Consider the following 46665-nt stretch of genomic DNA (forward strand, 5'->3'; position numbering starts at 1 on the left):
ACCCGGCGGCTTGCTTGCCGTTGTTCCGTGTCAGTGGAGGCGCATTATAGGGAGTTCTGAGACGTTGACAAGCCCTGTTTTCAAAAAATTATTCAACCGTCTCTTTTTTGTGCAAAACGCCGTTAAAGCGGTAATTTTTCCAGCGTCGAGAAGCCATAGCGATGCAAAACGGGTAAAAGTTGTTCCGTTTCTGCCGTCAACGCCATGCAGAATGCTTTATTCTCGTCGCTGGACTTCGCATCCGGCGCTTCATGCTCTAACAGCCAGGCGGTGCGACGGGCAATCGCCGCGCCGGAATCGATCAGCCGCGTGCCCTCGGGCAGGACGCGCTGCAGCTCCTCCTGTAAAAGAGGAAAGTGGGTGCAGCCCAGCACCACCGTATCCGGCGGCTCCTGCATCCGCAGCCACGGGCGCAGGATACGGCGCAGTTCTTCTAACGGCACAGGCTCGCCGTGCAGCTTCGCTTCCGCCAGCTCCACCAGCTCCGCCGACCCCAGCATTTCAATCCGACATTCATTGGCAAAGCGGTCGATCAGCTCACGGGTATAAGGACGCTTTACGGTGCCGCGCGTCGCCAGCAGGCCGACAATGCCGTTCGCCGTTAAGCGGGCGGCGGGCTTAATCGCCGGCACCACGCCGACAACGGGGAAGGCGAACTTTTCACGCAGAGCAGGCAGGGAGACGGTACTGGCGGTATTGCAGGCGATCACCGCCAGCGCCAGGGGATAACGCTGCTGGACAGCGGTGACGATTTCCACAACGCGCTCAACGATAAACGCCTCGCTCTTCTCGCCATAGGGGAAGGCAACGTTATCGAAAGCATAGATGTAATGCAGATTCGGCAGCAGCTGCCGAATCTCATTATAAACCGACAACCCACCGACGCCGGAATCAAACACCAGCACGGTGGGACGTGGATCAGAAGGTGTAGCTGCCAGACAAGGTGTATTCCCGTCCTGCAGATTGGTAGCCATAAACTGTCTCGTAATCTTTATCGAACAGGTTGGCTATTTTACCACGAACTGTCAGGTGTGAGGTGACGGGATACGATAAACCGACATCCCAGAGGCTCAACCCACCCATATTGACGGTACGCGAGTTGTCGTAATCATAATCGTAGCGCTTGCCGATGTAGTGATACGTCACATCCCACCCCAGATCGTAGACCTGGCCGTTCAGCTCGTATTTCACCTGCTGCTTCGCCCGGCGATAGAGGATCTTGTTAGTTTCATCATCGCGAGGGTCAACATACTGCAGCGTCAGATGGTGCTCCACCGGCCCTGTGGTGACATTCCCCGTCCACTCCAGCCCCTTGATTGTCGCAGACTTGACGTTGTAATAGGCGTTGTTGTCGTAATCGATGAGGTTTTGAATCTCATAGCGATACGCGGAGAGACGCCAGTCGACCGGCCCCGTCAACCCTTCGAGGCCCGCTTCCCACTGCTTCGACTCCTCTGGCTTCAGGTTCGGGTTAGAGGCGATGCCAAAACGTTCTGCGCCGTACTGCTGTCCGAGGGAGGGGGCGAGGAATCCTGTACCGTACGAGAGCGTTGTCCGATAACCCTCGATAAATTCCCAGCCTGCCGCCGTCTGCCAGGTACCGTGCCAGCCAAACTGCTCGTCATGATCCTCACGGCCGGAAGCTTCCAGCGTCACGCTGTCAATCTGCTGCTGGCCCGTCAGATAAAGACCGGTGGTATCGCGCTTATACACGTCGGTACTGGTCGTTCCGCTGGATTTCAGCTTCTCCTGTTTCCAGTCTACGCCACCGCTCACTGCGCCATGGCCCACCACAACATTATTTCCCCATTGGATATAGCGTTGTTCCATATCATCCAGGGTGGTGCCCGCGGCATAGCGGCCAGCGTCGCTGCTGTAGTTGTAATCTTTAATACGCTGATAGTTCGCAATCAGCTGGGAGGAGTAAATTCCGGAATGGTAGTGCAGACCGGTGTCCCAGGATTGGGTATAGGACTGATCTTCATCGTTTCCACCTGCGTAGCCCCAGTTACCCTGGTCATAGTCAGCATTGGCGGAATAACCATAGCCGCGGAAGAACCCCGAGAAGTTGTCATCGAACTGATGCTGTACCCCGCCCCATAGCATTTTATTGCGGTAGCCGTCGCGATCGCTGTCGCCGCTATAAGAGGAGTTCGGCTGGACGTTAAACCCTTTGGTGGTCTGATAGGCGCCGGCAGCGGTAACCAGCGTATCGCCAAACCGCTTGTTAAAGGCGCCATCGTAGGACTGATAGCCGTTCGTTCCCGCGCCGGCGTTGATCTGCGAACGCTCAGCATCGGTCATGGTGATGATGTTCACCACCCCGCCGATCGCCCCGGAGCCGTACACCGCGGAGCGCGGGCCGCGGATGTATTCCACCCGCTGGACCAGAGAGATAGGGATCTGACTGATATCCACGCCGTTGGAGATCCCCGGACGCGCCATCGGCACACCGTCGATCAGCACCAGCACGTGGCGAGCCTCCGTCCCCCGAACATACAGCGAAGCGCTCTGCCCCATGCCGCCGTTGCGGGCAATATCGACGCCGGGAAGACGACGCATGACATCGTTTAAATCTTTGGACTGCCAGCGGTCGATGTCATCGCGCGTCACTATATCGGTCGGCGCCAGCACGGTATTGACCGGCTGTTGAAAACGGTTTGCTGTCACCACCAACGTGTCTGAATTGCTGTCCTGCGCCCAGCCGGAAAATGCCGTGACGGATAAGGCCGTCATCAGCGAAGCTTTTTTAATCATTGTAAAAGCATCCGAAACAGAAAAAGGATGCCGCAGGTTTTATCAGTTGCTCGCGACGATAAAACCCAGTGCGACGTATTCCGGCAGGTCTTCGGGCTTGGAGGCTGTTTCAAGAAATAATGACTTCCCACGGCTAACCGCAGTGTCTGCACCGAGTGCGCTCATTTCTCACCTTCCTTACCGCTGCGCGTCAGCCCCAGATTTCCACTGGGTTCCCTTTTAACTCACAGGACCGGTAGGCGAATGCTACAATCAGAAACATATAGATGTCCAGACTGCTAATTATATTTCCCGCGGCATTCGAGGCTGGACATCCCCGGCGCTTTCCCTACAATCCCCGCGTACTTATTTTATTCAGGATACATCATGACCCCCGAACACCTTCCTACCGAACAATACGAAGCGCAGCTGGCAGAAAAAGTCGTCCGTTTGCAAACCATGATGGCGCCTTTCGCCGCGCCGGTTCCGGAAGTGTTTCGTTCGCCGGTCAGCCACTACCGTATGCGCGCCGAGTTCCGTCTGTGGCACGATGGCGACGACCTGTACCATATTATTTTCGATCAGCAGACCCGGTCGCGGATTCGCGTTGACAGCTTCCCGGCCGCCAGCGCGCTCATCAATCAGCTGATGACCGCCATGCTGGAGGGCGTGCGCAACAATCCCGTGCTGCGCCATAAGCTGTTTCAGATTGACTATCTGACCACCCTCAGCAACCAGGCGGTCGTCTCGCTGCTGTATCATAAAAAGCTCGATGATGCCTGGCGTGAGCAAGCGGAGGCGCTGCGTGACGCCCTGCGAGCCCAGGGGCTCAATGTGCATCTGATAGGTCGGGCGACTAAAACTAAAATCGAGCTCGATCAGGATTATATAGATGAACGCCTGCCGGTTGGCGGTCGGGAGATGATCTACCGTCAGGTGGAAAACAGCTTTACCCAACCGAACGCGGCCATGAACATTCAGATGCTGGAGTGGGCGCTGGATGTCACCAAAGGGGCGACCGGCGACCTGCTGGAATTGTACTGCGGCAACGGTAACTTCTCGCTGGCGCTGGCGCGTAATTTCGATCGCGTACTGGCCACCGAAATCGCCAAACCGTCGGTGGCGGCGGCGCAGTACAACATCGCCGCCAACCATATCGACAACGTGCAGATTATCCGCATGGCGGCTGAAGAGTTTACTCAGGCGATGAACGGCGTGCGTGAGTTCAACCGGCTGCAGGGTATCGATCTGCAAAGCTATCAGTGCGAGACTATTTTCGTCGATCCGCCGCGTAGCGGGCTGGACAGTGAAACGGAGAAAATGGTGCAGGCCTATCCGCGCATACTGTACATTTCGTGCAACCCGGAAACGCTGTGCCGTAATCTGGAAACGCTAAGCCAGACGCACAACGTTACCCGGCTGGCGCTGTTCGACCAGTTCCCGTATACCCATCACATGGAGTGCGGCGTTCTGCTGACCCGGAAATAGGCCAAAAAAAACCGGCAACGTCATATTGCCGGTTTTTTATCACTGGCGGCTTATTCGGCTGCGGTATTTTTGCGGTTACGCATCTTGTAGCCAATCCAGAAGACCATCGCGACGGACAGAACGGCCGGGAAGAAGTTAGAGCCGATATCCGGGTACTCCGCACGCACGACGGTGCTGTACAACAGCACCCCGAGAATAAAAAAGGCGGCGGCCAGGCCCGGTAGCCCGACAGGCATACTGCGATTCTGATAGCGCTGATGCAGACAGTAGACCGTCAGCAGCAGGGATAAGATGGGGAAGACGGAAAACGGAACTATCGAACTGAACAGCGCCGCAAAGGCGCCATTAATAGATAACCCGGCAATCAGCGCCAGCAGCAGCGTACCTTTATCTTGAACTGAGTGTTTCATTGCTCGTCCTTCACGTTATTCGGAATGATGTGACATTTTTTCTTGTTCACGGCGATACCAGTAATACGCGCCTTTAGAGATCATTCTGAGCTGCAGTACCAACCGTTCTTCCAGCTGTCGGCGCTGTTCAGGGCCGACATCCAGCGCTTCCGCGCCAGCGCTAAAAACGATGGTGACCATAGCTTCAGCCTGCGCTTCGGTAAAGGCGCGCGGCATATGGTTTTCGAGTTCTAAATAGTCGGCGAGTTCCGCAATAAAATGCTGGATTTCGCGTGCGACGGCGGCGCGAAACGCCGCAGACGTTCCCGAGCGCTCGCGCAGCAGCAGGCGGAAAGCGTTCGGGTTGTTACCGATAAACTCCATAAAGGTCGAGACCGAGGTGCGGATCACGCTGCCGCCTTTGGCAATCCGCTGGCGCGCCTGGCGCATCAGCTGGCGCAGCATCAGTCCGCTCTCATCGACCATCGTCAGGCCTAACTCATCGACATCGCGAAAATGACGATAAAAGGACGTCGGCGCGATCCCTGCTTCCCGCGCCACTTCACGCAAGCTCAGGCTGGCGAAACTCCGCTCAGCGCTAAGTTGGCTGAATGCCGCTTCCACCAGCGAACGGCGGGTTTTTTCTTTTTGTTGTGCTCTTACGCCCATCACGATGTATGAATCCTTCCAATAGCCCTGCTGGCACTATACCAGAGATTAAAACTAATCGGTTTGCCCTGGATTGTGAATGATTGTTTACGAGCCGTTTCTGCTTTTATGCCGCAAAAAAGCACAACGATAATTGGGTTAAAGCGCAGCGAATGTTATCATCGTGTTTATTTTATGTATAAAACAGGTGAGTAATGCCATGTCACACTCTTGGGATTATGATGCAATAGTGATTGGTTCCGGTCCTGGCGGCGAAGGCGCCGCCATGGGACTGGTGAAACAGGGAGCACGCGTTGCCGTCATCGAGCGCTACCATAATGTCGGCGGCGGTTGCACCCACTGGGGCACCATCCCGTCGAAAGCCCTCCGCCATGCCGTCAGCCGTATTATCGAGTTTAACCAAAACCCCCTCTACAGCGACCACTCCCGCCTTCTTCGCTCTTCTTTCGCCGACATCCTTAACCATGCCGACAGCGTCATCAACCAGCAGACTCATATGCGCCAGGGATTCTATGAGCGCAACCACTGTGAAATTCTGCAGGGCAATGCCCACTTCGTTGATGAGCATACTCTGGCGCTGGAGTGCCATGACGGCACGGTCGAGACGGTGACCGCGGAGAAATTCGTTATCGCCTGCGGATCTCGCCCCTATCATCCGGCGGATGTCGATTTCCACCACCCGCGCATCTATGACAGCGATTCGATTCTCAGCCTGCAGCATGAGCCGCGCCATGTGATCATTTACGGCGCCGGGGTAATCGGTTGTGAATATGCGTCGATCTTCCGCGGCATGGAGGTGAAGGTCGATCTGATCAACACCCGCGATCGTCTGCTGGCGTTTCTCGATCAGGAGATGTCTGATTCGCTCTCCTATCACTTCTGGAACAGCGGCGTGGTCATTCGCCACAACGAGGAGTACGAAAAGATTGAAGGCGTTGATGACGGCGTCATCATGCATCTGAAATCCGGGAAAAAGCTCAAAGCGGACTGCCTGCTGTACGCCAACGGCCGCACCGGCAATACCGACACTCTGGCGCTGGAAAACATCGGTCTGCAGACCGACAGTCGCGGCCAGCTGAAGGTCAACAGCATGTACCAGACCGCCCTTCCGCACATCTATGCGGTTGGGGATGTCATCGGCTATCCGAGCCTCGCCTCCGCGGCGTACGATCAAGGACGCATTGCCGCCCAGGCGCTGGTGAAAGGCGAAGCCTCAGCGCATCTGATTGAAGATATCCCGACCGGGATCTACACCATTCCGGAAATCAGCTCCGTCGGGAAAACCGAGCAGCAGCTGACGGCGATGAAAGTGCCGTATGAGGTGGGTCGCGCTCAGTTTAAACACCTGGCGCGGGCGCAAATCGTTGGCATGAGCGTGGGAACCCTGAAGATCCTGTTCCACCGGGAGACCAAGGAGATCCTCGGCATTCACTGCTTTGGCGAACGCGCAGCCGAAATCATTCACATCGGCCAGGCGATCATGGAGCAGAAAGGTGGTGGTAACACCATTGAGTACTTCGTCAACACCACCTTTAACTACCCGACCATGGCGGAAGCGTACCGGGTTGCCGCGCTGAACGGCTTAAACCGCCTGTTTTAACGCCTTGTCGAAATGGCCATCCATCGTGCCGCGGATGGCCTCCGCCAGATGTTCATAGCGGCTGCGCAGCGGTGAGCCCGGACGGTAAACCAGACCGATGGTGCGTCTTGGCTCTGGCTTAATGCACGGCAGGTAGACCACGCCATCGCGTTTTCTTTCCTGCGGCACTGCCAGCGCAGGCAGCAGGGTAATACCGCTGCCTGCCGCCACCATATTGCGCAGCGTTTCCAGGCTGGTCGCGCGGAAGTGGGTATCCTCATCCGCCCCCGCTTCAAAGCAGAAGCCCATCGCCTGATCGCGCAGGCAGTGACCATCCTCCAGCATCAGCAGCTTTTCACCGGCCAGATCCGACATCGGCACCCGGTCGCGGTTTGCCCACGGATGATCTTCATAGATAGCCAGCATCATCGGCTCATCGAACAGCGGCACCTCGATAAAGGCCTCGCTCTCTTTGACCAGCGCCAGGATGGCGCAGTCGAGCTTACCGCTGTCGAGCTGAGCCAGCAGCTGATGGGTCTGCGCTTCGTGCAGATACATTTCCAGCTTCGGGAAGGTCTGATGCAGCATCGGAATGATGTGCGGTAGCAGGTACGGGCCAATTGTCGGGATCAAGCCGATATGCAGCGGCCCGGACATGGTTTCCCCTTGTTGGCTTGCCATCTCCTTGAGCACTTTTACTTCGCGTAACACGGTACGCGCCTGATCCACCAGCAACAGCCCCGCCTGGGTAAACAGAACCTTACGGCTGGTGCGCTCCAGCAGCATGACGCCAAGCTCATCCTCCAGCTTGCGGATCTGTCCGCTGAGCGTCGGTTGGCTCACATGGCATGAGTCAGCCGCCCGCCGGAAGTGGCGGTGTTCGGCGAGCGCTACCAGGTATTCAAGATCGCGAATATTCATTATTCATCCTCCATCGCCACGATAGTCCATGGCGATAGATAGCATAGCAACGAACGATTATCCCTATCAAGTTTTCTGTTCAATAATACGCCCATAAAGACGGTGAACCTGTGAAAACCACTGACCCGTCACACTGTTTCTCTACCCGAACAACTAAAGCCAACGTGAACTTTTGCGGACCTTGCGTCCGCTTTTTTTTTGCATAAAAAACCCGGCGTCGCTGGGCTCGGCCGGGTCAGGGAAGACAGATATCTGTGGATTAACTCAGACGGGCCTTCGCCTCGCCGATAGCCTGCGCCACCTGCTGCGGCGAGACGCCGCCTTTTGCCGCGCGTTTATCAAGGCAGGACTGCAGCGACAGGATCGGATAAACATCGTCCGCAATCACCGGGCTGAATTTCTGCAGGTCGGCCAGGGCCAGCGCTTCCAGCGGTTTCCCTTGCGCAATGGCTTCCACCACCGCTTCACCGACAATATGGTGCGCCTCGCGGAACGGTACGCCTTTCGCCACCAGATAATCCGCCAGCTCAGTGGCGTTGGCATAGCCCTGCTGCGCCGCTTCCGCACAGCGCGGACGTTTCACCTGGATGCCATCCAGCACCAGGGTCGCCATATGCAGGCAGTCGAGCCAGGTATCCAGAGCGTCGAAAAGTCCCTCTTTATCTTCCTGCATATCTTTGTTGTAGGCCAGCGGCAGCCCTTTCAGGGTCATCATCATGCCGGTCAGCGCGCCCTGCACGCGGCCGCATTTGCCACGGATAAGCTCCAGGGCGTCCGGGTTTTTCTTCTGCGGCATCAGCGAGGAGCCTGAGGTTACGCGGTCGGAAAGCTCGACGAAATTCGCTTCGCCGGAGTTAAAGAAAATCAGATCTTCCGCAAAGCGCGACAGATGGACCATGCCGATAGAGGCATCGGAAAGCAGCTCCAGAACATGGTCGCGGTCGGACACGCTGTCGAGGCTGTTGCGGGTGGCGGAGGCAAAGCCCAGCCAGCCGGCCAGCTGCTCGCGGTCGATTTCATACGCCGTCCCCGCCAGCGCGCCGCAGCCCAGCGGGCTAACGTCGAGGCGCTTCAGCGCGTCCTGCAGGCGGCTTTCATCGCGCGCCAGCATTTCGACATAGGCCAGACACCAGTGCGCGAACGTCACCGGTTGGGCGCGCTGCAGGTGGGTGTACCCCGGCATCACCGCATCCTGGTTATGCTGGGCCGTCTCCACCAGCGCGCTCTGCAGCTGGCGGTTCGCCGACAGCAGTTCGACAACGGTATCTTTGCACCACAGTTTAAGATCGGTAGCGACCTGGTCGTTACGGCTGCGGCCGGTATGCAGTTTCTTGCCCAACTGACCCACTTTGTCGATCAGTTTGCCTTCCACCCAGCTGTGAATATCTTCAGCATCGCTGGCGAGGATTTGCTGCGGATTGGCGCGCACCTCTTCCAGTAGCACGTTCAGCGCTTCTTCCAGCTGCTGTTGTTCATCGGCACTCAGAACGCCGACCGTTACCAGCGCTTTCGACCAGGCGACAGAGCCAACGATATCCTGCTCCGCCAGACGATAGTCGAAGCGCAACGAGTCGTTGAACTGTTTGAACCGTTGATCTGCTGCCTGTGTAAAACGCCCGCCCCAAAGTGCCATAACATGCTTCCTTTATTCGTTAGTTCCGCCGGTGGCGTTGTGCCTCCCCGGCCTACGGTCTTGTAAGCCCGGCAGACAACGCGCCGCCGGGCATGAAATCTTAAGCCAGAATACGTGTGCCGATAGGCGTGCCGTTAAACAACGCCGGCAGCTGCTCGGCGTGACGCCAGGAGGCGATATCCACCGGACGGCCCAGAGCACGCGCCGCGTCGAGGGCCGCATTCACTTTGACAATCATGCCGTCAGTGATAATCCCCTGCTCGATCAGCTGCTCCGCTTTCTCGGCGGTCATCTCGGCAATACGCTGCCCTTTACCGTCGAGGATACCGCTGACGTCAGACAGCAGGATCAGATCCGCCCCCAGGGTAGCCGCCAGCGCCGTCGCCGCCTGGTCAGCATTGACGTTCATCAGCTGGCCCTCGTCGGTCACGCCGATAGAGCTCACCACCGGCAGGTAACCGCCCGCCAGCAGGGTGTTGATCAGCGTCGGAGAGCCCGGCTGCGCCAGCCCGACATGGCCCAGCTCAGCATCCAGCTGTGTCACCTTCACGCTATCGCCATCGCCGAGGAACAGGCCGACAGAGGCCAGACCGTGCTTTTTCGCCCACGCCAGCAGCGTCTTGTTGGCGGTTCCCGCCAGCGCGCCGGTGATGATGTCGATTTGCTCAGCCGGCGTCACCCGCAGACCATTTTTCTTCTGCACCGGCAGGTTGAGCTGCTTCATCAGCTCATCCACCACGCAGCCGCCGCCATGGACGATAATCAGCGGACGCTGGTGCGCTTCACGGTAATTGACCAGCGCGGTAAACAGACGCTCCAGCGCTTCTTCGCTATCGAGTAATACGCCGCCGAGTTTGATAATTAATGGGTTCATCATCACACCTTAAATAAGAGACTGCGTCTCAGCGAAGCCGAAACGAATATTCGCGCACTGCACCGCCTGCGCTGCGGCGCCTTTCAGCAGGTTATCTTCTGCCGCGACGACGATGAGATGGTCGTCCTGCACGGCAAAACCGATATCACAGAATGGCAGACCTTCGACGCTTTTCAATGCGGGCACGCCTTTATCATATAAACGTACCAGCGGTTTATCGGCGTAAGCCTGCTGGTAAACCGCCGCGATCTGCGCATGGCCAACGCCCGGCTTCAGGCGGCAGGTAATGGTTTCCAGAATGCCGCGCTTAAAATTACCCAGATGCGGGGTAAAAATCACCTTCGCTCCGAGGTGGCTGGCAATCTCCGGCTGATGACGATGGTTAAAGATGCCGTATGGCTGCAGGCTGACTTCACAGAAGCTGTTGCCGATCGCGGCTTTGCGTCCCGCGCCGCTCACCCCGCTGGTGGCGTTGATCACTGGCCACTGGTTGAGATCCAGCAGACTGGCATCAATCAGCGGCTTCAGCGACAGCTGCGCCGCCGTCGGGTAGCAGCCAGGCACCGCGATTAACTGCGCTTCTTTAAGCGCATCCGCGCTCCACTCCGCCAGACCATACACCGCCTGTTTGAGCAGGTCGGGATGCTGATGAGTGAAACCATAATATTTTTCGTAGAACGCCCCATCGTTAACGCGGAAGGCACCGGAGAGATCGAACACCACGCAGCCGGCGGCAAGGAACTGCGGCGCCAGATCGTGACTCACTTCGTGCGCGGTGGCGAGAAACACCACGTCCACGCCAGCGCTGAATTCGCTGATATCGGACATCGGCTGCAGCGGCATATCGACAATGCCTTTGAGCTGCGGATGCAGGTCGGAAATTAATTTTCCCGCATCATTGCTTTGCGCGGAGACCGTCAAAGCGGTTATGTTCATATGCGGATGACGATTGATATAGGTCACCAGCTCTGCGCCGGCATAACCACTGGCACCCACAATCAGCGTATTTAACATTGGAAGCGCATCTCCTTACATTCGATGGGTTTTCTTACGCTCAACGATATTGTATTTTTATTCACAATAAATGCATGAATATTGATACTATCACGACCCAAGGTGTGTCAACAATGAAAAACAATTTACCGCCCTTTATCGAGATTTACCGCGCGTTGATCGCCACACCGTCCATCAGCGCGACCGAAGAGGCTCTCGATCAGAGCAATGAGTCTTTAATCAATTTGCTGGCCGGCTGGTTCCGCGATCTCGGCTTTAATGTCGAGGTACAGCCGGTGCCGGATACGCGCCATAAATTCAACCTGCTGGCCAGCACCGGACACGGCGCCGGCGGCCTGCTTCTCGCCGGGCATACCGATACCGTGCCGTTCGATGACGGCCGCTGGACGCGCGATCCGTTCACCCTTACCGAACACGATAACAAGCTCTACGGCCTCGGCACGGCCGATATGAAAGGCTTCTTCGCCTTTATTCTCGACGCCCTGCGCGATGTCGACGTCACCACGCTGAAAAAACCGCTGTATATTCTGGCCACCGCCGACGAAGAGACCAGCATGGCCGGCGCGCGCTATTTTGCCGAAACCACCCGGCTGCGCCCCGACTGCGCCATCATCGGCGAGCCCACCTCCCTGCAGCCGATCCGCGCCCATAAAGGACATATGTCCAACGCGATCCGTATTCAGGGCCAGTCCGGCCACTCCAGCGATCCGGCGCGCGGGGTCAACGCGATCGAGCTGATGCACGACGCCATCGGTCGGATTATGCAGCTGCGCGATTTGCTAAAAGAGCGCTACCACTTCGAGGCGTTCACGGTCCCTTACCCGACCCTCAACCTCGGCGCCATCCATGGCGGCGATGCCTCAAACCGTATCTGCGCCTGCTGTGAACTGCATATGGACATCCGCCCGTTGCCGGGGATGACCCTCAACGACCTCAATGGTCTGCTGGACGAGGCGCTGGCCCCGGTAAGCGAACGCTGGCCGGGCCGCCTGACGGTCTCGGAGCTGCATCCGCCGATCCCCGGCTACGAGTGCCCGCCGGACCATAAGCTGGTGCAGGTGGTTGAGAAACTGCTTGGCGCCCAGACCGACGTGGTGAACTACTGTACCGAAGCGCCGTTTATCCAGACGCTGTGCCCAACGCTGGTTCTCGGCCCGGGCTCGATCAATCAGGCCCATCAGCCTGACGAGTTTCTGGAGACGCGCTTTATCAAGCCGACGCGGGAGCTGATTAGCCAGGTGGTTCACCACTTCTGCTGGCACTAAAATCGCCCTCTTTTTCCGCCCCGCTCTCCCGGGGCGGAACGGTGACGATCGTCACATTTCCATAAGCGATGCTTATCCAGCGCCCCCTGAGTTAAATTTCGCAAATTACGGGTATTTACTCGTTTGCTGAAGCGATTTCGCAGTAATTGACGTGGGGGTATTTACGTGGCTTTATAAAAGACGGGTTGCTTATCCGTTGCTCACGTTCCAGCGCAGCGGATATAACAAAATAAAATGAGATGGGGTGTCTGGGGTAACATGAACGAACAATATTCCGCATTGCGTAGTAATGTCAGTATGCTCGGCAAGGTGCTGGGCGATACCATCAAGGATGCATTGGGAGAAAATATTCTTGATCGTGTCGAAACTATCCGTAAGTTGTCCAAATCTTCACGCGCCGGCAACGAAGCTAACCGCCAGGAGCTGCTGACCACGCTGCAGAATTTGTCTAACGACGAACTGCTGCCGGTGGCCCGTGCCTTCAGCCAGTTCCTGAATCTGGCCAACACCGCTGAGCAGTACCACAGCATTTCGCCGAATGGCGAAGCGGCCAGCAATCCGGAAGTCATTGCGCGCACCCTGAGAAAGCTCAAAGACCAACCCAATCTCAACGAAGACACCATCAAAAAAGCGGTGGAATCTCTGTCCCTGGAGCTGGTGTTAACCGCCCACCCGACCGAGATCACCCGCCGGACGCTGATCCATAAAATGGTGGAAGTGAACAACTGCCTCAAGCAGCTGGATAACAAAGATATCGCGGACTACGAGCACCACCAGCTGATGCGCCGCCTGCGCCAGCTGATCGCCCAGTCCTGGCATACCGATGAAATTCGTAAGCACCGCCCTTCCCCGGTCGATGAAGCCAAATGGGGCTTCGCGGTGGTGGAAAATAGCCTGTGGGAAGGGGTGCCTAACTACCTGCGCGAGCTGAACGAACAGCTGGAAGCCAACCTCGGCTATCAGCTGCCGGTGGACTTTGTCCCGGTGCGTTTCACTTCGTGGATGGGCGGCGACCGCGACGGCAACCCGAACGTGACCGCCGATATCACCCGCCACGTGCTGCTGCTCAGCCGCTGGAAAGCGACCGATCTGTTCCTCAAAGATGTGCAGGTGCTGATCTCCGAGCTGTCGATGGTGGAGTGTACTGACGAATTGCGCGCCCTGGCCGGCGCCGAGGGCGCTCAGGAACCGTACCGTTACCTGATGAAAAAACTGCGCACTCAGCTGATGGAAACCCAGGCCTGGCTGGAAGCGCGTCTGAAAGGTCAGAAGCTGCCGAAACCGGCGGGACTGATCACTCAGAACGAGCAGCTGTGGGAGCCGCTATACGCCTGTTATAAATCGCTGCAGGCCTGCGGCATGGGCATTATCGCCAACGGCGAGCTGCTCGACACCCTGCGCCGCGTGAAGTCTTTCGGCGTACCGCTGGTGCGTATTGATATCCGTCAGGAAAGCACCCGCCACACCGAAGCGCTGGGCGAAATGACCCGTTACCTCGGGATCGGCGATTACGAAAGCTGGTCAGAAGCCGACAAACAGGCTTTCCTGATCCGCGAACTAAATTCCAAACGTCCGCTGCTGCCGCGCCAGTGGGAGCCAAGCGAAGAGACCCGCGAAGTTCTCGACACCTGTAGAGTGATCGCCGAGGCGCCGCGCGGATCGATCGCCGCCTACGTGATCTCGATGGCCAAAACGCCGTCCGACGTGCTGGCGGTTCATCTGCTGCTGAAGGAGGCCGGGATTGGCTTTGCCCTGCCGGTGGCCCCGCTGTTCGAAACGCTGGATGACCTGAACAACGCCAACGACGTCATGACCCAGCTGCTGAATATCGACTGGTACCGCGGCTTTATCCAGGGCAAACAGATGGTCATGATCGGCTACTCTGATTCCGCGAAAGACGCAGGCGTGATGGCCGCCTCCTGGGCGCAGTACCAGGCGCAGGACGCGTTGATCAAAACCTGTGAGAAAGCCGGGATCGAACTGACGCTGTTCCACGGTCGCGGCGGCTCCATTGGCCGCGGCGGCGCGCCGGCCCACGCCGCGCTCCTCTCACAGCCGCCGGGAAGCCTGAAGGGCGGCCTGCGCGTTACCGAGCAGGGTGAGATGATCCGCTTTAAGTACGGCCTGCCGGAAGTCACCATCAGCAGCCTGTCGCTCTATACCAGCGCGATCCTCGAAGCCAACCTGCTGCCGCCGCCGGAACCAAAACCGCAGTGGCGCGACATCATGGCCGAGCTGTCCGACGTGTCGTGCAAGATGTATCGCGGCTACGTGCGTGAAAACAAAGATTTCGTGCCTTATTTCCGCTCCGCCACTCCGGAGCAGGAGCTGGGCAAACTGCCGCTGGGTTCGCGTCCGGCAAAACGTCGTCCGACCGGCGGCGTCGAGTCGCTACGCGCCATTCCGTGGATCTTCGCCTGGACCCAGAACCGCCTGATGCTTCCAGCCTGGCTGGGCGCTGGCGCTGCGCTGCAGAAGGTGGTTGAAGGCGGAAAACAGAGTGAACTGGAAGCGATGTGTCGCGATTGGCCGTTCTTCTCCACCCGCCTCGGCATGCTGGAGATGGTTTACTCGAAGGCCGACCTGTGGCTGGCGGAGTACTACGATCAGCGCCTGGTGAAACCAGAGCTGTGGGCGCTGGGTACCGAGCTGCGCAAGCTGCTGGCTGCCGATATCAACGTCGTGCTGGCCATCGCCAACGACTCTCATCTGATGGCTGACCTGCCGTGGATCGCCGAGTCTATCCAGCTGCGTAATATCTATACCGACCCGCTGAACGTCCTGCAGGCGGAACTGCTGCACCGTTCGCGCCAGGCTGAAGAAGAGGGCAAAGACCCGGATCCGCGCGTTGAACAAGCGCTGATGGTCACCATCGCCGGCGTCGCCGCCGGTATGCGTAACACCGGCTAATCGCTATCTTTCCCCCGGCCGCCCGGCCGGGGGATTTTTCACCCGTTCTAGTGGTGCAGCATCTCATCAACGATCTGCTCTTTATGCAGCGCATACGGATAATAGGTCGGCCAGTTATCCATCTCTTTCAGCAACGCTTCCTGTGATTCATTGCCCATGAAAATATGGAAATGCTGCGATTTACGCGGGCCAATGATGTGGTCGCTGAACTGGACATATTTTGGCGCGCTGGCATCGCCCTGCTGGCACTCGAACAGATAACGTACGCCCTTCTTACCGGAGGCGTAATGCAGGATTTTGTAGCCTGAATAGCGGTATTTGCAGCTGTTGACGGTCTCGCCAATGTGGAACTCAATCACGTCATCTTCAATGCCAATCTGTTCCACATCGGTGGCGTAGCCCTTCTTATAATAGGCGCGATACTCCTCCACGCTCTTGCCGCCGGGCTTTTTCGCCTTCTGCTCCAGCACCGGATCGAGATCGCCGTTGAGCAGATACGGGTTCACCGACTGCCAGACGCCCTCCCAGTCGCTCAGCGCGCGGTCCTGCACATCTTTATCCGCAAAAATGCCTTCGCTGGCCTGACGCTCCACTTCGGTTAGCGCCGGCCCATGGCTATGGTTGCCGTGGGCGAACGCCTGGGCGCTGGCTAGCGCCATGCCGAGTCCCAAGGCCAGCAGGGGGATCTTTCTGGTCATTACTCTCTCCTGAGTTTGCTATCAATGGTGACAAATTGTTACGATATAACATATCGTAACTGAGAAGCAATAGCGACAGGCTGGCGCTTTTACCGCTGGAATAATGTCCGGTATGATGAAAAGGGTGATGCGCGGGGCGGAACAATGATGGACAACGATATCAATCAACTTATTGATGCATTGCTAAAAAAGCAGACCAGCCTCGGACGGGTTTATTTCGCCGGCGAGACGCGCTCGCCTGCTGAACCGGTGGTGCAGGTTGATTTTCCCCGTCTGAATATCCTCCTCGATGGGCAGCTGCGCGACCAGGCGCTCGGCGATAACGCCCCGCTCCTGGAGGCCCATGACGTGCTCTATATTCCTGGCGATAGCTGGAACTGCCCACAGTGGCAGGCGCCCTGCCTGCTGTTAAGCATCCTGTTCGCTAAGCAGCAGCTGGAGTGCTCACTGCAGCGCTGGAATGGCAAGACGATCGCCGTTGTTGAAAAGCTACAGGCGCTGCGTCGCGGGCCGCGCGTCGGTTCCTTCCTGCTGCAGGCGCTCAACGAGATCCGGATGCAGCCGCAGGAGCAGCAAACCGCCCGCAGCATCGTCATCAGCCTGCTCAGCCACTGCCATGATCTTCTCGGCAGCCAGGCGCAAACCTCCTCGCGCAGCCAGGCGCTGTTCGAGGCAATCCGTCAGTACATCGAGGTCCATTACGCGGAGCCGCTGAGCCGGGAATCGGTCGCCCAGGCGTTCTATCTCTCTCCCAACTATCTTTCCCATCTGTTCCAGAAATGTGGGCCAATGGGCTTCAATGAATATCTAAACCACATTCGTCTCGAACAGGCCCGTATGCTGCTGAAGGGCCACGATATGAAAGTGAAAGACATCGCCCACGCCTGCGGCTTCGCCGACAGCAACTACTTCTGCCGCCTGTTCCGCAAAACCACGGAACGCTCGCCGTCTGAATACCGCCGCCAGTACCATAGCCAGCTGACGGAAAAATCGTCCGTGGCAAAAAACTAGATTTTTGTGTGTTAAACCTGACTTTTGTGCGCGCTATAGTTTCCTGCCATCCCAGCCAGCGTCGATAAATGTGATCTAAATCATCCTTAATCGCGATGCGTACATTTATCCAGTTTTTGGCAAATTTGTCATCTGGCGATCCTTCGAACGAAAGCCGTATGCTTACCTCAACGACAGCACCGAATTAAGCATTGAGGAAAACACTATGGAACTCTATCTGGATACCGCCAACGTCGCCGAAGTGGAACGCCTGGCCCGCATCTACCCGCTGGCCGGGGTGACCACCAACCCGAGCATTATCGCCGCCGGTAAAACCCCGGTGTGGGATGTACTGCCGCGCCTGCAAAAAGCCGTTGGTCCGGAAGGGATTCTGTTCGCGCAGACCATGAGCCGCGATGCGCAGGGCATGGTGGCAGAAGCCAAACGCCTGAGCAACGCCGTGCCGGGCATCGTGGTCAAAATCCCGGTCACCGCCGAAGGCCTCGCCGCTATCAAGCTGCTGAAGAAAGAAGGCATCCCGACCCTTGGCACCGCCGTCTACAGCGCTTCACAGGGTCTGCTGGCCGCGCTGGCCGGCGCAAAGTACGTCGCGCCTTACGTTAACCGCGTCGACGCTCAGGGCGGAGACGGCATCCGCATGGTGCAGGAACTGCAATCCCTGCTGGAAATGCATGCGCCCGAAAGCAAAGTGCTGGCGGCAAGCTTCAAAACGCCCCGTCAGGCGCTGGATTGCCTGCTGGCTGGCTGCGAAGCAATCACCCTTCCACTAGATGTAGCGCAACAAATGCTCGGCACCCCTGCGGTAGAGTCAGCCATAGAGAAGTTTGAACAGGACTGGAATAACGCCTTTGGCACGCTGAACCTGTAACCGGACCCGCGCGCCGCCTGCGGGCGGCATCACGGTCATCGAGGAGGAATCGAAATGGATCGCATTATTCAATCACCAGGCAAATACATCCAGGGCGCAGGCGCCATCAAGCGCCTTGGCGACTACCTGAAACCGCTGGCCGAACGCTGGCTGGTCGTTGGCGATAAATTCGTGCTGGGATTCGCGGAAGAGATGCTACGCAAAAGCCTGGCTGACGCCGGCCTGGCGGCGGAAATCGCGCCGTTCGGCGGTGAATGTTCGCATAATGAAATCAATCGCCTGCGCGATATCGCCGGCAGTGCGAAATGCACCGCCGTGCTGGGGATCGGCGGTGGTAAAACCCTGGATACCGCGAAAGCGCTGGCCCATTTTATGAAGGTGCCGGTGGCGATCGCCCCCACCATCGCCTCCACCGATGCGCCGTGCAGCGCGCTGTCGGTGATTTACACCGACGAAGGCGAGTTCGACAGCTATCTGATGCTGCCGCACAACCCTAACATGGTCATTGTCGATACGCAGATCGTTGCTGGCGCGCCGGCTCGCCTGCTGGCCGCCGGGATTGGCGATGCGCTGGCCACCTGGTTCGAAGCCCGCGCCTGCTCACGCAGCGGCGCCACCACCATGGCGGGCGGGAAATGCACCCAGGCGGCGCTGGCGCTGGCCGAGCTGTGCTACAACACCTTACTCGAAGAGGGTGAAAAAGCGATGCTGGCCGCCGAACAGCACGTGGTCACTCCGGCGCTGGAGCGGGTGGTGGAAGCCAACACCTATCTGAGCGGCGTCGGTTTTGAAAGCGGTGGCCTGGCGGCAGCCCACGCGATTCATAACGGCATGACGGCCATCCCTGACGCCCACCACTATTATCACGGTGAAAAAGTGGCGTTCGGCACCCTGACGCAGTTGGTGCTGGAAAACGCGCCGGTGGAAGAGATCGAGACTGTCGCCGCGCTGTGCCACAGCGTTGGGCTGCCGATCACGCTGGCGCAGCTGGATATCAAAGGCGACATCCCGACCAAAATGCGCCTGGTGGCGGAAGCCGCCTGCGCTGAAGGCGAAACCATCCACAATATGCCGGGCGGCGTCGACGCCGACCAGGTCTACGCCGCGCTGCTGGTCGCCGACCAATATGGCCAGCGCTTCCTGCAGGAATGGGAATAATCCAGAGCAAAACACCCGGCGTCAGCCGGGTGTTTTTTTATGTTTATCAGCCGGACGCGTCGCCCACTGACGGCGGAAACGGCAAGCACTCAGGCCGGACGCACGCCCAGCGTATGACAGATGGCGTAGCTCATTTCGGCGCGGTTAAGGGTGTAGAAGTGGAAATCTTTTACCCCTTCCCGACTTAAGATCTTCACCATGTCCATGGCGATATTCGCCCCCACCAGCTGACGGGTTTCGGCGTCATTATCCAGCCCTTCGAACATTTTCGACATCCACACCGGGATACGAACGTTGGTCATATCCGCAAACTTTTTCGCCTGTTTAAAGTTGGAAACCGGCAGGATACCCGGAATAATTTCCACGTCGATGCCCGCCGAGACGCAGCGATCGCGAAAACGCAGATAGCTTTCCACATCGAAGAAGAACTGGGTGATCGCGCGGTTGGCGCCTGCCTCGACTTTGCGTTTCAGGTTGAGCAAATCCGCCTGCGCGCTTTTCGCTTCCGGATGCACTTCCGGATACGCGGCGACGGAGATATCAAAATCCCCCACCTCTTTCAGCAGAGTGACCAGATCGGCGGCGTACATCTCCGGTTTACCGCTGCCCGGCGGCAGGTCGCCGCGCAGAGCGACGATATGGCGGATGCCGTTGTTCCAGTAATCCTGGGCGATAGTGCGCAGCTCATCGCGAGTAGCATCGATACAGGTCAGGTGCGGCGCCGCTTCCAGACCGGTTCGCTCTTTAATACCTTTGATGATGCTGTGGGTGCGATCGCGCTCGCCGGAGTTCGCGCCATAGGTCACCGAGACAAACTTCGGTTTCAGACTGCTCAGGCGATCGATGGATTTCCACAGGGTTTGCTCCATTTCACTGGTGCGCGGCGGAAAGAATTCAAAGGACACATTAATCTGGCCCTGGACTTCCGCCAGGCTCTGATTCAGGGCTTCCCGCTGATTGGCGTGAAAAAAGCTCATACCTTACCTCATCAATCGCATGTAATGGCTGTTGTGTTGCGAACTTCTATACGTTTAGACGTCCAGATGTAAAAATGACGGAAAAGCGCCCGGGCGTCAATAGAAAAATCTGCGTAAAGAGTGAGGAAAAGGCTGCCAACATGAAAAAACTTCATCTACCGGCGCTTTGCCAGCCGAAAGAGCCCGCTCTGCGGTCAACATGGGGTAGAACGATATTCAGCATGAGACGAGCGAGCCGTCAGGCGATCATCCAGCAGTGAGAGCCATTGCTGCACGGCTCCTGCCTGGTGAGGCGCATAGATCACCCCAAGGCTTAACGGCATGCTGTCGCCTTCAGCGACAGGACAGAACACTACCCCCTGACGCTGGATCGCGGAAAAGGACGCCGGCAGGAGGATCATGCCTTCCCCACGCGCGATTCGCGCCAGCAGCACATCATGTTCGGCAGGCTCTTCCACATAAGCGGGGGTATAGCCAGCCCGGTCGAAAATGCGCCGCGTGTAGTCAAAGAAATCGGGGTTACGCTCGCGTTTAAACCAGAACAGCGGCCGATGATTGAGCGCGCTTAGCGTTAACGCTGGTATGACGGCTTCCGGCCAGGAGGCTGGCACTGCCGCGATGAGCGGCTCCTGGTACGGCAATGGATGCAGGTGCAGCCCTTCAGTATTGAGCGGCAGCGCGACCAGCGCCGCATCGAGTTTGCCTTTGCGCACCTGCTGCGCCAGCGCCGGTGAGGCGTGGCGGGTGATATGCAACCCGCGGGTATGTTCGCTCAGCGCAGATTCAACAGCAGCGAAAATGCCTTGTTCGAAGGCGGTGGTCACGCCCAGACGCAGAGACGGCGGCGAGTGAACGGAGAGCTCACTCAATGCCGCCAGCGTGCGTTCCTGGAGCGCCAGCATGGGCCGAATGATCGCCAGCACCTCTCTGCCCGCGTCGGTAAGGATCAGGCCTTTGCTATGGCGCTGAAACAGCGTCACCCCCAGCTGCGCTTCCAGATAGCGCATATGGCGACTCAGCGGCGGCTGCGAGATAAATAACCGCTGCGCCGCCCGGCTGATGTTATTTTCCTCCGCTACCACGGCAAAGGCACGCAGCAGGCGGATATCGAGAGAATGTAATCGCGAAGTTGTCATACTGAAAAGGTATCACGAAAAGGGTATTACTCAAGTCCGGTAAACTTCCCTACCCTTCCTCTCAACGCATCATCACAGAGAGGAAAAAACGATGTCCAGCGAACGTTATACCATCGGTCAGGAAATGCTTCAGCGCGTGGACGGTAGCGGCGGGGAGGCCGTCGTCAACAGCCTGCGGGATATCGCCCCCGACTTCGCCCGCTATCTGATTGAGTTCCCCTTCGGCGATATTTACGCCCGGCCAGGGCTTGATTTGCGTAGCCGGGAAATCGCCACCATCGCCGCGCTCACCGCGCTGGGTAACGCCGAGCCGCAGCTGAAAGTGCATATTGCCGCGGGATTAAATGTCGGTCTGACGCAAGAGGAAATTACGGAAGTGATCATGCAGATGGCGGTCTACGCCGGATTCCCGGCGGCGCTAAACGGCCTGTTTGCCGCTAAAGCAGTTTTTGCGGCGCCCTAACAAAAAAGACCAGGCCGCGCCTGGTCTTTTTCCCGGGACTACAGCAGCTGCGCCAGACGGTTAATATCCGACTGGATCGCCCCGGCGGTCACATCGCGCCCGGCGCCGGGCCCGCGGATCACCAGCGGATTATCGCGATACCAGCGGCTTTCGATAGCGAACACGTTATCGCACGGCAGCAGCGCCGCCAGCGGGTGCTCTTCGCGTACCGCTTCCACGCCGACGCGTGCTTTGCCGTTGGCATCGAAACGCGCCACGTAGCGGAGCACCAGCCCCATCTCGCGGGCCGCCTCCAGGCGCTGCAGCATCTGCTCGTTCAGCTCTTCGCCATTCTCAAAGAAGTGATCGACCGAACCCTCTTCACAGTGCGCCGGGACCAGTGATTCCACGCGCACCTGATCCGGCTCGATGTCGTAACCCGCTTCCCGCGCGAGGATCACCAGCTTGCGCATCACATCTTTACCGGACAGATCGACGCGCGGATCCGGCTCGGTCAGACCCTGCTGCCACGCCTGATCCACCAGATCGGTGAACGGCACGGTGCCATCAAACTGCAGGAACAGCCAGGAGAGCGTTCCCGAGAAGATACCGCTCAGGCCGAGGATGGTATCGCCGCTGTCGATCAGATCGCGCACCGTATGGTTCACCGGCAAGCCGGCGCCCACGGTGGCGTTATACAGCCAGTGGCGCCCTGTCTTCTCAAACGCGTCGTGGATCTGGCGATACTTATCGCTGCTGCTGGCCCCCGCCAGCTTGTTGGCGCTGATCACGTGGAAGCCATGGCTGGCGAAATCAAGATACTGGTCTGCCAGCTGCTCGCTGGCGGTGACGTCCAGCACCACTAAATCATCATACGGGTGCGCGCGCATCCACAGGAACAGCGACTCTTCATCCTGCTCCACCGCTTCATCGTTGAAGAAAGCCAGCGCCCGGCTGGCGTCCAGCCCGTCGTAGTTCAGCAGACTGCGTTTACTGTCGACCACGCCGGCGAGAATAAACTCAAAGCCGGTGCGCGCCGAGAGCGTGGTTTGTTCACGGGCGAACAGCTCCAGCCAGCGGGAACCGATGTTCCCTTTGCCGAACAGCATCAGGCCGATACGCTTTTCAGCACGAAACAAGGACTGGTGCAGCCCCTGGATCAGGCTTTCCGTCGGCCCGGCGCGCAGGACGGCCACCAGGCTGATCCCCTCTTCCGACTGCCAGGTGAACTCCACCGGCTGCCCTTTCAGCTGCTGCCAGAAACGGTGGCAGTGCAGTGGGTTGCGGGTGACGCCCGCGCCCACCATCGCCACCAGCGCCAGCTTCTGACGCAGACGCAGCTCGCCCGGCAGACCTGCCTCATCGAGCAGCTTCAGCGCGCTGTCGGCCACCTCGGAGGTATAGCAGAACTGCAGCAGTTTGCGGTCGGCATGGACGCCAACGGCTAACGGGCGCAGCTGGGCGCGTTTGAGCAGGGCGTCCAGCTCTTTATGCGCCAGTTTGAAATCGTGACCGGCCGGCACCTGGAACTCCACCAGGCAGACATCGTCATGGCTGGTGACAATCCGGGCGCCAGTACCGGAGGCCAGCACGCGCTCAATGCGCGTGGAACCCTGTTCCGGCGTATAGCTGCAGCGTAACTGCAGATCGATATCGCTGGCGGAAACCGGCTGTAGCGTGCGGGCATGGAGCACCGGCGCGGCCAGACGCGCCAGCTCGCTGGCTTCGTCCAGACGCAGCAGCGGCAGCAGACAGGCGTCTTTCACCTTGCGCGGATCCGCGCTGTACACCCCGGCGACGTCGCTCCAGATAGTGACGCGGGAAGCGCCCGCCAGCGCGCCGATCTGGGTGGCAGAGTAGTCAGACCCGTTACGGCCCAGCAGGACGGTTTCACCGGCCTGGTTGCGGGAGATAAAGCCGGTCACCACCAGACGCTTGTTAGGATGCTGCGCCATCAGCTGCTGCAGCAGTGGATAGGATAATCCTTCATCCACCTGCGGCTGCGCGGCGCGTTCCGCGCGCAGGAACGCGCGCGCGTCCAGCCAGGCGGCTTCCATTCCCAGCTGGTTGAGAACCGCCGCCATCAGGCGCGCGGACCACACTTCCCCATGGCCGACCACTTCCGCATAGACCGCTTCGGAAACCCCGCCGTCCAGCAGACCAGCCAGACGCTCAAGGTCGTGGATAAAGGCGGCGATCAACGTATCCGCCGCCGCAGGCTCCACCAGACCGCCAATCAGCTCGGTGTGATAGCGGCGAAGCGACTGCTGAACCTGATGCGCAGCAAGGCGATCGCTCTGGCTAAGCTTAAGCCAGCTGATCAGCTGGTTGGTGGTGCTGCCAGCGGCGGAGACGACCATCATGTCCCCCGCCTGCGAATACTCCTTCATGATCCCCGCGACGCGCAGGTAACATTTCGCATCCGCTAAACTACTCCCACCAAATTTGTGCAGCTGACGACCCTTCGCCCCTGCCTGCGCAATCACACTCATCTTTATTCCTCGTTTGCTGCCCGGAAGCCATTTTCCAGGTCGGCAATTAAATCTTCACCATCTTCGATACCGGTCGAAATACGCAGGAGCGTTTCTGAAATTCCGGCGGCGGCACGCGCTTCAGGCGCCATGCCGGCATGCGTCATCGTTGCCGCATGGGAAATCAGGCTTTCAACGCCCCCCAGCGATTCCGCCAGTGTAAACAGCGACAGCCCGCTCAGGAAGCGGCGCAGCGTCTGCTCGTCACCATCCAGCTCGAAGCTTAACATTGCGCCAAAACCTTTTTGCTGACGCGCCGCAATTTCATACCCCTGGTTTTCCGGCAGCGACGGATGATACAGCTTTTTCACCAGCGGCTGGGTTTTCAGATACTCGACGATCGCCAGGGCATTACGTTGCGCCACTTCCATGCGGGGAGAAAGCGTCCGCAGCCCGCGCAACAGCAGATAGCTGTCGAAGGCGCTGCCGGTGACGCCAATGTTATTCGCCCACCATGCCAGTTCGGTGACAGTCGCCGGATCGTTGGCAATCACCACCCCGGCCACCACATCAGAGTGACCATTAAGGTATTTAGTACAGGAGTGCAACACCAGATCGGCGCCCAGCGCCAGCGGGTTTTGCAGCGCCGGACTCAGGAAGGTGTTATCGACCACGCTGATCGCCCCGGCTTCGCGCGCCAGACCACAGATTTTCGCAATATCCACCACCCGCAGCAATGGATTACTTGGGCTTTCGACCAGCACCAGCTTCGGTTTTTCCGCCAGCGCCGCCCGCAGCGCCTGCTCATCGTTTTGATCGACGAACTGAACGCGATAGCAGCCGCGCTTCGCCAGGCTATCGAACAGACGGTAGCTGCCGCCGTAGCAGTCGTGCGGCGCCACCAGCAGATCGCCAGGCTTAAGGAACACCGTCGTCACCAGCAGGATCGCCGACATACCGGTATTGGTCAGCACCGCGCCAGCGCCGCCCTCCAGCTCCGCTAAAGCGCGCTGCACCACATCACGCGTCGGGTTGCCGCGGCGGGAATAGTCGTGAGCGCGAGGTTCATTAAAGTCGGTGAAGTTATAGGTACTGGAGAGGTGGATCGGCGGGACAACGCAACCGTACTGCTCGTCGTCATTTAAACCGCTACGCACTGCGATGGTGGCCTGTTTACGCGTCATGTTGGGAAGTTCCTGGGCTGAATCGGTGAAAAGTCAGGCTTCAGAGTAAACATTGTCACAATAGACGTCAATACATCTGGACATCTAAACTTCTTTGCGTATAGATTGAGCAAAGTGCAAATAGCCGTTAAAATTATATGCATTAGCGCACGTCGGCGGCGGCTTATCTCATGTCAGAAAGCCCGCGCATACGGTAAACTACGCGCGATTATAGCCCGGGCGGAATATTCTGGCCCTTCACTAATAAACAGAGGATTAAGGTATCTCATGGCTGAATGGAGCGGCGAATATATCAGCCCATACGCTGAGCACGGTAAGAAGAGTGAGCAAGTAAAGAAAATTACGGTTTCCATTCCTCTGAAGGTGTTAAAAATCCTCACCGATGAACGCACGCGTCGTCAGGTGAATAACCTGCGTCACGCGACCAACAGCGAACTGCTGTGCGAAGCGTTTCTGCATGCCTTTACCGGACAACCGTTGCCTAACGATGAAGACCTGCGTAAAGAGCGCAGCGATGAGATCCCGGAAGCGGCGAAAGCGATTATGCGTGAACTGGGTATCGACCCGGATACGTGGGAATACTGAGACGATAAAAAGGGCGGAAGCACGCTTCCGCCCTTTTTCTTTCCCGCCCAGGCAGGCGAGAGACACAAAAAAGCCGCCCTGAGGCGGCTTCTTCTGGCAACTTACTTGCTGCCCGGGATGCTGAAGCGCTTGTTGAAGCGGTCAACACGGCCACCGGTAGCAACATCACGCTGTTTGCCGGTGAAGAACGGGTGGCATTTGCCGCACACGTCGAGGTTCAGGTCGTGACCTACGGTGGAGCGGATTTTCATGACATTACCGCAAGAACAGGTAGCAGTAATTTCGTCGTAATTTGGGTGAATACCTTTTTTCATGGGAGAACCTCAGTTAAGGCCGCGTCGCTCTTCCAGCCCTAACGCCAGACACCACGCGATATTAGTAATTTCCCGTCGCCCTCTACGCTGTTGACAGCGTGAAGCACGCGGTAATGGTCAATCTTCAATGCGATATAAAGCGCATCAAAGGCGGCGAATCATACAGAATTTGACCAGCATATGCAAACTGATCCGCGCCGCCTTATCGTAATGTGTATACTATCCCGCCAGATTTCAAGTCAGGAAGATGACATGCCCGTCGCCCACGTTGCCCTACCCGTTCCGCTACCGCGCACTTTTGACTATCTGCTGCCTGAAGGCATGGCGGTCAAAGCGGGCTGTCGGGTGCGGGTGCCGTTCGGCAAACAGGAGCGGATCGGTATTGTCGCGGCGGTCAGCGAACGCAGCGAGCTGCCGCTGGACGAGCTAAAACCGGTCGCGGAAGCGCTGGACGACGAACCGGTCTTCTCCGGTACCGTCTGGCGGCTGCTGATGTGGGCGGCTGAGTATTACCATCATCCGATTGGCGATGTGCTGTTCCATGCGCTGCCCATTCTGCTGCGCCAGGGCAAACCCGCCAGCGCGACGCCGCTGTGGTACTGGTTCGCCACCGAGCAGGGGCAGGCCGTCGACCTTAACGGTCTGAAACGCTCGCCGAAGCAGCAGCAGGCGCTGGCGGCGCTGCGCCAGGGAAAAATCTGGCGTCATCAGGTTGGCGAACTGGAATTTAATGAAGCGGCGCTGCAGGCGCTGCGCGGCAAAGGGCTGGCGGAGCTGGCCTGCGAAGCGCCCGCCCTCATCGACTGGCGCAGCGCGTATTCGGTTGCCGGCGAACGCCTGCGTCTTAATACCGAGCAAGCCACCGCCGTCGGGGCGATCCACAGCGCCGCCGATCGCTTCTCCGCCTGGCTGCTGGCGGGTATTACCGGCTCAGGGAAAACGGAAGTCTATTTGAGCGTGCTGGAGAATGTGCTGGCGCAGGGGCGCCAGGCGCTGGTGATGGTGCCGGAGATCGGTCTGACGCCGCAGACCATCGCCCGCTTCCGCCAGCGCTTTAACGCGCCGGTGGAAGTGCTGCACTCCGGACTCAATGACAGCGAACGTCTTTCGGCCTGGCTGAAGGCGAAAAACGGCGAAGCGGCCATTGTGATCGGCACCCGCTCCTCGCTGTTTACCCCGTTTAAAGACCTCGGCGTCATCGTTATCGACGAAGAGCATGACAGCTCCTACAAGCAGCAGGAGGGCTGGCGCTACCATGCCCGCGACCTGGCGGTATGGCGCGCCCACAGCGAACAGATCCCGATTATTCTCGGCTCGGCGACGCCGGCGCTGGAGACCCTGCATAACGTCCGCCAGGGCAAATACCGCCAGTTAACCTTAAGCAAACGCGCGGGCAATGCGCGCCCTGCCCAGCAGCACGTGCTCGATCTCAAAGGGCAACCGCTGCAGGCGGGTCTGTCTCCCGCGCTGATTAACCGTATGCGCCAGCATCTGCAGGCGGATAACCAGGTGATCCTGTTTCTTAACCGCCGCGGCTTTGCGCCAGCGCTGCTGTGCCACGACTGCGGCTGGATAGCGGAATGTCCGCGCTGCGACAGCTACTACACGTTGCACCAGGCGCAGCACCATCTGCGCTGCCACCATTGCGACAGTCAGCGCCCTATCCCGCGCCAATGTCCCTCCTGCGGCTCCACGCACCTGGTGCCGGTGGGTATCGGCACCGAACAGCTGGAGCAGGCCCTGGCGCCGCTGTTCCCTGACGTGCCTATCTCGCGTATCGACCGCGATACCACCAGCCGCAAAGGGGCGCTGGAGGAGCATCTCGCCGCCGTCCATCGCGGCGGGGCGCGTATTTTAATTGGCACCCAGATGCTGGCCAAAGGCCACCACTTCCCGGACGTCACCCTCGTCTCCCTGCTGGACGTCGACGGGGCGCTGTTTTCCGCGGATTTCCGCTCCGCCGAGCGTTTCGCTCAGCTCTATACCCAGGTCTCCGGGCGAGCGGGACGGGCAGGAAAACAGGGCGAAGTGATCCTGCAAACCCACCATCCTGAACACCCTCTGCTGCAGACCCTGCTGTATAAAGGCTACGACGCCTTCGCCGAACAGGCGCTGGCAGAGCGGCAGACAATGCAGCTACCGCCGTGGACCAGCCATGTGCTGATTCGTGCGGAAGACCATAACAACCAGCAGGCGCCGCTGTTTTTACAACAGCTGCGCAATCTGCTGCAGGCCAGTCCGCTGGCCGACGACAAGCTATGGGTGCTCGGTCCGGTTCCGGCGCTGGCGCCGAAGCGCGGCGGCCGCTGGCGGTGGCAGATATTGCTGCAGCATCCTTCGCGGGTACGCCTGCAGCATATCGTCAGCGGTACGCTGGCGCTGATCAATACGCTGCCGGAGGCGAAAAAAGTGAAGTGGGTGCTGGATGTCGATCCTATTGAAGGGTAAGCCTTCTCTTGCGAGCCGGATCGAAAAATTTAACAAGCATCACGTTTTTCATGAAAATTCTGTAACTCACTGCCGCGACTATCTGATAAAAATGATGCAGCAGTTAGCGCGCAAGGGAAATGCCAGCGCCATTCAGCGAGGAGAAACCAGGTGAAGCCCAAAAAACAAGTGGTTGCCGCCACCATGAAAGACGTCGCCTTAAAGGCAAACGTTTCCACGGCAACCGTGTCCCGAGCGTTGATGAACCCTGATAAGGTGTCGCAAGCCACCCGTAACCGGGTCGAGCAGGCGGCGCTGGAAGTCGGCTATTTACCGCAGTCGCTCGGACGCAATATGAAGCGCAACGAATCGCGGACGATCCTCGTGATCGTCCCGGATATCTGCGATCCCTTTTTTAGCGAAGTGATCCGCGGTATTGAAGTCACTGCCGCCGAGCACGGATATCTGGTGTTAATCGGCGATTGCGCCCACCAGAATCAGAAAGAAAAAACCTTTATCGACCTTATCATCACCAAGCAGATTGACGGCATGGTGCTGCTCAGCTCGCGCCTGCCGTTTGACGCCAGCGTGGAAGAGCAGCGTAATTTGCCGCCGATGGTCATGTCGAACGAGTTCGCGCCGGAGCTGGAGCTGCCCACCGTCCACATCGATAACCTGACGGCGGCTTTTAACGCGGTAAACTATCTTCACGAGCTGGGACACCAGCGTATCGGCTGCATCGCCGGCCCGGAAGATATGCCGCTGTGCCATTATCGCCTGCAGGGTTACGTGCAGGCGCTGCGCCGCAGCGGTATCACCGTTGATCCGCACTATATCGCTCGCGGCAACTTTACCTTCGAAGCTGGCGCCAATGCGCTGGAGCAGCTGCTGTCGCAGCCGGTACCGCCCACCGCGGTCTTTTGCCATAGCGATGTGATGGCGCTGGGCGCCTTATCGCTGGCGAAACGCCGCGGTCTGAAAGTGCCGGACGACCTGTCGATTGTCGGCTTCGATAACATCGCGTTGTCTGAATTTTGCGATCCGCCATTGACCACCGTGTCACAGCCGCGTTTTGATATCGGCCGTGAAGGAATGCTGCTATTACTTGAGCAAATGCAGGGTCATAACGTGAACAGCGGCTCGCGCCTGCTCGATTGCGAACTGATTGTTCGCGGCAGTACGCAAAAAATCAGACGATAACCATCAGGCTTTCGGGCCTGCTCTTCTGGTCAAAGGCCCGCCGCTTAAGTAACATGGCGGGCTGACGAACGAATATAAGACAGCGAAACGATAGTGGCACAACGAGATTATGTACGCCGCAGCCAACCGGCTTCTTCGCGGCGCAAAAAGAGCACTACCCGAAGCTCAAGGAATAAGCAAAGCAGCCTCCCGGCAATTTCACCGGCTATGGTGGCGATCGCGGCGGCTGTGCTGGTGGCCTTTATCGGTGGACTCTATTTCATTACGCACCATAAGAAAGAAGAAGCGGAAGCGATGCAAAATCGCCAGGCCGCCGGCAACGGCTTGCCGCCAAAACCGGAAGAGCGCTGGCGCTATATTAAAGAGCTGGAAAGCCGCCAGCCGGGCGTTCGCGCGCCGACCGAACCGACCGCCGGCGGCGAAGTGATGAAACCGGAGCAACTGACCGACGAACAGCGTCAGCTGCTGGCCCAGATGCAGGCCGATATGCGTCAACAGCCGACTCAGCTGACCGAAGTGCCGTGGAACGAACAAACGCCGGCCCAGCGCCAGCAGACGCTGCAGCGTCAGCGTTTAGCGCAGCAACAGCAGCAGGCGCAACAGCAACAGTGGGCGCAAACTCAGCAGCAGACCGTGCAGCAGCCGCCGCGCGTTCAGCAGCCGAAGCCGGTCCAGCAGCAACAGCCGAAGCAGACCGCGTCAAACCAGCAGCCGTACCAGGATCTGCTGCAGACGCCGGCGCACACTACGACTACGCAGCCGCGCGCGCAGGCCGCCGCGCCAGTGACTCGAGTGGAGGAAGCGCCGAAAACGACCGCCGAGAAAAAAGACGATCGTAGCTGGATGATCCAGTGCGGCTCCTTTAAAGGCGCCGAGCAGGCCGAAACCGTCCGCGCTCAGCTGGCTTTCGAAGGGTTTGCTTCGCACATCACCACCAACAACGGCTGGAACCGCGTGGTCATTGGCCCGCTGAAAGGCAAAGAAAGCGCCAACGAGATGATCACCCGCCTGAAGATGGCTGGACACGCGAACTGCATTCGTCTCGCCGCCAGGGGTTGAAACCCTCAAAATCCCCCCCATCTATAATTGCATTCGGCCCCGCGGACAGCGCGGGGCCCCTGTTCCGCTTTTGCAACCAAGGGGTCTGCTCGTGACTACAATTGTAAGTGTTCGCCGTAACGGCCATGTTGTTATTGCCGGTGATGGCCAGGCCACGCTGGGCAACACCGTAATGAAGGGCAACGTGAAAAAAGTGCGTCGTCTGTACAACGACAAAGTGATTGCCGGTTTCGCTGGCGGCACCGCCGACGCCTTCACGCTGTTCGAACTGTTTGAACGCAAACTGGAAATGCACCAGGGCCATCTGGTGAAGGCCGCCGTTGAGCTGGCTAAAGACTGGCGAACCGATCGGATGTTGCGCAAGCTGGAAGCGCTGCTGGCCGTCGCGGACGAAAACGCGTCGCTTATCATCACCGGTAACGGTGACGTGGTACAGCCGGAAAACGATTTGATTGCTATCGGCTCCGGCGGTCCTTACGCCCAGGCCGCGGCCCGCGCGCTGCTGGAAAACACCGATATGGGCGCGCGCGATATCGCCGAGAAAGCGTTGGATATTGCAGGCGATATCTGCATCTATACCAACCATTTCCACACCATCGAAGAATTACCTTCTAAAGCGTAAGGATCTCCCATGTCTGAAATGACCCCACGCGAAATTGTCAGCGAACTGGACAAACACATTATCGGCCAGGACGCCGCCAAGCGTTCTGTTGCTATCGCCCTGCGTAACCGCTGGCGCCGGATGCAGCTTAACGAAGAGCTGCGTCATGAAGTCACGCCGAAAAACATTCTGATGATCGGCCCAACCGGCGTCGGTAAAACCGAAATCGCTCGTCGTCTGGCGAAACTGGCCAACGCGCCGTTTATTAAAGTTGAAGCGACGAAGTTCACCGAAGTGGGCTATGTCGGTAAAGAAGTGGACTCTATCATCCGCGATCTGACCGATGCGGCGATCAAAATGGTTCGTATGCAGTCCATCGATAAGAACCGTTACCGCGCGGAAGAGCTGGCGGAAGAGCGCGTGCTTGACGTGCTGATCCCACCGGCGAAGAACAACTGGGGCCAGACTGAGCCGTCGCAGGAACCGTCTGCGGCGCGCCAGGCGTTCCGTAAGAAACTGCGCGAAGGCCAGCTGGACGATAAAGAGATTGAAATCGATCTCGCTGCGGCGCCGATGGGCGTTGAAATCATGTCCCCTCCGGGCATGGAAGAGATGACCAGCCAGCTGCAGTCCATGTTCCAGAACCTCGGCGGCCAGAAGCAGAAACCGCGTAAGCTGAAAATCAAAGACGCGATGAAGCTGCTGATTGAAGAAGAAGCGGCCAAACTGGTCAATCCGGAAGAGCTGAAGCAGGAAGCCATCGACGCTGTTGAGCAGCACGGTATCGTCTTTATCGACGAAATCGACAAAATCTGTAAGCGCGGCGGCAACACCTCCGGCCCGGACGTCTCCCGTGAAGGCGTACAGCGCGACCTGCTGCCGCTGGTGGAAGGCTGCACCGTCTCCACCAAGCACGGGATGGTCAAGACCGACCACATCCTGTTTATCGCCTCCGGCGCGTTCCAGGTGGCCAGCCCGTCCGATCTGATCCCGGAACTGCAGGGGCGTCTGCCGATCCGCGTTGAGCTGAAGGCGCTGACCACCCATGACTTCGAGCGCATCCTGACCGAACCGAACGCCTCCATCACCGTGCAGTACAAGGCGCTGATGGCGACCGAAGGGGTGAATATCGAATTCACCGAAGACGGTATCAAGCGTATCGCTCAGGCCGCATGGCAGGTAAACGAAACCACCGAGAACATCGGCGCGCGCCGTCTGCACACCGTGCTGGAGCGCCTGGTGGAAGATATCTCCTATGATGCCAGCGAGATGAACGGCCAGACCGTCACTATCGATGCCGAATATGTGAGTAAGCACCTGGATGTTCTGGTGGCAGATGAAGATCTGAGCCGTTTTATCCTATAATCCGGTGCAATGCATTTTCATCACTGTTGATGGGGGCTATCGCCCCCATTTTTATTGGCTAAAATAACTATGACTGATATCAGCCGTTCTCAGGCGTGGCTGGAAAGCCTGCGTCCTAAAACGTTACCGCTGGCGTTTGCCGCGATTATTGTTGGCACCGTCCTTGCCTGGGAGCAGGGGCATTTTGATCCCTGGGTCGCTCTGCTGGCGCTGATCACCGCCGGCTTGCTGCAAATTCTTTCCAACCTCGCCAATGACTACGGCGACGCGGTCAAGGGGAGCGATAAACCGGACCGCATCGGGCCGCTGCGCGGGATGCAGAAAGGGGTGATTACCCCCCAGCAGATGAAGCGCGCCTTGATTGTCACCGTCGCGCTGATCTGTCTGTTTGGTCTGGCGCTACTGTGCGTCGCCTGGCAGAGCGTCGGCGATTTCATCGGTTTCCTCGCGCTGGGTGGCCTGTCGATCGTGGCCGCCATCACCTACACAGTGGGCACCCGCCCGTATGGTTATATTGGCCTCGGTGATATTTCGGTACTCGTTTTCTTCGGCTGGCTGAGCGTCCTCGGCAGCTGGTATCTGCAAGCCCACAATGTGGAAGCGGCCATTTTTCTGCCGGCAACGGCCTGCGGTCTGCTGGCGACCGCCGTACTGAACATCAATAACCTGCGTGATATCGACAGCGACCGGCAGAACGGGAAGAACACCCTCGCCGTGCGCCTGGGGCCGGTCAATGCCCGCCGCTATCATGCCTGCCTGCTGCTCGGCGCCCTGCTGTGTCTGGCGCTGTTTAACCTGCTGGCGCTGCATTCTGCCTGGGGCTGGCTGTTTATTCTCGCCACGCCGATGCTGGTCAAACAGGCGCGTTACGTCCTGCGCGAATCCGATCCGCTGGCGATGCGGCCGATGCTCGAAAAGACGGTCAAAGGGGCTTTGCTGACCAACCTGCTGTTTGTTATCGGGATTATTGCCAGTAAGCTGGCGGCTTAACTGACAAATATCAATTAACAATTGATGATTTTGCCAACAATGCGATTCGCGGGATATACTAAAAACTCTCGCAGCAACTGAACGTTAAGCCTATGAAATACGATACTTCCGAGCTTTGTGACATCTACCAGGAAGATGTCAACGTCGTGGAACCGCTGTTCTCTAACTTTGGAGGACGGTCGTCGTTTGGTGGACAGATCATTACGGTAAAATGTTTCGAGGATAACGGGTTGCTCTACGATCTGCTCGAGCAGAATGGCCGTGGTCATATTCTCCTGATCGACGGCGGCGGCTCAGTACGACGCGCGTTAATTGACGCTGACCTGGCGCGTCTGGCCGTACAGAATGAATGGGAAGGGTTGGTGGTCTATGGCGCGGTGCGCCAGGTTGACGACCTTGAGGAACTGGATATCGGCATCCAGGCGCTGGCGGCTATTCCGGTCGGCGCGGCTGGCGAAGGCATCGGCGAAAGCGACGTGCGCGTCAATTTCGGCGGCGTGACCTTCTTCAGCGGCGACCATCTGTATGCCGATAACACCGGGATGATTCTGTCGGAAGACCCGCTGGATATCGAATAAACCTTGCGCCATAAAAAAGGCCTTCTCCATGAGAAGGCCTTTTGTTTATCCGGCGCGTAACTTAGTACAGTTTCTTCGCGCAATCCAGCCAGTCGTTCTTGAACGGACGCTTCATGTTCTCGATGGCATCGATGATGTCGTGGTGCACCAGCTTCTCGTTCTGGATGCCGACGCAACGGCCGCCATGGCCCTGCAGCAGCAGCTCAATCGCATAGGCGCCCATGCGGGAAGCCAGGATACGGTCGTAAGGAACCGGGGAACCGCCGCGCTGAATGTGGCCGAGGACGGTAGCGCGGGTTTCACGGCCGGTCTCTTTCTCGATGTAGCTTGCCAGCTCGTCAACGTCGCACATGTGCTCGGTGATCGCCACGATAGCGTGTTTCTTCCCTTTCGCGATGCCGGCTTTGATTTCCGCTACCAGATCGTCACGGGTATATTCCACTTCCGGCACCATGATGAACTCACAGCCGCCGGCAATCGCCGCCGCCAGAGTCAGGTCGCCACAGTAACGGCCCATCACTTCCACCACGGAGATACGCTGGTGCGAAGAGGAGGTGTCGCGCAGACGGTCAATCGCTTCCACCACGGTGCTCAGAGCGGTGAAGAAGCCGATGGTGTAGTCAGTGCCTTTGATATCGTTGTCGATGGTGCCCGGCAGGCCGATGCACGGGAAGCCCATCTCGGTCAGGCGCATCGCCCCCATATAGGACCCGTCACCACCGATAACCACCAGCGCGTCCAGGCCACGCTTCTTCATGTTTTCGATAGCCACTGCGCGGATGTGTTCTTCGCGGAATTCCGGGAAGCGAGCGGAGCCCAGGAAGGTGCCGCCGCGGTTGATCATGTCGGAAACGCTGTAACGGTCGAGCTGAACCATACGGTCTTCGTACAAGCCGAGGTAACCGTCATAGATTCCAAAAACTTCCAGACCTTCCGTTAATGCCGCGCGCACAACGCCACGAATTGCTGCGTTCATGCCCGGCGCATCACCGCCACTTGTCAACACACCGATTTTCTTAATCATGACTACCTCTGAACTTAGGAAGCAAAAAATAATTCTGTTGCCTGAAGCGCTCCCTCACCAGGAGTGCACGACGCTAATGACAATAGTATATCAAACGCCTCAAGCTGAATTGATTCAGGTCAGACCAAACGGCGGTAATTTATACAAAAAATGCCGAGCTGACCCACATTTTTACATCGAGTTTACAGACTATAACCTAACGCTCAAAAAAGCCCTGCTGCGCCGCCGGCACCACAGAACTGGGATCCTGATGGATAATGACATCGGAACCCGGGAAACGGCGCAGAATCGCCTGCTCCACCTGGTCTGCAATCACGTGGGCTTGCACCAGCGGGAGGTTATCTTCCATTTCCAAATGAATCTGAATAAAGCGGGTCGGCCCTGACTGCCGCGTTCGTAGATCGTGCGCCCCGCGGATGCCGGGCCATGCGGTCACGATGGTGATAATGTCCTGACGCTCCTCGTCAGGCAAAGCGCGGTCGAGTAACGACTGAACCGCCTCATAGCCCATCCGCAGCGCGCTATATAAAATATAGATGCCAATTCCTAAGGCAAACAACGCATCGGCGCGATGCCAACCGTACCAGGAGAGGCCCAGCGCCACCAGAATGGCGCCGTTCATCATAACATCAGACTGATAATGAAGCATATCCGCCCGCACCGCCTGGCTTTGGGTTTTTCGCACCACCCAGCGCTGGAAGGTCACCAGCGCCAGCGTGCTGAACAGGGCAATCAACGTGACGACAACCCCGACGCCGGCGGCCTGTAGCGGCTCCGGACGCACCAGGTGCTGAATACCGGTAAGAAACAGAAACAGCGCCGAGCCGGAGATAAACATGCTTTGCGCCAGCGCCGCCAGCGACTCCGCTTTGCCGTGGCCAAAGGTATGTTCTTCATCCGCAGGCTGCAGCGAATAGCGCACCACCAGCAGGTTGGTCAGCGAGGCGGCAATATCCACCAGCGAATCCACCAGCGCGGCCAGAATACTGACTGAACCGGTATACCACCACGCAAAAATTTTGATCAAAAGTAACGCGGAGGCCATCGCCGTCGCTGCGATAGCGGCGCGGCTGACCAACCGGCCATAAGATTGATTCATATAGGCTCCTTCTCCTGCACTGCGCTTAGTATAACCTGAACTGGTGACGCTCACGGGATAGGCGAAGAAGTTGATTTGCCGAAAAAAGGGCAAAAAAACCCCCACATCATGTGGGGGAAGACAGGGATGGTGCGCTAAGGAAGCCGCCAGCCTACTGATAAAAAGGGATTTTTATCAAACAGTGTCCACACTGTGACCACATCGACAAAAAAGCCACGGTTATCCGTGGCTTATCTTCATTACCTATCAGCTCTATTTCCAGCCACAGGCTTGCTGTAACGGTTTCAATGCGCTATTGAGTCCCGCCAAATCGAATGTCACAGACACCGGGCTTTCGTTGTAAGGCGTTATCCTGGCGAACATCTTATCGGCTTTCACCATGGCTTTAACAAAATCAATATCTCGCCCACTATAGAAAACAGCCTTTGTATCAGTAGAAATAGACCATCGCCTTTCCACGGCTTTTTGCTTATCAAACCGGTAAAGCATGCTAGTTTCTTCTAACCCCAGATATACATCCCAATTAATAAAAACTTCGGTTTTCTTTTCACGACAAGCTACAAAAATCGTCGGTGTAACGGTCTCGCCGTATGGTGTTCTGATGGAATCATTGCTAGGTAGCATTAAAACCACATTTTTAGAGTCATCAACCGGTGAAGTTGTTATATGAGTCAGCCATTTTCCAGGGCTCGGGGCTGACTCAACTGCGGAAGACGCAACATTCTCTGGTTCATCTTGAGGGAAAAGCTTGTCATAACACGCTAATCGTTTGGTGCCATTTATTTCTGAACGGCATTCAAGGAGCTTTTCTTTACTGATCGCCTCGTTTTTAGCGACCTCTTGGCCTGAAGATATGGTTTTGGTCGAATTTGTTGGTTTAAACGTTGGTGAGAAAAATCTGTCGTAGCAGGTCAGGCGGCCCTCGTCCGTTTTTTCATCAGGGCATTGGTCTCTACTTTCAAATTTTTTAGCACTCTTCGTTCGCGTCGGTGGAATTGAATTATCGTAACAAGAAAGACGCTGAGAGCTATCCTCAATCGCTCGACACTGAAGAACCCCTTTAAAGTCCTTTGGCTCCTTTTGAGCATGAGCAGCCAAAGACACGGAAGCGGCTAAAAATGTCACAATGAAAACAAAACTTTTCTTCATGAGATCATCCCTTTGGTCTTGTAAGAAACACCAGTATTCCAATAACAATGTCGCCAATAACCCAAATAGTGCCAATGGCCATCATTCCCAGACCAGCCCCTAAAGCAGCCCCAGCCCTTTCCGCTTCCGATGTGGCATGATTAATAACTTCACCGGTTCCGCCCAGGCCTTTAAAGAGGGCGTAGATCATGAAGATGTTAAATAGAATGAAGATCCATTTTATAAGTAGCCCAAAAATTGAGCGGCGCGGTTTTCTTAGTTGTTTGCCGCAGGAAGGACACCTCAACGCTGAATCACTCACTTCTTTCCGGCATTCCGGGCAGCTAACTAAAGCCATAACAATTATCCCCATCGTTACTTATTGGTTTTTATTTGTTACAAAACATTTTGATTTTATAGGATCATTCTCAATTGACAAGAAATAGACCCCGCATATGCGGGGTCTATTTTAAACTGCGAGGGTAAGCTGATCGTTGCCGTAGTGCGATGCAGGAAACGCATCTGAAGGGATGAAGCCCGGCGGTAACTTTTCACGCGGTGTGCGCTTCGTTACCAGTTTTTCAACGCTGTTTAGCGTGGTGAAAGTGATACTACATTCAAAATTCTGGCACTGGTGATAATGCCGAACGGTGGTATTGCTTAACGGGCGACTGGTACGCGTTTTTGCAACGGCACCACAAACAGGACACTTAAACATGATGGCCTCCCGGGGCGGGAGTTGAACTCGCTCATATTATGGCCGTTAACTCTCACTTTCTGCAATCCATTCAGGTATTTTCGCCTCAAGCTCCAGCCTGGTTTTGAATCCGCTGTCGTCTACCGTATGCCCCACCTTCGCGATTATCCAGTCCTGCTTGTCTATCGCATCTTTAAATCCCGTTACGGTTCCGTGCATCTCCGGATAAAGATCTGCGCGCCCATAAGCCAGGGTTAACGAAAATTCAGCTGCACCGCGCTGAAGTTGCTGCCATTTTGCGGCGGCCGCGCGCTGTGCCGCCATTTCGCTGCTGTATGTTGTACGGAGTACAAAAACATTACCATCTTCCCCGGCGATATAATCTCCCTCCCGGCTACTGCTGCGCGGCTTCTTCTCCGTGGTTTTCTTGCGCTTCTTCACCGTGACTTTTTTCTTTTTGCCGAAGTTCAGATCCAGCCAGTAAGCCTGCACACCGGTGTAAGCGTCGCGGTCTGCAATGCGGAACGAATGACGGTCTGCACTACCGCGCGTAATGGCGAACTCCGGCAACGCTTTGCCATTCGCACTGACGCCACCGCCCGGCAGAATGAACAACAGACAACCGTTTTTTACCGTGGCTATGGCGCCGAGAATATCCGCCATACGCGTCAGGAATGACATATCGCTCTCCTGGGTCTGGTCGGCATGATCTATCTCGGTGTTCATCAGCTGCTCGGAAATTACCGGCTTCAGTTTGTAACGGTGAGCGATAGCCGACACGACGCGCTCTACCGTCACGTCATGCCACGACACCTCGCGTTTGATATTGAATTCATCGCGAAAATCAGCGCTACGGGCGGTTATCTCGATGCGGTCTGGCGGCCCTGAGTGTGCGATCTCATCAACAATGTAAACCCCCTTGTAGATTAGCGATTCCCCCTGCCATCCAAGCGATAACGACAACTCGGCGCCACGAGGCGGCAGCTCAATATCGCCCTGGCTGTCATCAACGATGATCGTCAGCTCGTCGGCGTTAAATCCGCGATTATCCGTCAGCTCCAGAGAAATTATTTTTTCATCCAGCACGGTCAGCGCCTTGCCGCCAATCAGAACATTAAACGCCGGGATGCGCGACAACTCATCCTGGTATTTTTTGAAGTCCTGAGCGCCCGCATTCAGCAGGCTTTTTGCATTGTCGATTGTGTCTGTGTTCAGCGCCATGATTGCCCTCCGCCGCTGATAGTTCCATGCGCGCGCGAGGCATGCGACGGCTTTTTGTTGTCACGGAACGCCCACAACCACCGCCGCAAGACGACGCCATGTATTTCAGGGATTATCACCCCGAACTCACTAAACATGATGGCGGTAGAGTATGACCGACAACTTTTTCCACGGGGCGCGCACCAAAGAAAACACCGACCTACAGACCTTAATCAACGATGTTGATTCAACGGTCATTGGCCTGGTGGCGGTTGCTGAGGATGCCGATCCTGAAACCTTTCCACTTGATACACCGGTACTGATTACGCGAGTGATCAGCGTGCTGGGTAAGGCCGGTAAAACCGGCTCCCTGTACAAATCGCTCAAGGCTATTTCCGACCAGGTCAGCACCCGCGTGATCGTCGTGCGCGTCGCAGAGGCTAAGGCCGGTGAAGGCACCCAGACGCAGTCGCAGCTCATCATTGGCGGAACTAAGGCGGACGGCAGCTATACCGGCATGTTTGCCCTGCTGACAGCAGAGCAAAAAACCGGTTATCGCCCGCGCATCCTCGGCGTGCCAATGTATGACACGCAGGAGGTCACCGCGCAGTTACGCGTGATTGCGAAGCAGCTGCGGGCGTTCTCTTACAGCTATTGCGATGGCTGCGAAACGATCACCGAAGCGAAAACTTATCGTGAACAATTTGCAGAGCGCGAAGGCATGCTGATCTGGCCGAACTTCATCGCCTACAACTCACTGACCGGCGCCAATGAAGAATTTCCCGCCGTGGCTTATGCATTAGGTCTGCGAGCCCTGATCGACAACGAGCAGGGCTGGCATAAATCGCTATCTAACGTGGCGGTTAAAAACGTGCTGGGGATTACCAAAGACGTGTTCTGGGCGCTACAGGCGGAAGACTCCGACGCCAACGAGTTGAACGCCAACGAAATCACCACGCTGATTAAGCGTGACGGCTTCCGCTTCTGGGGCAACCGCACCACAGATACCGAAGAATATATTTTCGAGGTGTACACCCGTACCGCCCAAATCCTGGCGGACAGTATCGCCGAGGCGCAATTTACCACTGTTGACAGCCCACTCACCCCGGCGAACGTGAAAGACGTGGTAAGCGGTATTAACGCCAAACTTCAGGCACTCGTCACGGCAGGCAAACTGATTGGTGCGGCGTGCTGGTTTGATATCGTCGATAACCCGACCACTGGCCTGCGCCAGGGTAAGGCTGTCGTGCGTTACAACTACAGCCCGGTACCGCCGCTGGAAGATTTAACGCTGATCCAGACTTTCACCGATCAGTATTACGAACCGGCTTTTGCATCGTTGGGAGGTGCGTAAATGGCTATTCCTAAAAAACTGCGGCTGTTTACCCTCTTTGTGGACGGGGAAAACTATATCGGGAAAGTGCCTAGCGTCACGCTCCCGAAACTCACCCGGAAAACGGAAGACTATCAGGGCGGCGGCATGCTTGGCGCGGCAGGCGTCGATCTCGGCCTGGAAGCCGGGGCGCTGGATGCATCAATGATTGTCGGCGGTGTAGTCGAAGAGCTGATCCTGAAATGGGGCGGCGATATTGACGAATTGCGCCTGCGCTTTGTGGGTGAGATTTACAGCGGTGGTACCAGTTCGCTGCTGGAAGTCGAAATGCGTGGCCGCATCACTGAAATTGATCAGGGTGAAGCGAAACAGGGTGATGACACTAATCACACCTACGCGATCAAAAACACCTATTACAAAGAGTCAGTAGACGATAAGCCCCTGCTGGAAATCGACCTGCTGAACTTCATCTATAAACGCAACGGTAAGAGCCTTTATCCGGATCGCATTGCCTCCGCGCTGGGCCTCGGCCAGTAACTTTTTAACCGCTATCAATGGCGGCCAGCCTGGTCGCCCGGAGAATTATCAATGTCTGTGACTTTAAGCAAACCTATCAAGCGCGGTGATCAGGAAATCAAAACCATCGCTATCACCGACACCATCAAGCAGGCTGGCTCGCTGCGCGGCCTGAAACTGGTTGATGTGCTCAACTTCGACTATGACGCCGTCTCCACGCTGCTGACGCGCACAACCAGCCCGCAACTGACTGCTGTCGAGATTGCCACGATGGCGACCGGCGACTTTACTGCGCTGTGTGAAGAGATCACGCCTTTTTTGACGAAAGCGGAGCCGTCCGCAGTCACCGAAGCGGCGACGACGAGCAAGTAAGAGAAGCGGTTATCTCCGATATTGACGACCTGATCGCCGATATCGCTGTTATTTTTCACTGGCCGCCCTCCGAGATGTACGGCATGGAGCTGCGCGAGCTGATAGCCTGGCGCGAACGGGCGGCTATCAGAAGCGGCAACCATGACAAGGAGGATGACGACGATGGATCTTAGTATTCGCGTTGCGTTCAGCGCCATTGATAAACTCACCCGTCCGGTCAACGCCGCCAGTAAAGCTATTGGCGGCCTTTCTGAATCCCTCAAGAAAACGCAATCGTCGATCAAGGATCTGGAGAAAAGCGCAGCGGCATTCGACAAGCTACGCTCGCAGGCCAATGAAACGGCGCAGAAACTAAAAACTACCCAACGAGCCTTTGACGGACTCAACCAGAAACAGCGCGAAGGCGGCCAGCTTACCGAAGCCCAGGCGGCTCGTCTTGAATCGCTGCGCGGCAAGCTCTCGCGGCTGACGGATACCTATAACAAACAGACCACGCAGCTGCGCACGGCGGCGCAGGCGGTGCGCCAGCACGGTGTTAACCTGTCATCCGGCAGCGGTGCAATTCAGAGCGCAATCCGGCGCACAGAGCAATATAACCAGACGCTGGAGCGCGAACGTCGCCAGCTGGCGGCCACGACACGCGCCCAGGCAAGCTATGAACGCGCCAAAGAAACCGCAGGGAAACTCCGTGGCGCTGGCATGGGGATGACACTTGGCGCAGCGGCTACAGGTTATGCGGCGGGGTCGTTCCTGGCGCCTGCGGTGGGTTTTGATGAGGAAATGTCGCGCGTACAAGCGTTAACCCGCCTCAGCAAAAACTCATCCCAGCTGACCGACCTGCGCACGCAGGCGAAAAAGCTCGGCGCCGAAACGGCCTTTACTACCCGCGACGCCGCGAGCGGTCAGGCATTTCTCGCGATGGCCGGCTTCACCCCCGAAGCTATTCAGGCGGCCTTACCCGGCGTGCTTAACATGGCGCTGGCCGGTGGTATGGATCTTGGTGAAAGTGCCGACATCAGCTCTAACATCCTGTCGCAATTCCGTCTCGATCCAAAGGAAATGGATCGCGTCAGTGACGTGCTGACCGCCGCCTTTACTCGTACCAACACCGATTTAACCAATATCGGCGAAGCGATGAAATACGCAGGTACCGGCATGGCCGGTCTGGGCGTTGATGTTGAGCGTACCACCGCCATGATTGGTGTAATGGCGAACGTGGGGCTGCGTGGCAGTATCGCGGGCACAGGTCTGCAAACGACCTTCTCCCGACTAGCCGCACCCACTACTAAAGCACAGGCCGCCTTGAAACAGCTTGGCGTTACCGTGGCTGACGCCACCGGCAAAATGCGACCGGCAGAAGCCATCCTCTCAGATATCTATAAATCCGTCTCGAAGTACGGCGCCACCGATCAGCTGTCCTTCTTCAAAGATATCGCCGGGGAGGAAGCGGCTAAATCATTCCAGGCACTGGTGAGATCTGCGGGTAGTGGTGAGCTGCAAAAGCTGCTGGCTGATTTACGCGGATCACAGGGTGAAGCGCAGAAAGCGGCAAAAGTGATGGCCGACAACCTCAGCGGTGATCTGAAAAATCTGGATAGTGCATGGGAAGGCTTCCGCATCCAGGTGGAAGAAACCACCGACGGGCCATTACGTAAACTGACTCAGGGGTTAAGTGACTTAATCACGTCAGCCAGTGAATGGGTGAAAGAAAACCCGCGGCTGACGCAGACGCTGATCCTTGTCGGTGGAGCGCTGACTGTCTTCGCCGGGGCTGTGGGCATTGCCAGCATTGGCGCCAGCTTCATCCTTGGCCCACTGGCAAAACTCCGCCTGATGCTCAGTATGATCGGCATCTCATCAATCACTGCGACCGGCGGTATTTCGACGCTCGGCGTGGCGTTCTCAGGCTTAAGAGTCATTCTCGCATCACTGCTGGGGATCCCCGGTCTGATTCTGGCAGCGTTCATCACCGCCGGTCTGCTCATCTGGCGATACTGGGAGCCGATTAAGGTGTTTTTCTCCGGGCTGTTTACCGGCATCAGTCAGGGGCTTTCTCCGCTGATTCAGTCGTTTTATTTCCTGGTGCCGCTGTTTGACGCCATCAGCGCCGGGGTGGCAAAAGTCTGGAGCTGGTTCAGTCAGCTATTTACACCGATTGATTTTTCCCGCGATGCGCTGGATAAGTGTGCCAGCGCCGGGAAAACATTTGGCGAGGTGCTGAGTACCGCCCTGAATCTGCTTTTTACCCCGCTCCGCTTGCTGACCGAAGGAGTCAGCTTGTTGCTTGAAAAGCTGGGCTTAATCCCTTTCGGAATTGACGCTGCGCGGGCTAAGGCCAACAACCTCGAACCAAAAAAACCGACGTCGTGGGAGTGGGATCCGAAGCAAAAGAAAATGGTTCAAAAGGCGTGGGACTGGTCACCTAAAAAATCAGATTCCCCCGTTACCGCAGGCGCACCGCCTGCATCATCGCCACTATCCGGCAACACCGGCACAATGCGCCGCCTGAATAGCATTGCGGATAACACGAAGGCGACCGCCGACAACACGAAGGAAGCACGCAAAAAGATTGGCCCTGGCGACATTATTTTTAAAAACCTGCCTCGTGCACTGGCTCTGCGCGGCGCCTATCAGGAGGCGCGGATCTCACCTCAGGCAGTACCGCGCGTTGCAGCTCCGGCGGCAGGCGGCATTCTCTCCGTACCCTCAGCCACACAAGGCCCGCTTTCGGCGCCAGTTTCCGCCCCGATAAGTGGTGCGCCAGTGTTTAACCTGGTCTTTAACGAGGTCGGCCAGCATTCGGCGCGTGATCTGGAAAAAATGGTCAGGAATGCCGTTCGCGATGCAATGGCCAGCACAACCAGAAGTAACCGTGGCTCGTTCCGCGACAGAGATTAGAGGTAATCAGTATGATGATGGTTTTCGGGATGTTTGTTTTTACACTGCGCACGGCCCCTTATCAGCAGCTCCAGCACTCGCAGGAATGGCGGCACGTCAAAAACGACCGGGTTAATCAGTCAGCCGGGTGGCAGTACATCGGCCCGGGAGAGGACAACATTACCCTGTCCGGGATGCTCTATCCGGAAATTACCGGCGGCAATCTGTCGCTATCTGCGCTTGAGACGATCGGATTTTCTGGCCGCCCCTGGCCGCTGATTGAAGGTGATGGACGGATTTACGGAATGTACGTCATGACGCGGCTGGAACGAGGTAAAACCGAGTTCGATCAGTTCGGTGGCGCAAAGAAAATTGAATTTACGTTAAGCCTCAGCCGGGCGGATGCAGATTTTCGCGAGAAGCTGCAATCATCCTCCATCAGCGATGCCCTGGCAGACCTTCAGAGCAGTGCCACCAAAGCCATTAACGCAACAACCAACTCACTTAATCGCCTGCTTTAATCCAACAAAAAGCCCCTCATCGAGGGGCTTTACTGTACCGGCAAACATCGCCATTTCTGACCATGCTGCAGAACGTTATTTTTGACGATGCTCGATACTATGCAACCCGCGCCCAGCACATCAGCAAGGCGTGCGCCTCAACGACGTTAATTGCCTGACCGTTACCAAGATTATCCGTTTTCCCAGTAACTGTGTGACTATGAGGCGGAATAGTTAAACCATGCTTATGCGCTGGTGCATCGCTTGTATTGTTATAAGTTGTGCTTTTCTGGTTGTCTGTTCCATGAGTGGTTTCTCTCCATGAAGCGCCCGGTGCGCCATCTCCACCCTGGTGATTGTGCGCGCCATTTTCAGTCGTTTCCTGATTACTCCCCTGGTGTTCATCAGTCCATCCAGTCACGTTAATCTGTACGGCGGGGAGGTTGGCTTTCTGGAGTGTAACAGTGTCGCTGCCACCAGTGGCACCCACATTTGATCCATCGGCCTTACCGACGCGGATTGTTTTATTCTCGCCAGTGTAAGTCCATTGCGACCACGGCCATTTCTCGTTCGGATTGATATTTTGAGCAAAGAAGCGCACCGTGCCGAGTGGATTTTCCTCTTCCCAGAAGTCCCGGCGTGCCGCAACGATAGCGTCAGTGATGGATTTCTGAATGTCGGTATTTAGCTGGCTCATAGCATCATCGGTGTAATCCTTTGCTTCATTTTTCGCTCTGTTGACTTCATCCCGAGTGGCAAGGATAACAGTTGGATCTGTTTTCAAAAGCACGTCAGCCGTATTGGCTACCGCAATCCACAAATTCACCGCCTGAAGCCTCCCCGATCCTTCTGTCAACATTGGCTTATATGAGTCAGGCACACTGGCAACCGCTAGGCATACACCCTCATCGTCATAGAGTGCCGCTTCACGCAACCAGAACCCACCAACCTCCGGTGGCATAATCATTTCGGCACGAATAATGTTCGCGCCTTGATCTGCAATGACCAATCGGTTGAGCGGCGCGCGGTATTTCTCATTGACTAGCCCTGTCTGGGCAGAGGTAACCTTGACGCGCCCTCCGTCGCCATCGCCAACACCCATCCACGAAAATCCTACAGGCTCCCCTGTCAGCGCAGCGTTCGCCAGCGCATCCTGGCCGGCCTGAGTCAATGCTGTATAAAATGTTGTCACACCGCCTCCCGCTTACGAAATATTATTTTCTGACATCAGTTGCTGCACCATTGCGCCGCGCGTGGTTGCGTCATGATATGCGCCATACCCCAGCACCGTACGTAACCCCATTGGGCATCGCTGGTTAGCGTAATCAGGGCTGTACCCGAACGACATTAACCCGCCGCCTTCAGGTGGAGAAAAGG

Annotated in this window: 43 protein-coding genes and 1 riboswitch; of the genes, 22 read left to right on the forward strand and 21 right to left on the reverse strand. The window is 57.1% G+C overall.

Features of this window, described 5'->3' with window-relative positions:
• Positions 1 to 122 precede the first annotated feature (122 nt).
• Together murI and btuB are read right to left on the reverse strand one after the other, a co-directional pair.
• The gene (murI, locus tag ABLV54_RS06865) at positions 123 to 974 is read right to left on the reverse strand and encodes a glutamate racemase (protein ID WP_044520945.1); all 852 of its coding nucleotides are present in this window, start codon (positions 972 to 974) and stop codon (positions 123 to 125) included.
• A complete protein-coding gene (gene btuB / locus ABLV54_RS06870) occupies positions 919 to 2757 on the reverse strand; it encodes a TonB-dependent vitamin B12 receptor BtuB (protein WP_032454489.1) in 1839 nt (612 codons plus the stop codon). Before btuB ends, murI begins: the two co-directional genes overlap by 56 nt.
• 64 nt (positions 2758 to 2821) lie before the next feature.
• Positions 2822 to 3009, reverse strand: a riboswitch (cobalamin riboswitch).
• A gap of 114 nt (positions 3010 to 3123) precedes the next feature.
• Here btuB and trmA point away from each other — a divergent pair.
• A complete protein-coding gene (trmA, locus tag ABLV54_RS06875; RefSeq protein ID WP_004203692.1) occupies positions 3124 to 4224 on the forward strand; it encodes a tRNA (uridine(54)-C5)-methyltransferase TrmA in 1101 nt (366 codons plus the stop codon).
• Positions 4225 to 4274: 50 nt separating this feature from the next.
• Here trmA and ABLV54_RS06880 read toward each other — a convergent pair whose 3' ends face one another.
• On the reverse strand, positions 4275 to 4634 hold the full coding sequence (locus ABLV54_RS06880) for a YijD family membrane protein (RefSeq protein ID WP_004203691.1): 360 nt from the start codon (positions 4632 to 4634) through the stop codon (positions 4275 to 4277).
• Positions 4635 to 4649: 15 nt separating this feature from the next.
• Entirely contained in the window at positions 4650 to 5285 is a 636-nt protein-coding gene (gene fabR, locus ABLV54_RS06885; protein WP_004151856.1) for an HTH-type transcriptional repressor FabR, read from the reverse strand.
• A gap of 196 nt (positions 5286 to 5481) precedes the next feature.
• On the opposite strand from fabR, the gene sthA reads away from it, so the two are divergent.
• Entirely contained in the window at positions 5482 to 6882 is a 1401-nt protein-coding gene (gene sthA / locus ABLV54_RS06890; protein ID WP_002883016.1) for a Si-specific NAD(P)(+) transhydrogenase, read from the forward strand.
• Here sthA and oxyR read toward each other — a convergent pair.
• From oxyR to argC, 4 genes are all read right to left on the reverse strand, one after another.
• Positions 6865 to 7782, reverse strand: coding sequence for a DNA-binding transcriptional regulator OxyR (gene oxyR, locus ABLV54_RS06895; RefSeq protein WP_002883015.1), 918 nt, complete (start codon positions 7780 to 7782; stop codon positions 6865 to 6867). The two genes, sthA and oxyR, sit on opposite strands and share 18 nt — an antisense overlap.
• 259 nt (positions 7783 to 8041) lie before the next feature.
• Positions 8042 to 9415, reverse strand: coding sequence for an argininosuccinate lyase (argH, locus tag ABLV54_RS06900; RefSeq protein WP_050534173.1), 1374 nt, complete (start codon positions 9413 to 9415; stop codon positions 8042 to 8044).
• A 100-nt stretch (positions 9416 to 9515) separates the two neighbouring features.
• The gene (argB, locus tag ABLV54_RS06905) at positions 9516 to 10292 is read right to left on the reverse strand and encodes an acetylglutamate kinase (protein WP_085955164.1); all 777 of its coding nucleotides are present in this window, start codon (positions 10290 to 10292) and stop codon (positions 9516 to 9518) included.
• A gap of 6 nt (positions 10293 to 10298) precedes the next feature.
• Positions 10299 to 11303 carry an N-acetyl-gamma-glutamyl-phosphate reductase gene (gene argC / locus ABLV54_RS06910; RefSeq protein WP_025710967.1) on the reverse strand — a complete coding sequence of 335 codons (1005 nt, stop codon included), beginning with the start codon at positions 11301 to 11303 and terminating at the stop codon, positions 10299 to 10301.
• 113 nt (positions 11304 to 11416) lie between these two features.
• Here argC and argE point away from each other — a divergent pair, with 113 nt between their 5' ends.
• Positions 11417 to 12568 (forward strand): acetylornithine deacetylase, encoded by a 1152-nt coding sequence (gene argE, locus ABLV54_RS06915; RefSeq protein ID WP_023291537.1) that lies wholly within the window; start codon positions 11417 to 11419, stop codon positions 12566 to 12568.
• A gap of 258 nt (positions 12569 to 12826) precedes the next feature.
• Positions 12827 to 15478, forward strand: coding sequence for a phosphoenolpyruvate carboxylase (ppc, locus tag ABLV54_RS06920; RefSeq protein WP_023291536.1), 2652 nt, complete (start codon positions 12827 to 12829; stop codon positions 15476 to 15478).
• Between the two features lie 47 nt (positions 15479 to 15525).
• Here the strand turns inward: ppc and zinT are convergent, their stop codons facing one another.
• On the reverse strand, positions 15526 to 16176 hold the full coding sequence (gene zinT, locus ABLV54_RS06925) for a metal-binding protein ZinT (RefSeq protein ID WP_023291535.1): 651 nt from the start codon (positions 16174 to 16176) through the stop codon (positions 15526 to 15528).
• A gap of 69 nt (positions 16177 to 16245) precedes the next feature.
• On the opposite strand from zinT, the gene ABLV54_RS06930 reads away from it, so the two are divergent.
• From ABLV54_RS06930 to ABLV54_RS06940, 3 genes are all read left to right on the forward strand, one after another.
• Positions 16246 to 17187: an AraC family transcriptional regulator gene (locus tag ABLV54_RS06930; protein ID WP_225608551.1), complete on the forward strand. Its 942-nt coding sequence runs from the start codon at positions 16246 to 16248 to the stop codon at positions 17185 to 17187.
• Between the two features lie 205 nt (positions 17188 to 17392).
• Entirely contained in the window at positions 17393 to 18055 is a 663-nt protein-coding gene (gene fsa, locus ABLV54_RS06935; protein ID WP_004203684.1) for a fructose-6-phosphate aldolase, read from the forward strand.
• A 54-nt stretch (positions 18056 to 18109) separates the two neighbouring features.
• Complete coding sequence (locus tag ABLV54_RS06940) at positions 18110 to 19213, forward strand: glycerol dehydrogenase (protein ID WP_032454483.1); 1104 nt, start codon at positions 18110 to 18112, stop codon at positions 19211 to 19213.
• 89 nt (positions 19214 to 19302) lie between these two features.
• Here the strand turns inward: ABLV54_RS06940 and metF are convergent, their stop codons facing one another.
• Both metF and ABLV54_RS06950 read right to left on the reverse strand, forming a co-directional pair.
• A complete protein-coding gene (gene metF / locus ABLV54_RS06945) occupies positions 19303 to 20190 on the reverse strand; it encodes a methylenetetrahydrofolate reductase (RefSeq protein ID WP_023291532.1) in 888 nt (295 codons plus the stop codon).
• 194 nt (positions 20191 to 20384) lie between these two features.
• A complete protein-coding gene (locus ABLV54_RS06950; RefSeq protein ID WP_050534174.1) occupies positions 20385 to 21326 on the reverse strand; it encodes a LysR family transcriptional regulator in 942 nt (313 codons plus the stop codon).
• A gap of 91 nt (positions 21327 to 21417) precedes the next feature.
• Between ABLV54_RS06950 and ABLV54_RS06955 the strand changes: the two genes are divergently transcribed.
• Positions 21418 to 21789 (forward strand): carboxymuconolactone decarboxylase family protein, encoded by a 372-nt coding sequence (locus ABLV54_RS06955; RefSeq protein ID WP_050534175.1) that lies wholly within the window; start codon positions 21418 to 21420, stop codon positions 21787 to 21789.
• A gap of 38 nt (positions 21790 to 21827) precedes the next feature.
• Here ABLV54_RS06955 and ABLV54_RS06960 read toward each other — a convergent pair whose 3' ends face one another.
• Positions 21828 to 24260, reverse strand: a complete 2433-nt coding sequence (locus ABLV54_RS06960) for a bifunctional aspartate kinase/homoserine dehydrogenase II (protein WP_048336615.1) — start codon at positions 24258 to 24260, stop codon at positions 21828 to 21830.
• 2 nt (positions 24261 to 24262) lie between these two features.
• Positions 24263 to 25423 (reverse strand): cystathionine gamma-synthase, encoded by a 1161-nt coding sequence (metB, locus tag ABLV54_RS06965; RefSeq protein WP_050534176.1) that lies wholly within the window; start codon positions 25421 to 25423, stop codon positions 24263 to 24265.
• A gap of 267 nt (positions 25424 to 25690) precedes the next feature.
• On the opposite strand from metB, the gene metJ reads away from it, so the two are divergent.
• Positions 25691 to 26008, forward strand: coding sequence for a met regulon transcriptional regulator MetJ (gene metJ / locus ABLV54_RS06970; protein WP_002882924.1), 318 nt, complete (start codon positions 25691 to 25693; stop codon positions 26006 to 26008).
• Positions 26009 to 26109: 101 nt separating this feature from the next.
• Here the strand turns inward: metJ and rpmE are convergent, their stop codons facing one another.
• Positions 26110 to 26322, reverse strand: a complete 213-nt coding sequence (rpmE, locus tag ABLV54_RS06975) for a 50S ribosomal protein L31 (RefSeq protein ID WP_002882922.1) — start codon at positions 26320 to 26322, stop codon at positions 26110 to 26112.
• Between the two features lie 252 nt (positions 26323 to 26574).
• Between rpmE and priA the strand changes: the two genes are divergently transcribed.
• From priA to rraA, 7 genes are all read left to right on the forward strand, one after another.
• The gene (gene priA, locus ABLV54_RS06980) at positions 26575 to 28770 is read left to right on the forward strand and encodes a primosomal protein N' (protein ID WP_044520924.1); all 2196 of its coding nucleotides are present in this window, start codon (positions 26575 to 26577) and stop codon (positions 28768 to 28770) included.
• A gap of 150 nt (positions 28771 to 28920) precedes the next feature.
• On the forward strand, positions 28921 to 29949 hold the full coding sequence (cytR, locus tag ABLV54_RS06985; RefSeq protein ID WP_004203676.1) for a DNA-binding transcriptional regulator CytR: 1029 nt from the start codon (positions 28921 to 28923) through the stop codon (positions 29947 to 29949).
• A 93-nt stretch (positions 29950 to 30042) separates the two neighbouring features.
• Positions 30043 to 31008 (forward strand): cell division protein FtsN, encoded by a 966-nt coding sequence (ftsN, locus tag ABLV54_RS06990; protein ID WP_071997579.1) that lies wholly within the window; start codon positions 30043 to 30045, stop codon positions 31006 to 31008.
• A 91-nt stretch (positions 31009 to 31099) separates the two neighbouring features.
• Positions 31100 to 31630 (forward strand): ATP-dependent protease subunit HslV, encoded by a 531-nt coding sequence (gene hslV, locus ABLV54_RS06995; RefSeq protein ID WP_002882918.1) that lies wholly within the window; start codon positions 31100 to 31102, stop codon positions 31628 to 31630.
• Positions 31631 to 31639: 9 nt separating this feature from the next.
• Positions 31640 to 32974: an HslU--HslV peptidase ATPase subunit gene (gene hslU / locus ABLV54_RS07000; RefSeq protein ID WP_002882917.1), complete on the forward strand. Its 1335-nt coding sequence runs from the start codon at positions 31640 to 31642 to the stop codon at positions 32972 to 32974.
• Positions 32975 to 33043: 69 nt separating this feature from the next.
• Entirely contained in the window at positions 33044 to 33964 is a 921-nt protein-coding gene (menA, locus tag ABLV54_RS07005; protein ID WP_044520919.1) for a 1,4-dihydroxy-2-naphthoate polyprenyltransferase, read from the forward strand.
• A gap of 92 nt (positions 33965 to 34056) precedes the next feature.
• Complete coding sequence (gene rraA, locus ABLV54_RS07010; RefSeq protein ID WP_002882913.1) at positions 34057 to 34542, forward strand: ribonuclease E activity regulator RraA; 486 nt, start codon at positions 34057 to 34059, stop codon at positions 34540 to 34542.
• A gap of 61 nt (positions 34543 to 34603) precedes the next feature.
• Here the strand turns inward: rraA and pfkA are convergent, their stop codons facing one another.
• The 6 genes from pfkA to ABLV54_RS07040 form a co-directional block, all read right to left on the reverse strand.
• On the reverse strand, positions 34604 to 35566 hold the full coding sequence (gene pfkA, locus ABLV54_RS07015; RefSeq protein WP_002882911.1) for a 6-phosphofructokinase: 963 nt from the start codon (positions 35564 to 35566) through the stop codon (positions 34604 to 34606).
• Between the two features lie 196 nt (positions 35567 to 35762).
• A complete protein-coding gene (gene fieF, locus ABLV54_RS07020) occupies positions 35763 to 36665 on the reverse strand; it encodes a CDF family cation-efflux transporter FieF (RefSeq protein WP_008807873.1) in 903 nt (300 codons plus the stop codon).
• 252 nt (positions 36666 to 36917) lie between these two features.
• Complete coding sequence (locus tag ABLV54_RS07025; protein ID WP_181578674.1) at positions 36918 to 37814, reverse strand: type VI secretion system-associated protein TagO; 897 nt, start codon at positions 37812 to 37814, stop codon at positions 36918 to 36920.
• Between the two features lie 4 nt (positions 37815 to 37818).
• Positions 37819 to 38151: a zinc ribbon domain-containing protein gene (locus tag ABLV54_RS07030; protein ID WP_049025283.1), complete on the reverse strand. Its 333-nt coding sequence runs from the start codon at positions 38149 to 38151 to the stop codon at positions 37819 to 37821.
• Between the two features lie 111 nt (positions 38152 to 38262).
• Complete coding sequence (locus tag ABLV54_RS07035) at positions 38263 to 38511, reverse strand: ogr/Delta-like zinc finger family protein (protein WP_077271492.1); 249 nt, start codon at positions 38509 to 38511, stop codon at positions 38263 to 38265.
• A 45-nt stretch (positions 38512 to 38556) separates the two neighbouring features.
• Entirely contained in the window at positions 38557 to 39711 is a 1155-nt protein-coding gene (locus ABLV54_RS07040) for a phage late control D family protein (RefSeq protein WP_071458017.1), read from the reverse strand.
• A 151-nt stretch (positions 39712 to 39862) separates the two neighbouring features.
• On the opposite strand from ABLV54_RS07040, the gene ABLV54_RS07045 reads away from it, so the two are divergent.
• From ABLV54_RS07045 to ABLV54_RS07070, 6 genes are read left to right on the forward strand one after another with little or no spacing between them, the layout of a single operon-like run.
• A complete protein-coding gene (locus ABLV54_RS07045) occupies positions 39863 to 41044 on the forward strand; it encodes a phage tail sheath subtilisin-like domain-containing protein (RefSeq protein ID WP_348813852.1) in 1182 nt (393 codons plus the stop codon).
• A complete protein-coding gene (locus tag ABLV54_RS07050) occupies positions 41045 to 41560 on the forward strand; it encodes a phage major tail tube protein (RefSeq protein ID WP_004187274.1) in 516 nt (171 codons plus the stop codon). It abuts the gene before it with no gap.
• Between the two features lie 51 nt (positions 41561 to 41611).
• The gene (locus ABLV54_RS07055; RefSeq protein WP_348813855.1) at positions 41612 to 41911 is read left to right on the forward strand and encodes a phage tail assembly protein; all 300 of its coding nucleotides are present in this window, start codon (positions 41612 to 41614) and stop codon (positions 41909 to 41911) included.
• A gap of 20 nt (positions 41912 to 41931) precedes the next feature.
• Positions 41932 to 42084 (forward strand): GpE family phage tail protein, encoded by a 153-nt coding sequence (locus tag ABLV54_RS07060; RefSeq protein ID WP_050554917.1) that lies wholly within the window; start codon positions 41932 to 41934, stop codon positions 42082 to 42084.
• Positions 42074 to 44809, forward strand: a complete 2736-nt coding sequence (locus ABLV54_RS07065) for a phage tail tape measure protein (RefSeq protein WP_348813857.1) — start codon at positions 42074 to 42076, stop codon at positions 44807 to 44809. Before ABLV54_RS07060 ends, ABLV54_RS07065 begins: the two co-directional genes overlap by 11 nt.
• 11 nt (positions 44810 to 44820) lie before the next feature.
• On the forward strand, positions 44821 to 45309 hold the full coding sequence (locus ABLV54_RS07070) for a phage tail protein (RefSeq protein WP_348813859.1): 489 nt from the start codon (positions 44821 to 44823) through the stop codon (positions 45307 to 45309).
• 97 nt (positions 45310 to 45406) lie between these two features.
• On the opposite strand, the gene ABLV54_RS07075 is transcribed toward ABLV54_RS07070, so the two are convergent.
• Positions 45407 to 46480 (reverse strand): phage tail protein, encoded by a 1074-nt coding sequence (locus ABLV54_RS07075; protein ID WP_348813861.1) that lies wholly within the window; start codon positions 46478 to 46480, stop codon positions 45407 to 45409.
• Between the last annotated feature and the right edge of the window lie 185 nt (positions 46481 to 46665).

Source organism: Klebsiella sp. JB_Kp042, assembly GCF_040065275.1.
GTDB classification, from domain to species: domain Bacteria; phylum Pseudomonadota; class Gammaproteobacteria; order Enterobacterales; family Enterobacteriaceae; genus Klebsiella; species Klebsiella quasipneumoniae.

What these genes read in the sequence shown, in the direction of transcription:
- murI (WP_044520945.1), bottom strand. Translation starts at nt 974, where the DNA reads ATGGCTACCAATCTGCAGGACGGGAATACACCTTGTCTGGCAGCTACA.
- btuB (WP_032454489.1), bottom strand. Translation starts at nt 2,757, where the DNA reads ATGATTAAAAAAGCTTCGCTGATGACGGCCTTATCCGTCACGGCATTT.
- trmA (WP_004203692.1), top strand. Translation starts at nt 3,124, where the DNA reads ATGACCCCCGAACACCTTCCTACCGAACAATACGAAGCGCAGCTGGCA.
- ABLV54_RS06880 (WP_004203691.1), bottom strand. Translation starts at nt 4,634, where the DNA reads ATGAAACACTCAGTTCAAGATAAAGGTACGCTGCTGCTGGCGCTGATT.
- sthA (WP_002883016.1), top strand. Translation starts at nt 5,482, where the DNA reads ATGTCACACTCTTGGGATTATGATGCAATAGTGATTGGTTCCGGTCCT.
- oxyR (WP_002883015.1), bottom strand. Translation starts at nt 7,782, where the DNA reads ATGAATATTCGCGATCTTGAATACCTGGTAGCGCTCGCCGAACACCGC.
- argH (WP_050534173.1), bottom strand. Translation starts at nt 9,415, where the DNA reads ATGGCACTTTGGGGCGGGCGTTTTACACAGGCAGCAGATCAACGGTTC.
- argB (WP_085955164.1), bottom strand. Translation starts at nt 10,292, where the DNA reads ATGATGAACCCATTAATTATCAAACTCGGCGGCGTATTACTCGATAGC.
- argC (WP_025710967.1), bottom strand. Translation starts at nt 11,303, where the DNA reads ATGTTAAATACGCTGATTGTGGGTGCCAGTGGTTATGCCGGCGCAGAG.
- argE (WP_023291537.1), top strand. Translation starts at nt 11,417, where the DNA reads ATGAAAAACAATTTACCGCCCTTTATCGAGATTTACCGCGCGTTGATC.
- ppc (WP_023291536.1), top strand. Translation starts at nt 12,827, where the DNA reads ATGAACGAACAATATTCCGCATTGCGTAGTAATGTCAGTATGCTCGGC.
- zinT (WP_023291535.1), bottom strand. Translation starts at nt 16,176, where the DNA reads ATGACCAGAAAGATCCCCCTGCTGGCCTTGGGACTCGGCATGGCGCTA.
- fsa (WP_004203684.1), top strand. Translation starts at nt 17,393, where the DNA reads ATGGAACTCTATCTGGATACCGCCAACGTCGCCGAAGTGGAACGCCTG.
- ABLV54_RS06940 (WP_032454483.1), top strand. Translation starts at nt 18,110, where the DNA reads ATGGATCGCATTATTCAATCACCAGGCAAATACATCCAGGGCGCAGGC.
- metF (WP_023291532.1), bottom strand. Translation starts at nt 20,190, where the DNA reads ATGAGCTTTTTTCACGCCAATCAGCGGGAAGCCCTGAATCAGAGCCTG.
- ABLV54_RS06950 (WP_050534174.1), bottom strand. Translation starts at nt 21,326, where the DNA reads ATGACAACTTCGCGATTACATTCTCTCGATATCCGCCTGCTGCGTGCC.
- ABLV54_RS06955 (WP_050534175.1), top strand. Translation starts at nt 21,418, where the DNA reads ATGTCCAGCGAACGTTATACCATCGGTCAGGAAATGCTTCAGCGCGTG.
- ABLV54_RS06960 (WP_048336615.1), bottom strand. Translation starts at nt 24,260, where the DNA reads ATGAGTGTGATTGCGCAGGCAGGGGCGAAGGGTCGTCAGCTGCACAAA.
- metB (WP_050534176.1), bottom strand. Translation starts at nt 25,423, where the DNA reads ATGACGCGTAAACAGGCCACCATCGCAGTGCGTAGCGGTTTAAATGAC.
- metJ (WP_002882924.1), top strand. Translation starts at nt 25,691, where the DNA reads ATGGCTGAATGGAGCGGCGAATATATCAGCCCATACGCTGAGCACGGT.
- rpmE (WP_002882922.1), bottom strand. Translation starts at nt 26,322, where the DNA reads ATGAAAAAAGGTATTCACCCAAATTACGACGAAATTACTGCTACCTGT.
- priA (WP_044520924.1), top strand. Translation starts at nt 26,575, where the DNA reads ATGCCCGTCGCCCACGTTGCCCTACCCGTTCCGCTACCGCGCACTTTT.
- hslU (WP_002882917.1), top strand. Translation starts at nt 31,640, where the DNA reads ATGTCTGAAATGACCCCACGCGAAATTGTCAGCGAACTGGACAAACAC.
- menA (WP_044520919.1), top strand. Translation starts at nt 33,044, where the DNA reads ATGACTGATATCAGCCGTTCTCAGGCGTGGCTGGAAAGCCTGCGTCCT.
- rraA (WP_002882913.1), top strand. Translation starts at nt 34,057, where the DNA reads ATGAAATACGATACTTCCGAGCTTTGTGACATCTACCAGGAAGATGTC.
- pfkA (WP_002882911.1), bottom strand. Translation starts at nt 35,566, where the DNA reads ATGATTAAGAAAATCGGTGTGTTGACAAGTGGCGGTGATGCGCCGGGC.
- fieF (WP_008807873.1), bottom strand. Translation starts at nt 36,665, where the DNA reads ATGAATCAATCTTATGGCCGGTTGGTCAGCCGCGCCGCTATCGCAGCG.
- ABLV54_RS07025 (WP_181578674.1), bottom strand. Translation starts at nt 37,814, where the DNA reads ATGAAGAAAAGTTTTGTTTTCATTGTGACATTTTTAGCCGCTTCCGTG.
- ABLV54_RS07030 (WP_049025283.1), bottom strand. Translation starts at nt 38,151, where the DNA reads ATGGCTTTAGTTAGCTGCCCGGAATGCCGGAAAGAAGTGAGTGATTCA.
- ABLV54_RS07035 (WP_077271492.1), bottom strand. Translation starts at nt 38,511, where the DNA reads ATGTTTAAGTGTCCTGTTTGTGGTGCCGTTGCAAAAACGCGTACCAGT.
- ABLV54_RS07040 (WP_071458017.1), bottom strand. Translation starts at nt 39,711, where the DNA reads ATGGCGCTGAACACAGACACAATCGACAATGCAAAAAGCCTGCTGAAT.
- ABLV54_RS07045 (WP_348813852.1), top strand. Translation starts at nt 39,863, where the DNA reads ATGACCGACAACTTTTTCCACGGGGCGCGCACCAAAGAAAACACCGAC.
- ABLV54_RS07050 (WP_004187274.1), top strand. Translation starts at nt 41,045, where the DNA reads ATGGCTATTCCTAAAAAACTGCGGCTGTTTACCCTCTTTGTGGACGGG.
- ABLV54_RS07055 (WP_348813855.1), top strand. Translation starts at nt 41,612, where the DNA reads ATGTCTGTGACTTTAAGCAAACCTATCAAGCGCGGTGATCAGGAAATC.
- ABLV54_RS07065 (WP_348813857.1), top strand. Translation starts at nt 42,074, where the DNA reads ATGGATCTTAGTATTCGCGTTGCGTTCAGCGCCATTGATAAACTCACC.
- ABLV54_RS07070 (WP_348813859.1), top strand. Translation starts at nt 44,821, where the DNA reads ATGATGATGGTTTTCGGGATGTTTGTTTTTACACTGCGCACGGCCCCT.